This window comes from Streptomyces sp. NPDC055749 (assembly GCF_053617235.1).
This window is the reverse complement of the sequence record NZ_JBSHFH010000011.1, coordinates 45,130-102,114: the sequence shown is the minus strand read 5'-3', so window position 1 is coordinate 102,114 and position 56,985 is coordinate 45,130. Positions and strand designations below refer to the sequence as shown.

52 protein-coding genes (1 of these 52 only partly in view) are annotated in these 56,985 nt (G+C 70.5%); 32 read left to right on the top strand and 20 right to left on the bottom strand.

Features of this window, described 5'->3' with window-relative positions:
- The 4 genes from sdhA to ACWGO0_RS11160 form a co-directional block, all read right to left on the bottom strand.
- Positions 1-1,167, bottom strand: partial view of a succinate dehydrogenase flavoprotein subunit gene (gene sdhA, locus ACWGO0_RS11175; RefSeq protein ID WP_453531435.1) — the 5' portion only. Its footprint begins 588 nt before the window's first position; the window shows 1,167 of its 1,755 coding nt (coding positions 1-1,167); its start codon is at positions 1,165-1,167; its stop codon lies off the left edge, out of view.
- Between the two features lie 29 nt (positions 1,168-1,196).
- Positions 1,197-1,673 (bottom strand): succinate dehydrogenase hydrophobic membrane anchor subunit, encoded by a 477-nt coding sequence (locus ACWGO0_RS11170; protein ID WP_453531433.1) that lies wholly within the window; start codon positions 1,671-1,673, stop codon positions 1,197-1,199.
- A 5-nt stretch (positions 1,674-1,678) separates the two neighbouring features.
- Positions 1,679-2,059, bottom strand: coding sequence for a succinate dehydrogenase, cytochrome b556 subunit (gene sdhC, locus ACWGO0_RS11165; protein ID WP_453531430.1), 381 nt, complete (start codon positions 2,057-2,059; stop codon positions 1,679-1,681).
- A 166-nt stretch (positions 2,060-2,225) separates the two neighbouring features.
- The gene (locus ACWGO0_RS11160) at positions 2,226-2,771 is read right to left on the bottom strand and encodes a 2-oxo-4-hydroxy-4-carboxy-5-ureidoimidazoline decarboxylase (protein WP_453531617.1); all 546 of its coding nucleotides are present in this window, start codon (positions 2,769-2,771) and stop codon (positions 2,226-2,228) included.
- Between the two features lie 354 nt (positions 2,772-3,125).
- Between ACWGO0_RS11160 and ACWGO0_RS11155 the strand changes: the two genes are divergently transcribed.
- From ACWGO0_RS11155 to ACWGO0_RS11145, 3 genes are all read left to right on the top strand, one after another.
- Positions 3,126-4,730 (top strand): beta-N-acetylhexosaminidase, encoded by a 1,605-nt coding sequence (locus ACWGO0_RS11155; RefSeq protein ID WP_453531427.1) that lies wholly within the window; start codon positions 3,126-3,128, stop codon positions 4,728-4,730.
- Between the two features lie 125 nt (positions 4,731-4,855).
- Positions 4,856-5,644, top strand: a complete 789-nt coding sequence (locus ACWGO0_RS11150) for a DUF4328 domain-containing protein (protein WP_453531424.1) — start codon at positions 4,856-4,858, stop codon at positions 5,642-5,644.
- Between the two features lie 88 nt (positions 5,645-5,732).
- Positions 5,733-6,260: a hypothetical protein gene (locus ACWGO0_RS11145; protein ID WP_453531421.1), complete on the top strand. Its 528-nt coding sequence runs from the start codon at positions 5,733-5,735 to the stop codon at positions 6,258-6,260.
- A gap of 119 nt (positions 6,261-6,379) precedes the next feature.
- Here ACWGO0_RS11145 and ACWGO0_RS11140 read toward each other — a convergent pair whose 3' ends face one another.
- From ACWGO0_RS11140 to ACWGO0_RS11125, 4 genes are all read right to left on the bottom strand, one after another.
- Positions 6,380-9,100, bottom strand: a complete 2,721-nt coding sequence (locus ACWGO0_RS11140; protein ID WP_453531418.1) for an FG-GAP-like repeat-containing protein — start codon at positions 9,098-9,100, stop codon at positions 6,380-6,382.
- Positions 9,101-9,397: 297 nt separating this feature from the next.
- Positions 9,398-9,808 carry a hypothetical protein gene (locus ACWGO0_RS11135; protein ID WP_453531415.1) on the bottom strand — a complete coding sequence of 137 codons (411 nt, stop codon included), beginning with the start codon at positions 9,806-9,808 and terminating at the stop codon, positions 9,398-9,400.
- Between the two features lie 244 nt (positions 9,809-10,052).
- On the bottom strand, positions 10,053-10,904 hold the full coding sequence (locus ACWGO0_RS11130; protein WP_453531412.1) for an arylamine N-acetyltransferase family protein: 852 nt from the start codon (positions 10,902-10,904) through the stop codon (positions 10,053-10,055).
- A 157-nt stretch (positions 10,905-11,061) separates the two neighbouring features.
- Positions 11,062-11,604 (bottom strand): GNAT family N-acetyltransferase, encoded by a 543-nt coding sequence (locus tag ACWGO0_RS11125; protein ID WP_453531409.1) that lies wholly within the window; start codon positions 11,602-11,604, stop codon positions 11,062-11,064.
- 230 nt (positions 11,605-11,834) lie between these two features.
- Between ACWGO0_RS11125 and ACWGO0_RS11120 the strand changes: the two genes are divergently transcribed.
- From ACWGO0_RS11120 to ACWGO0_RS11095, 6 genes are all read left to right on the top strand, one after another.
- Positions 11,835-12,800 carry a hypothetical protein gene (locus tag ACWGO0_RS11120; protein WP_453531407.1) on the top strand — a complete coding sequence of 322 codons (966 nt, stop codon included), beginning with the start codon at positions 11,835-11,837 and terminating at the stop codon, positions 12,798-12,800.
- Between the two features lie 331 nt (positions 12,801-13,131).
- On the top strand, positions 13,132-13,572 hold the full coding sequence (locus ACWGO0_RS11115; protein WP_453531404.1) for a hypothetical protein: 441 nt from the start codon (positions 13,132-13,134) through the stop codon (positions 13,570-13,572).
- A gap of 133 nt (positions 13,573-13,705) precedes the next feature.
- Complete coding sequence (locus tag ACWGO0_RS11110) at positions 13,706-14,332, top strand: RNA polymerase sigma factor (protein WP_453531615.1); 627 nt, start codon at positions 13,706-13,708, stop codon at positions 14,330-14,332.
- Positions 14,329-15,153, top strand: a complete 825-nt coding sequence (locus ACWGO0_RS11105; protein WP_453531401.1) for a hypothetical protein — start codon at positions 14,329-14,331, stop codon at positions 15,151-15,153. The genes ACWGO0_RS11110 and ACWGO0_RS11105 overlap by 4 nt, the downstream gene beginning before the upstream one ends.
- Positions 15,154-15,426: 273 nt before the next feature.
- A complete protein-coding gene (locus ACWGO0_RS11100) occupies positions 15,427-16,191 on the top strand; it encodes an RNA polymerase sigma factor (RefSeq protein ID WP_453531612.1) in 765 nt (254 codons plus the stop codon).
- The gene (locus ACWGO0_RS11095) at positions 16,191-17,408 is read left to right on the top strand and encodes a hypothetical protein (RefSeq protein WP_453531398.1); all 1,218 of its coding nucleotides are present in this window, start codon (positions 16,191-16,193) and stop codon (positions 17,406-17,408) included. The genes ACWGO0_RS11100 and ACWGO0_RS11095 overlap by 1 nt, the downstream gene beginning before the upstream one ends.
- Positions 17,409-17,603: 195 nt before the next feature.
- On the opposite strand, the gene ACWGO0_RS11090 is transcribed toward ACWGO0_RS11095, so the two are convergent.
- Entirely contained in the window at positions 17,604-18,512 is a 909-nt protein-coding gene (locus ACWGO0_RS11090; RefSeq protein ID WP_453531395.1) for a L,D-transpeptidase family protein, read from the bottom strand.
- 224 nt (positions 18,513-18,736) lie between these two features.
- On the opposite strand from ACWGO0_RS11090, the gene ACWGO0_RS11085 reads away from it, so the two are divergent.
- Both ACWGO0_RS11085 and leuE read left to right on the top strand, forming a co-directional pair.
- Complete coding sequence (locus tag ACWGO0_RS11085; protein WP_453531392.1) at positions 18,737-20,317, top strand: acyl-CoA mutase large subunit family protein; 1,581 nt, start codon at positions 18,737-18,739, stop codon at positions 20,315-20,317.
- A gap of 97 nt (positions 20,318-20,414) precedes the next feature.
- Complete coding sequence (gene leuE, locus ACWGO0_RS11080) at positions 20,415-21,074, top strand: leucine efflux protein LeuE (RefSeq protein WP_453531389.1); 660 nt, start codon at positions 20,415-20,417, stop codon at positions 21,072-21,074.
- A gap of 18 nt (positions 21,075-21,092) precedes the next feature.
- Here leuE and ACWGO0_RS11075 read toward each other — a convergent pair whose 3' ends face one another.
- Positions 21,093-21,551, bottom strand: a complete 459-nt coding sequence (locus tag ACWGO0_RS11075) for a MarR family winged helix-turn-helix transcriptional regulator (RefSeq protein WP_453531386.1) — start codon at positions 21,549-21,551, stop codon at positions 21,093-21,095.
- Between the two features lie 172 nt (positions 21,552-21,723).
- On the opposite strand from ACWGO0_RS11075, the gene ACWGO0_RS11070 reads away from it, so the two are divergent.
- Genes ACWGO0_RS11070 through ACWGO0_RS11060 form a run of 3 tightly spaced genes read left to right on the top strand, consistent with a single transcriptional unit; the run spans position 21,724 to position 25,136 of the window.
- A complete protein-coding gene (locus ACWGO0_RS11070; RefSeq protein WP_453531384.1) occupies positions 21,724-22,689 on the top strand; it encodes a glycosyltransferase family 2 protein in 966 nt (321 codons plus the stop codon).
- Positions 22,690-22,692: 3 nt separating this feature from the next.
- Positions 22,693-24,036, top strand: coding sequence for a polysialyltransferase family glycosyltransferase (locus ACWGO0_RS11065; RefSeq protein WP_453531382.1), 1,344 nt, complete (start codon positions 22,693-22,695; stop codon positions 24,034-24,036).
- Between the two features lie 8 nt (positions 24,037-24,044).
- Positions 24,045-25,136: an acyltransferase gene (locus ACWGO0_RS11060; RefSeq protein WP_453531380.1), complete on the top strand. Its 1,092-nt coding sequence runs from the start codon at positions 24,045-24,047 to the stop codon at positions 25,134-25,136.
- A 48-nt stretch (positions 25,137-25,184) separates the two neighbouring features.
- Here the strand turns inward: ACWGO0_RS11060 and ACWGO0_RS11055 are convergent, their stop codons facing one another.
- Together ACWGO0_RS11055 and ACWGO0_RS11050 are read right to left on the bottom strand one after the other, a co-directional pair.
- Positions 25,185-26,471: a polysialyltransferase family glycosyltransferase gene (locus ACWGO0_RS11055; RefSeq protein WP_453531377.1), complete on the bottom strand. Its 1,287-nt coding sequence runs from the start codon at positions 26,469-26,471 to the stop codon at positions 25,185-25,187.
- The gene (locus ACWGO0_RS11050) at positions 26,468-27,454 is read right to left on the bottom strand and encodes a glycosyltransferase family 2 protein (RefSeq protein ID WP_453531374.1); all 987 of its coding nucleotides are present in this window, start codon (positions 27,452-27,454) and stop codon (positions 26,468-26,470) included. The genes ACWGO0_RS11055 and ACWGO0_RS11050 overlap by 4 nt, the downstream gene beginning before the upstream one ends.
- Positions 27,455-27,673: 219 nt before the next feature.
- Here ACWGO0_RS11050 and ACWGO0_RS11045 point away from each other — a divergent pair, with 219 nt between their 5' ends.
- From ACWGO0_RS11045 to ACWGO0_RS11030, 4 genes are all read left to right on the top strand, one after another.
- On the top strand, positions 27,674-29,062 hold the full coding sequence (locus tag ACWGO0_RS11045) for a DUF6716 putative glycosyltransferase (RefSeq protein WP_453531371.1): 1,389 nt from the start codon (positions 27,674-27,676) through the stop codon (positions 29,060-29,062).
- A gap of 80 nt (positions 29,063-29,142) precedes the next feature.
- On the top strand, positions 29,143-30,381 hold the full coding sequence (locus tag ACWGO0_RS11040; RefSeq protein ID WP_453531369.1) for a cytidylyltransferase domain-containing protein: 1,239 nt from the start codon (positions 29,143-29,145) through the stop codon (positions 30,379-30,381).
- A 13-nt stretch (positions 30,382-30,394) separates the two neighbouring features.
- Positions 30,395-31,324 carry an N-acetylneuraminate synthase family protein gene (locus tag ACWGO0_RS11035; protein ID WP_453531366.1) on the top strand — a complete coding sequence of 310 codons (930 nt, stop codon included), beginning with the start codon at positions 30,395-30,397 and terminating at the stop codon, positions 31,322-31,324.
- 10 nt (positions 31,325-31,334) lie between these two features.
- A complete protein-coding gene (locus ACWGO0_RS11030) occupies positions 31,335-32,393 on the top strand; it encodes a hypothetical protein (RefSeq protein WP_453531363.1) in 1,059 nt (352 codons plus the stop codon).
- 22 nt (positions 32,394-32,415) lie between these two features.
- Here the strand turns inward: ACWGO0_RS11030 and ACWGO0_RS11025 are convergent, their stop codons facing one another.
- A complete protein-coding gene (locus ACWGO0_RS11025) occupies positions 32,416-32,961 on the bottom strand; it encodes a hypothetical protein (RefSeq protein WP_453531360.1) in 546 nt (181 codons plus the stop codon).
- Complete coding sequence (locus ACWGO0_RS11020; RefSeq protein ID WP_453531357.1) at positions 32,954-33,598, bottom strand: hypothetical protein; 645 nt, start codon at positions 33,596-33,598, stop codon at positions 32,954-32,956. Before ACWGO0_RS11020 ends, ACWGO0_RS11025 begins: the two co-directional genes overlap by 8 nt.
- A gap of 182 nt (positions 33,599-33,780) precedes the next feature.
- Between ACWGO0_RS11020 and ACWGO0_RS11015 the strand changes: the two genes are divergently transcribed.
- Positions 33,781-34,890, top strand: a complete 1,110-nt coding sequence (locus ACWGO0_RS11015) for a sensor histidine kinase (RefSeq protein WP_453531354.1) — start codon at positions 33,781-33,783, stop codon at positions 34,888-34,890.
- Entirely contained in the window at positions 34,887-35,555 is a 669-nt protein-coding gene (locus ACWGO0_RS11010; protein ID WP_453531351.1) for a response regulator, read from the top strand. Before ACWGO0_RS11015 ends, ACWGO0_RS11010 begins: the two co-directional genes overlap by 4 nt.
- A gap of 25 nt (positions 35,556-35,580) precedes the next feature.
- On the opposite strand, the gene ACWGO0_RS11005 is transcribed toward ACWGO0_RS11010, so the two are convergent.
- Entirely contained in the window at positions 35,581-36,156 is a 576-nt protein-coding gene (locus ACWGO0_RS11005) for a CGNR zinc finger domain-containing protein (RefSeq protein WP_453531348.1), read from the bottom strand.
- A gap of 84 nt (positions 36,157-36,240) precedes the next feature.
- Here ACWGO0_RS11005 and ACWGO0_RS11000 point away from each other — a divergent pair, with 84 nt between their 5' ends.
- From ACWGO0_RS11000 to ACWGO0_RS10965, 8 genes are all read left to right on the top strand, one after another.
- Entirely contained in the window at positions 36,241-37,116 is an 876-nt protein-coding gene (locus ACWGO0_RS11000) for an alpha/beta fold hydrolase (RefSeq protein WP_453531345.1), read from the top strand.
- A gap of 168 nt (positions 37,117-37,284) precedes the next feature.
- Positions 37,285-38,517 (top strand): amidohydrolase, encoded by a 1,233-nt coding sequence (locus ACWGO0_RS10995; protein WP_453531610.1) that lies wholly within the window; start codon positions 37,285-37,287, stop codon positions 38,515-38,517.
- Positions 38,518-38,655: 138 nt separating this feature from the next.
- Positions 38,656-39,696 (top strand): BMP family lipoprotein, encoded by a 1,041-nt coding sequence (locus tag ACWGO0_RS10990; protein WP_453531342.1) that lies wholly within the window; start codon positions 38,656-38,658, stop codon positions 39,694-39,696.
- Positions 39,697-39,951: 255 nt separating this feature from the next.
- Positions 39,952-41,607, top strand: a complete 1,656-nt coding sequence (locus ACWGO0_RS10985) for an ABC transporter ATP-binding protein (protein ID WP_453531607.1) — start codon at positions 39,952-39,954, stop codon at positions 41,605-41,607.
- Complete coding sequence (locus ACWGO0_RS10980; RefSeq protein WP_453531339.1) at positions 41,604-42,719, top strand: ABC transporter permease; 1,116 nt, start codon at positions 41,604-41,606, stop codon at positions 42,717-42,719. The genes ACWGO0_RS10985 and ACWGO0_RS10980 overlap by 4 nt, the downstream gene beginning before the upstream one ends.
- Positions 42,716-44,005 carry an ABC transporter permease gene (locus ACWGO0_RS10975; protein WP_453531336.1) on the top strand — a complete coding sequence of 430 codons (1,290 nt, stop codon included), beginning with the start codon at positions 42,716-42,718 and terminating at the stop codon, positions 44,003-44,005. The genes ACWGO0_RS10980 and ACWGO0_RS10975 overlap by 4 nt, the downstream gene beginning before the upstream one ends.
- Positions 44,002-44,400, top strand: coding sequence for a cytidine deaminase (locus tag ACWGO0_RS10970; protein ID WP_453531333.1), 399 nt, complete (start codon positions 44,002-44,004; stop codon positions 44,398-44,400). The genes ACWGO0_RS10975 and ACWGO0_RS10970 overlap by 4 nt, the downstream gene beginning before the upstream one ends.
- A gap of 123 nt (positions 44,401-44,523) precedes the next feature.
- A complete protein-coding gene (locus ACWGO0_RS10965; RefSeq protein ID WP_453531331.1) occupies positions 44,524-45,801 on the top strand; it encodes a thymidine phosphorylase in 1,278 nt (425 codons plus the stop codon).
- Between the two features lie 92 nt (positions 45,802-45,893).
- Here the strand turns inward: ACWGO0_RS10965 and ACWGO0_RS10960 are convergent, their stop codons facing one another.
- Positions 45,894-49,253: a S8 family peptidase gene (locus tag ACWGO0_RS10960; protein WP_453531328.1), complete on the bottom strand. Its 3,360-nt coding sequence runs from the start codon at positions 49,251-49,253 to the stop codon at positions 45,894-45,896.
- A 220-nt stretch (positions 49,254-49,473) separates the two neighbouring features.
- Here ACWGO0_RS10960 and ACWGO0_RS10955 point away from each other — a divergent pair, with 220 nt between their 5' ends.
- Positions 49,474-49,863, top strand: coding sequence for an STAS domain-containing protein (locus ACWGO0_RS10955; protein WP_453531325.1), 390 nt, complete (start codon positions 49,474-49,476; stop codon positions 49,861-49,863).
- A gap of 330 nt (positions 49,864-50,193) precedes the next feature.
- On the opposite strand, the gene ACWGO0_RS10950 is transcribed toward ACWGO0_RS10955, so the two are convergent.
- The 3 genes from ACWGO0_RS10950 to ACWGO0_RS10940 form a co-directional block, all read right to left on the bottom strand.
- Positions 50,194-51,183 (bottom strand): sigma-70 family RNA polymerase sigma factor, encoded by a 990-nt coding sequence (locus tag ACWGO0_RS10950; RefSeq protein ID WP_453531322.1) that lies wholly within the window; start codon positions 51,181-51,183, stop codon positions 50,194-50,196.
- Positions 51,184-51,282: 99 nt separating this feature from the next.
- Positions 51,283-51,999 (bottom strand): L,D-transpeptidase family protein, encoded by a 717-nt coding sequence (locus tag ACWGO0_RS10945; RefSeq protein ID WP_453531319.1) that lies wholly within the window; start codon positions 51,997-51,999, stop codon positions 51,283-51,285.
- Between the two features lie 85 nt (positions 52,000-52,084).
- Positions 52,085-53,380 (bottom strand): MFS transporter, encoded by a 1,296-nt coding sequence (locus ACWGO0_RS10940; RefSeq protein WP_453531316.1) that lies wholly within the window; start codon positions 53,378-53,380, stop codon positions 52,085-52,087.
- A gap of 62 nt (positions 53,381-53,442) precedes the next feature.
- On the opposite strand from ACWGO0_RS10940, the gene ACWGO0_RS10935 reads away from it, so the two are divergent.
- Positions 53,443-54,396 carry a LysR family transcriptional regulator gene (locus ACWGO0_RS10935; RefSeq protein WP_453531313.1) on the top strand — a complete coding sequence of 318 codons (954 nt, stop codon included), beginning with the start codon at positions 53,443-53,445 and terminating at the stop codon, positions 54,394-54,396.
- Between the two features lie 18 nt (positions 54,397-54,414).
- On the opposite strand, the gene ACWGO0_RS10930 is transcribed toward ACWGO0_RS10935, so the two are convergent.
- A complete protein-coding gene (locus tag ACWGO0_RS10930; RefSeq protein WP_453531310.1) occupies positions 54,415-55,176 on the bottom strand; it encodes an alpha/beta fold hydrolase in 762 nt (253 codons plus the stop codon).
- A gap of 103 nt (positions 55,177-55,279) precedes the next feature.
- On the opposite strand from ACWGO0_RS10930, the gene ACWGO0_RS10925 reads away from it, so the two are divergent.
- Positions 55,280-56,434: an adenosine deaminase gene (locus ACWGO0_RS10925; RefSeq protein ID WP_453531307.1), complete on the top strand. Its 1,155-nt coding sequence runs from the start codon at positions 55,280-55,282 to the stop codon at positions 56,432-56,434.
- A gap of 135 nt (positions 56,435-56,569) precedes the next feature.
- Positions 56,570-56,878, top strand: coding sequence for a hypothetical protein (locus ACWGO0_RS10920; protein ID WP_453531304.1), 309 nt, complete (start codon positions 56,570-56,572; stop codon positions 56,876-56,878).
- Positions 56,879-56,985 lie beyond the last annotated feature (107 nt).

The following is a 56,985-nucleotide window of genomic DNA, read 5'->3' as shown; positions in this document are numbered from 1 at the left end:
CACGGACACGCACGCGACCTCGCCCGCGGCGTACAGACCCGGGACGACGGTCGTGTTGTCCGCGAGGACCTCACCCTCGACGTTCGTCGGGATGCCGCCCATGGCGTAGTGCGCGGTCGGCTGGATCGGGATCGGGTCCGTGTAGGGCTCGATGCCGAGGTACGTGCGCGCGAACTCCGTGATGTCCGGGAGCTTCGCGTCCAGCTGCTCCGGCGGGAGGTGCGTGAGGTCGAGGTAGACGTGGTCGCCCTCGGGACCGCAGCCGCGGCCCTCACGGATCTCCGTGTAGATGGAGCGGGACACGACGTCACGGGACGCGAGGTCCTTCATGACGGGCGCGTACTTCTCCATGAAGCGCTCGCCGTCCTTGTTGCGGAGGATGCCGCCCTCACCGCGGGCGCCCTCCGTCAGCAGGATGCCCATGCGCCAGATGCCCGTCGGGTGGAACTGGAAGAACTCCATGTCCTCCAGCGGCAGACCGCGGCGGTACGCGGCGGCCTGGCCGTCACCGGTCAGGGTGTGCGCGTTCGACGTCACCTTGAAGAACTTGCCGGTGCCGCCGGAGGCGAAGATGATCGACTTCGCCTGGAAGACGTGGATCTCGCCGGTGGCCAGCTCGTACGCCACGACGCCGGCCGACTTCTTGACGCCGTCGACCTCCTGGAGCAGGAGGTCCAGGACGTAGAACTCGTTGAAGAACTCCACACCCTCCTTGACGCAGTTCTGGTACAGCGTCTGGAGGATCATGTGGCCGGTGCGGTCCGAGGCGTAGCAGGACCGGCGGACCGGGGCCTCGCCGTGGTTACGGCTGTGACCGCCGAAGCGGCGCTGGTCGATCTTGCCCTCGGGCGTGCGGTTGAACGGCAGGCCCATCTTCTCCAGGTCGAGGACGGAGTCGATGGCCTCCTTCGCCAGGATCTCGGCGGCGTCCTGGTCGACCAGGTAGTCGCCGCCCTTGATCGTGTCGAAGGTGTGCCACTCCCAGTTGTCCTCTTCCACGTTGGCGAGCGCGGCGGCCATGCCGCCCTGCGCCGCGCCCGTGTGGGAGCGGGTGGGGTAGAGCTTCGTCAGCACGGCGGTGCGGCTGCGCTTGGTCGACTCGATGGCCGCGCGCATACCGGCGCCGCCGGCGCCGACGATGACGGTGTCGTACTTGTGGATCTGCATGGTTTCCTCTGGTCCCTCTGTCCCGGCGCCTAGCGGATGTTCGGGTCGAAGGTGAAGATCACCAGCGTGCCCAGCAGGACGGTGAACACCGTGGCGGTGTACAGGAGCATCTTCAGCCAGAAGCGGGTGTTGTCCCGTTCGGCGTAATCGTTGATGACCGTACGAAGGCCGTTGGCGCCGTGCAGCATGGCGAGCCACAGCATGACGAGGTCCCAGGTCTGCCAGAACGGCGAAGCCCAGCGGCCCGCCACGAAGGCGAAGCCGATCTTGGACACGCCGCCGTCCAGCACGAGCTGGATCAGCAGGTGGCCGAGGACCAGAACGACCAGCACGATGCCCGACAGGCGCATGAAGAGCCAGGCGTACATCTCGAAGTTGGTGCGTGAGCCCTTGGGCGTCTTGCCGGTCCGCGCGCGCGGGGGCTCGATCACCGGGGCCGGGTGGTCGACGTCGAAAAGGCTCACGCCCTCGACGTCGCCGATCGCGGAAGTGCTCTCGGTGGACATTGGCATCAGCTCCCGAAGACTTCGCGTACGGCGTGGCCGAGGACGGGATACAGCGCCCCGACCATCAGCACGACCCAGATGCCCAGCACGGTCCAGAGCATCTGCTTCTGGAAGCGCGGGCCCTTGGCCCAGAAGTCCACGGCGACGATGCGGAGACCGTTCAGCGCGTGGAAGAGAATTGCGGCCACGAGGCCGTATTCGAGGAGCGCGACAAGCGGCGTCTTGTACGTGGCCACGACTTCGTCGTATGCCTCGGGAGAGACGCGGACAAGAGCGGTGTCCAGGACGTGTACGAACAGGAAGAAGAAAATGAGGACACCGGTGACTCGATGAGCCACCCACGACCACATGCCTTCCCGGCCGCGGTACAGCGTTCCAGCCGGCACGGAAGAACCCTCCGGGAGCGGGGATTGGGGTCGGCCGGCTTGACTGTCGGTCTGACCCGGCCGGGTACGGTCCACCGGCCCCGGCCATCGTAGCGACGCTTTGTCGGTTCGTTCGCCCCGGGGCCTCTGGTGTGATCAAAGTGGCAATCAAACAGGCACGGACGGGCTAGAGCATCCCAAATGGGGAGCGGCTCAAGTCGTCACGATTGTCCGTGTCCGTCACCAGCTCGATGATGCGCTCCCGGGCGAGCCGCCGCATCTCCTCCGCCGTGACGGCCCGCTCCTCGTCCGGGTCGTGCGCCAGTCTGGCCCTGATCCCGGCGAGCACCTGGTCCACGTGCTGGGAGGGCCGTCCGGCGTCCAGGCCGATCACGAAGACATGGCCGAACCGGCTCTCGTACGCGGCGTGGGCGGCCCGGAGCGCGAGGTGCGCCGCGCGCGGCGCGGCGTGGTGGAGGCAGGGGGCGCTCTCTCCGGCGAGCGCCTCGGCGATATCCGTGGGAGACAGGTCGTAGCCCGCTTCGTCGGAGGCGGCGAGCAGGGCGCCGAGATCCGGGTACGGGCGGTGGCTCGCCATCCGCAGGGCCCAGCGGTGGCTGCCGCAGCACTCCAGGAGCGCTGCCTCGGCCACGGCGCGCGGTGCGGTGTTGAAGCGGGCGAGCCCCGCGGAGTGGTCGCCCGCCGTTGCGGGGCCTCTGCTCTGGACGGGTATGGCGGCCCGCCCTGCCTGCTGCGGTCGCTCGGGCAGGCCGGCGTGGGACTCGCTGGACCTGGACAGCGTGGACTCCTCGAACGAACGACATCTGTGCCCCGGAAGAGGGGACGGAGGGCAACGAGGTTGCACGGGTGGAGAGAGTGAAGAAGGTGAAGGGAGAGACGAATGTGCCGTAACGCTAGCGAGAGAGGGCAACGGCCGTCCGACGTACGCACGAAAATCACCCGGACGGCAGAGTTTCGGACCACTGATGTGCGGCTTCTGGACACCCGATGGATCGTTCAGGAAGAACAAAGTCCGTTTTAACCTCGAATATGACCCGTTGTCCCCTATTTCGGAGGTACCAGAGCGATGTCGCCCTCACGCGGTGCCCTCGTGGCCGGTGCGGCTGTCACGGCCGCCGCCGCCGTCGTCCTCACCGTCGTCGTCTGGCCGGACGACTCCGACGACGCGCGCAGGGGTGACGCCGCGGCGTCACCGGGCCGCGCCACCTCCACCCCCTCCCCTTCGCGCAGCTATCCGCTCTCCACGGAACCCCGCACCATCCCCGCCGTACGCGAGCACGAGGCCGCGCGCGGGCCGGGCTGGCGGCCGGGTCCTGACAGCACGGTCGTCATAGCCGAAGGCAGCGAGGAACTCGCGGACGAGGCCAAACTGCTCGCCGGGGAGCTGAAGATCCGCTACCGGGGCGAGGTCGCCGCCCGCGCGGGCGATGTCGAACTGGCGCTCGGCACCGCGGGCAAGGGAGCCCGCGAGTCGTACACCCTGAAGACCCAGGGCGGGCGCGTCACCATCAGCGGACCCGACCAGGCGGGGGTCTTCTACGGGACCCGCACCCTCAAGCAGTCCCTGCGCACCGGAGGGGTCATGCCCGAGGGGGAGGTGCGCGACCGGCCCGACCGGCCGCAGCGCGGGCTCAACCTCGACATCGCGCGCAAGTACTACACCGCGGACTGGATCGAGGACCGGCTGCGCGACATGGCCGACCTGAAGCTCAACCAGCTCGGACTGCACTTCTCCGACGACCAGGCGTGGCGTGTCGAGTCCGAGTCCCACCCCGAGATCGTCTCGGCCGAGCATCTGACCCGGGCCGAGGTGGGCAGGATCGTGGCCCTCGCCGGCGCGCTGCACATCCAGATCGTGCCGGAGATCGACTCCCCGGGACATCTCGGTGCCGTGCTCCGCGCCCACCCGGATCTCCAGCTGCGCAACGCGCAGGGTGTGGCCTCGCCCGGCTCCATCGACATCTCGAAGCCGGCGGCGGCGAAGCTCATCGACGAGCTGATCGACGAGTACACCGCACTGTTCGGCGGCTCGTACTTCCACCTCGGCGCCGACGAGTACCGTGCGCTGACGGTGCAGAACCCCTCGGCCTCGTACCCGCAACTGCTCCGCGCCGCCCAGGAGAAGTACGGCGCACAGGCCGGCATCGAGGACCTCGCCACCGGCTGGCTCAACGACCGCGCGGAGGTGGTCCGCGGCGACGACAGGACGCCCAAGGCGTGGAACGACGGGTTCTTCAGCGGCGGCGCCGTCGAGGCGGACAAGGACATCGAGGTCGAGTACTGGACGGGCAAGGAGATCGGGGCCCGGGAGCCGCAGGAGTATCTGGGCGAGGGGCGCCGCGTGGTCAACCTCAACGACGAGTTCCTCTACTACGTGCTCGGTGAGCCCAACCAGTTCGTCTACCCGACAGGGGAGCGGATCTACGAACAGTGGACCCCGCTCGTCCTGCGCGGCACCCAGCCCGTGAACTCCCGCTACTCCAAGCAGATTCTGGGCGGCCGGTTCGCCGTCTGGGGCGACCTGCCGAACGCGCAGACCGCGCAGCAGGTGGCGCAAGGCATCCGGATGCCGCTGCGGGCGGTCAGCCAGAAACTGTGGGACCCCCGGACGCCGAAGCTGAGCTGGGCGCAGTTCCAGGACCTGGCCCAGGAGATCGACCGGACGGGCTGATCCGCGGTCCCCGCCCAATGACATGGACAGGCCCGTGCACCGGAGGCTAGGTTCCGCTTGCCGTGCGCTCCGGGGAGGGGCGTCGGCCCATACGCCGGCACCACGCCCCGGGGGGCTTTCACACCATGCTCTGCACCACTTGCGGTACCAGGCCGTCCGTCACCGCGGACGGCCGCTGCACGCTCTGCGCCGGGACCGGCACCGCCCCGCCGCACGGCCTCATGACGGCCGCTCCTGTCCCGATGGCCGAGGCGCGGCATCAGCTGCGGTCCCCGGCGGGCCTCGCCAAGGCCGTCGTGATCCTGCTCGGCCTCGTGATCGCGACCGATGTGCTCGCGATAGCCGCCGGACTGAACGTCCGCAGCCTGCTCGGTGACGCGATCGCGGACGACTTCGCGAGTTTCGACGAGGCCGCGGCGGACAGCGCCGACCGGCTCTACTTCATGTCCGGCTCCTTCCAGGTCATGGCGATGCTGGCCACCGCCGTCGTCTTCATCATCTGGTTCCACCGGGTGCGCATGAACGCCGAGGTGTTCGACGCGAGCGCGCAGCCGATGAAGCCCGGCTGGACGATCGGCGCCTGGTTCATCCCGATCGCCAACCTCTGGCTGCCCCGCAGGATCGCGGGCGGCATCTGGACCGCGAGCGCCCAGACGAACACCGACGGCTCCTGGCGCACCGTTTCGCACGCGCCCATCAACCTCTGGTGGGGCGTGTGGGTCTTCTCGCTGCTCTTCAGTCGCTACACCGCCAAGCAGTACGAGCAGGCCGAGTTGCCGCAGGAGATCATGGACGCCGCCGGCCTGGTCGTGCTGTCCGACGCGCTCGACATCGTGGCCGCGGTGCTGGCGATCCTCTTCGTCCGCAAGCTGACCCGGATGCAGGGGGAGCGGGCCGCTCTCGGCGCGCGGTGACCTGAATTCGCCGTCCGGTGACGATTTTCGGCCACTCGGCGCAGTACGGGACAAGGGGGATTCCACGCCCCGAACGAGGGAGACGTTGATGAGCCTGCTGGAACGGATCGCCGAGGCGGACGAGCGGGGGCTGGCCGCGAGCGCGCTCGCCTGCCTCGAACGCTGCCTGCCGCCGCAGGCCGACGGCGGCGAATCCGAACCGCTGCGCCCGCTCTGGGCGAGCTGCGAGGACGGCCGCGCCTGGGCCGACCGGCTGACGGCCGCCCGTGCGGCGATGGCGGACGTGGACGAAACGGCCTCGCCCGTACCGGAGATGCTCCGCACCGCCCCGGCCGACTGGGCCGCCGAACCGCTGCGGGTGTGGGCGCGGACCTGCTCGCTGCTCTCGCTGGAGTTCCACCGCCGGTTCGACATGCCCGTCGGTGGCGGGGCGAGCGCGGACGGCCCCCTCGTGGCGGGGGAGCTCCGGCGCCAGACCGAGATCCTTGAGACCCTCGCGGAGTCCCCGGACCCGGCGGGCGGCGCGCGAGGACTGCGCGGCGCCCTCGACCGGGCGACCGAGGGCCGGCGCGTGCTGCGTGCGGTGATCTCGCGCCGGGCACGCGGCCGGGCCTGATCCGGCAGAGTCCGGACAAAGGCCGGAGCCCCTCGGGTCAGGCCGAGGGGCTCCGGTGTCGGTGGGCGCGCGGGGCGCGGACCGGCGGGTGTTACGGGTCGGGCGTTACAGGTTGGGCCTTACGGGTTCAGGCCGTTCAGCCCGATCCGGATGCCCTTGGGGGCGCCCAGCTGGTAGGTCCCGTAGTAGTAGCTGCTCGACGGCACGATGCCCTTGCCGACGATGTTGTCGAGCTGGAGCACGGTGCCGTTGTTGGCGTCCTCGCCGTCCGCGCCGAGGGCCATGTCCGCCCGGGTGTCGCCCGTGAGGTCCGCCAGCGAGACGGACGAACCGAGCCGGTCGTCGGTCTCCGTGACCCCGGGGATGTCCGCGGTGTCCTGGCTGATCACGACGGACCCGTTGCTGGTGGGCCCGGTGGCCGTGCCTCGGACCATCAGGACGGCCCCCGCGTTGGTGCGGGACGCGCCGGAGCGGGTGATGTCCTCGCCCGGGATGCCGGAGAGGATGTCCGCGTAACCGTCGAGGTCGACGTCGCCGACGGAGACCGACCAGCCCATGTTGTCGCCGCTCTCGCCGCCGCCGGGCACACCGTAGGTGTCCTGGTGGTACAGCTTGCGGCCGGTCGACGTGAGACCGGTCGAGGAACCGAACACCACGGTGACGGCGCCGCCCTTGGCGGTGTGGCCGGACTCGCTGTTGTACGGCTGGCCGACCACGAGGTCGGTGGCACCGTCGCCGTTGACGTCACCCGCGGCGAGCGAGCGCCCGCCGGGTGCGGCGAGGATGCCGACGCGCTGGAGTCCGGTCGCCGAGCCCTTCAGCCACAGCAGCCGGCCGATGCCGCCCGGGTCGCGGAAGCCGACGGCGACGTCCGCGTAGCCGTCCTTGTTGAAGTCTCCCGTGGTGGCGGTCGGGTAGCCGACGGCGCCGGTGTACGCGGAGGAGTTCAGGTAGCCCGACTTCGGGGCCCCGGTCTTGCTGTCCCAGGCCCACCAGCGGCCGGGCTTTCCGGGCGCCACGGAGACGATGTCGTCCATGCCGTCGGCGTTGAAGTCGCCCGCGGCGACCGCGTATCCGAGCTTGTCGCCGCCGACGCGGGACGAGGCGGTGATCGCCAGGCCCTTGCCGGTGGTGAGGCCGGGGCCGTACATGGCGAGGACCGTGCCGTTGTCGGACTGCGTGATGTTCTCGCCCGGCGCACCGATGACCAGGTCCGCGTGTCCGTCGCCGTTCAGGTCGCCCCAGGCGTTGGAGTAGCCGAAGTAGTCGTAGGCCTCGTTGCCGCCGGGTACGCCGGGGCTGCCCTGGTCGATCGTGCGCTTCGTGGCGTAGTCGGGGCCACTCTGGCTGCCCGGCAGCACGCTGACGCGGCCGGCGCTGCCCGACGCCTTGTGGAGGCCGACGATCAGGTCGCTGATGCCGTCCCGGTTGAAGTCGGCGGTGGGAACGGCCGAGTTCCGGCCGGCGCCCGTGGCGAAGGTGCGGATCGCGGGCAGCTTGGCGTACAGGGTGGGACCGGGGCAGACCGTGGCGAAGCCGTCCTTGTGACCGGAGATCGTCTTGAGCGTGGCCTGCGCGCCCTTCTTGTACACACCGGTGTCGGCGGCGGCCGTCAGCGTGACCGAGCCGCTCGGGCTCACGCCGTACTGGCCGAGCTTCCACGCGGCGACCCGGGCGACCGAGTTGAGGGCCGCGGTGGTCGGCTTGCCCGTCTCGAAGTTGCCGAGCATCGCGATGCCGGTGGAGTAGGAGTTGAAGCCGTACGTGTGCGCGCCGAGGACGGGCAGGTCGGCGCCGCCCTCACGGCCTTCGAAGATCTGACCGCACTTGTCGACGAGGAAGTTGTAACCGATGTCCTTCCAGCCGTCGTAGCCGGTGCGCGGGGTCACGTGGTAGGCGTAGATGCCGCGGATGAGCGCGGCGGACTCGGCACAGCTGTAGTCGTTGGAGCCCACGGTGTGGTGGACGAAAACGGCCTGGACCTTCTCGATGTACTCGGGGTCGCTGTAGTTCGTGGCGAGCGACTTGTCCGGGCCCCAGCCGGCGCGGAGCGTCATCGCGGGCCGGTTCACCGTGGAAGGCGGCGCGGTCGGGACGGTCGGCGTGGGCGACGGGGTGGCCGTGGTCGGCGTCTCGGTCGGCGTCGCGGTGTCCGTCGGTGTGGCGGTCGCCGTCTCGGTGGCCGTCTCCGTCGGTGTCGCGGTCGCGGTCTCCGTGGCCGTCTCGCTCGGAGTCTCGCTGGGTATCTCGGTCGGAGTCTCGGTGTCCGTCGGCGTCGGCGTCGCGGTCTCCTCGACGGCGAACGACGCGCTCTGCGCGTCGGCGCCCGGCGCCGCGGCCTCCTTGGCGGTGACGCCCGGGTCGACCAGTGACAGTTCGAGTCCCTTGGGCAGCCCGTCGGCGGCCGTGCCGTCGGCACGTACGACGCGCGCCTCGACGGCGTCGGAGGGTCCGACCCACAGCGGCTCGGACATACCGGGCAGCTTCGCCTCTTCGTCGTCACGCTCCGCGCCGAGGTGCTGCTCCAGGTGGACCTCCGTCCAGGAGCTCCACTCGCCGGTCTCACGGCTGCGGGTCCGTACCTCCGCCTTGCCGTCGACCGTCGCCTCCGGGTCCGCCCAGATGACGCCGACCATCGAGAACGGGTCGGTGTCGGTGCGCGGCAGCGCCCGCTTGGAGTCGCCGGTGCCCTTGAACGTCAGCTCGTGGACCGACGCCTTGCGGACCTTCGGTCCCTGATCCTCGGGAGACTCGGGGTTGGCTATGGCCACGGTGACCACCCCCGCGCCACCGAGCACGACCGCGCCGACGGTCAGCCAGGCGCGGCGCTTCAGGCTCATCGGTCTGTACGCATGCGAACTGCGCGGGCTCAAATGCCCCACCCCTCATGAGAGTTCACGTATCCAGAAATTCATTAAGGCCCCACCCGTCACGGGCGTCCCGCAGTACCCAGCGGCGCTCAAGGATTAAACGTCACTCCGATCCCCAACGAGGTGACGCGGATCACATGGTGGGTGCGCAATGCGGGGCTCACCGGGGATTTTCGAGAGGGCGGGAGCCAGAGATACTGACTCCCGCCCTTATCGGCGGCATCCGACGACCTTCACGTCCTTGCTGAGGTGTCCGGATGCGGCAGATCAGTTGTCGTTCGTGAAGCCGCCTTCTCCGTCGAACGTGCCCCCGTTGCCGTCGAACCAGAGATCGACCTCACGGCCTTCGGGCAGGTTGTACTTGGCTCCGTCGCTGGCCCGGTGCGTCTTGCACGTGCCGTTGCCGCCGCTTGCCGTCATCTCGTAGTTGTAGGGCCACATGTCGGAGGAGCGGACCTGGACCATGGCCGAGTCGCCGTTCGCCTGTGTGTCGCACACGGCGATGATGTCGCCGTGTTCCTCGACGTAGACCTTGACGCCGGAGGCGGAGAGGATGTGATCCCACTCCCAGCCGATGCTGGGCGGTTCCGCGGCGGAGGCGTTGCCTGGGGTCACCATCAGAGTAGCCGCGGCGAACGCGATCGCTCCTGCGGCGAAACGACCGAGTCGTAGCTTCAAACCATGCTCCTTTTGGTACGGATCGAACGTTTGACCGTCCGATGACGAGGTGTCACCGTAACAACACGAGCACTCGCCCTCGAACCGGGGCTCTGACTACCTTCGCCAGGTCAACAAGCGTGCATGGAACCGCTGTTGCCGTCTGGCACCTCGGGATCCGTGAGCGTCGGTGGCGGGCTTCTGGAGTGGTCCACGATCCGAGCCCGGGCGGTCTTCGCAGGGCGCCGGCGAGCCGACCGTCCCGTCAGAGCGTTGTTGCACGCTGCCCCGCGGTCTCCCACTCCTGGTGCGCGATGTGGACGCGGTGCCACAGCGCCGCCCGCGCGGGGGCGGCGACGTCGGTCAGGTTCAGGTGGAACACGTCGGCCAGTACGTCGTACCAGTCGTCCGCCGAATCGATGGTCCGCTCGTGCGTGCCTGCGGCGTCGATCCGGCGCAGCACACAGCCGCGCAGCATGTCCACGCCCTTGGCGTCGCGGAGCTGGGCTTGGAGGACCCGGACGAATCCGGACTCGGGGGAAGTGGACAGCCGCTCGTGCTCCGCGGCGAAGGAGGACAGCTCCACGGGCTCCGGTGCGAAGACCATCGCCGTGAACGCGCCGCGGGGGTCATGGGCGAAGCGCCAGCCGCCTGGCACCACCACCGACGGCGCCATCGCGTAGGTGAACGGCCCCTGGGTGTAGCTGCCTTCGCGCAGCGGCAGCGGCTCGTACATTCCGCCGGCGAGCCCGGTGTCGACCAGCCACCGCTCGCCGTCGAGCCCCACGGTGAGCGCGAGGTGGTCGCCGCCCGGGCCCTCGGGGTCCTCGACCTCGTCCTGCACCCCCGCCCGGTGCAGGGTCACGTCGTAGCCGAGGGCCGTCAGCAGCGCGGCGAAGGCCCCGTTGAGGTGGAAGCAGTAGCCGCCGCGCCCGCGCAGGATCCGGGCCACGGATTCAGCGGCGCCGATGCCCGACGGCCGTCCCAGTTGGTTGTCGAGGGTCTCGTAGGCGACCCGCTCCACCTGCGCCCGGTGCAGTTCCCACAGCGCCTCGGCGGTCGGGGCCGCCGGCCGGGCCACCCCCAGCACGGCCAGATACCCGTCGACGTCGATCATGCTTCCCCTCACCGTTCGAACGGACGATCAGCCTAGGGCCCGTCCGGCGGAGCAACAGACGCTGGTCGGCGGATGGCACGTGGGACAAGCGGCAGCACCGCCCCGTCGGCCCGACCTCCAAGATCCACCTCGCCGGTGAGGATCCTCCGGGCAGCCCCTAGCCCTTCGAGTCCGGCTTCCAGTCCTGGGCGAGGAGACCGAGCAGCACCTCGTCGAGAAACTCGCCCATCACCCAGGCCGAGGAGCGCATCACGCCCTCGCGGACGAAGCCGTTGCGCTCGGCGGAGCGCAGCATCGCGGCGTTGTCCGACAGCGTCTCGATCTGCAGCCGCTGCAAGCCGCGCACGATGAAACCGTAGTGGCACAGCGTCGCGACCACGTCGGTGCCGTAGCCCTTGCCGCGGGAGGACGGCAGCAGTCCAAGGCCGATGTGCGCGGACCGGTTGTGGTTGTCGATGCCCCACAGCGTCGCGGTGCCGACCAGCGTGCCGCCTTCCAACTCCACCACAGAGAACGGGACGTGCCCTTGCTCCTTGTCGTCCACCACGAGCCGCGAGTCCTTCGAGCCGGGCGTGATCGGCCGCCACGGCCCGCCTTCGGCCCGCGAGGAGTTGACCACGTCGTCGTAGAGCTCAGCCCGCAGGATCGGGATGTCGTCCTCGTGCCGGGCCCTGAGCCCGACCTTGCCACCTCTAAGCATGCAAGGTTTTTATCCGACCGGGCTCGCCGACGACAAACCAATAAGGCAACTGCATCGGCACCTCCCGGACCCCCAGGGCCGGAGGAGGCCGGTCACCTGGTGGTCGGGGAGTGCGGTACGGTGATCGTGTCATTACGCTCCGTGCGCATCCGCGCATGGGGCGGTCCCCGGAGGTGCTACCAACACCAGCCGAGGACCTTCATCACCAGTGGACACAAGGAGTCCCCGGGATGCTTCGGCATGTTATCGCGCCGGTTCGGTGCTACACGAAGTCGGCGCACGACGTTCTGCGCCACAAGCGTCTGAACAGTGACGCGAAGATTCTGCTCCTGCATGTGCAGGGGCTTCGTGACGAAGACGCAGACAAGGCGCTGAGTGAGCTCGCGCGGGATGTCGGGATCACCGGGGCCGCGTTCAAGGCGGCGAAGAAGCTCCTGGTGATGCATGGGTTCGTGCACGACATCAAAGAGTGTGCGCAGGGCGGGCGTTGGGTCACCGTGCAGTTCTACTCGAACGTTCCGCTGACGCGTGAGGACGTGGCGAGGCTTCGCGCGGATGCGTCGGCCTCTCCGGGTGTGCCGGATCCGGCGGTCGGTGAGCCGGACGGCCGGGCGGTCGGCGGCCAACTACCGGTAGACAAAGAACGGGATAAGAACACTCCCCACCCACCCCCCGAAGTCGAAGCCGAGGCCGAAGCCGAAGTTGAAGCTGACGCTTCCACCGAGGTGGTCGAAGGCGAGCGGGTGTTGTTGTCGCTGCGGCATGACCGGCGGGAACTGCATCTGGGTGTGCGGGAGGCCCGAGGGCTCGCGGGGGCGGCGGCCGAGTGGTTGCGGCAGGGTGTCAGCGCCGCTGACCTGCGGCGGGCGTTGGTGAGTGGGCTGCCGGAGGGCGGGGTGCGGTCGGCCGTCGGGTTCCTGCGCCACCGCCTCGTACACAAGCTGCCCGAAGCGGCGGCCCCGCGTGCGGAGCCCCGGCCGCCTGAGCCGGTGCCGGAGTTCGTCGTGTGCGCGGGGCCGGGTGACGAGCACGTGTTCCGGTCCGTGCGTGGTGAGACGCATTGCGGGCCGTGCGGGCGGGAGGAGATGCGGGCGGTCTGGGCCGCCTGGAAGCAGGAGGCGGCGACCCTGCCCGAACCACCGCCCTGGCGCGAACGTTTCGCAGCGCTGCGCGAGGTGCCCGCCCCCCCGGCGTGAAGGGTGGCTGGATCTGACCCCTGCGTGTGGTGGCTATGTCGCGGATGTGCGCGCGCTCGCGGTCGGCCGTCCGGTCGATGTATAACCGGTCCGACTTCTCCATGCCGCCGCCGGGCGGGCCGCGCCGGGTGCCCCGTCCGCGTACCGCGATCGCCGAGGCCGCGTGGACGCTCGGGGCGGGGTGATGGTTGTGCTGCCCTTCGCCCTTCGTCCTGTTCTTGATCGTGAGAACGAACACAGCGCCCAGCGCGTGATGTTTCCGGCCTCCCCGTCGCTGGATCAATGTCGGCGATCGCCGGCACGGCGAAACAGGTCAGGGTCAGGGGGAAACATGGGTGGGAACGAGTGGAGATCGCTGCCCGGGGCCTCGGCGATGCGCGTGTACACATCGGCGTTCGTCACCCGGCTCACCGCGCGCAACCGGCTGCCTCTCGACTACTCCGTCGCGAGTCTCCGGCTCGTGGATCTGGTCGTCGACGGCCTGCGGCGTGACCAGCCGCAGCGGGACCAGGTCGACGGAATCCTGCTGGGACTCGGGGCCTACACGGGCGAAGTGATCGTCCGCAGGGCCGGTGGCGTGTGGGTGGACTTCGACGCCGCGCAACGAGAGCTGTTCCGGCAGACGGTGGGCGTGCGCATGCCCGACGGTCGGGTGTGGAATCCGCTCGGCAAGGTCGTCAACCGCTTCGAGTCGGGGCCCGAGGAATCGGTGCAGCGGCTGTACCTCCTGCTGCACGGCCGCTCGACGCAGCGGAAGGCGATGTGCGGGTAGCCTGTTCGATTCCGCCGGTGAGAATCCTGTGACGCTTCTGTGCCGTCGGGCGCAGAAGGAGATGAGGGGCAGTGCCCCGGCAGGAGCAAGGGCACAGCGGTAGGTGCCGGAACTGGCTTTGAATAGGGACGTGTTGGGCACGGGCGGGGAACAGCGCCGCAGGGAGACGTACGACGCCGAGCTCGGCGATGCCGTCGAGCGGGCGCAGCAGGGGGACGAGGCAGCGTTCGCCGTCGTGTACAGGCGGGTGCAGCCCGGCCTCCTGGGCTACGTGCGCGGGCTGGTGGGCGAGGACGCCGAGGACGTGACCTCGGACGCCTGGCTGGAGATAGCCCGCGATCTGGGGCGCTTCCGCGGCGACGGGGCCGGTTTCCGCGGCTGGACCGCGATGATCGCCCGCAACCGCGCGCTCGACCATCTCAGGAAGCAGAAGCGGCGGCCCCGCACCACCCTGATCGAACAGGACGTGCTCCAGCTGCCCGGCGGCCACGACACCGCCTCGGCAGCCCTGGAAGCGCTCTCTACGGAAGCGGCGCTGGAGATCATCGGCACGCTGCCGCGCGAGCAGGCCGAGGCGGTCCTGCTGCGGGTCGTGGTCGGCCTGGACGGCGCCACGACGGCCCGCGTACTCGGCAAGCGTTCGGGTGCCGTCCGCACGGCCGCGTACCGCGGACTCAAGAGACTGGCCGAGCAGTTGTCCCCCGGCGGGACGGGCGCTGTGACAAACAGGACGCGCCGTACGCTGGGGGATGAAGCATGAGAAACGAATCGCAGCGGCAGCCGAAGGCGCCCCAGACCCCCGAACTCGACGCGTTGCTCGCGGCGGCCCGGCGCACCGCGGCGCCCGACGCGGACGGCGAGCTGCGCGCGACCGCCGCCTTCGTGGCCGCGCGGGACGGCGGAGCGCATGGCGCCAGGTCGCCGTGGTGGCGACGGCGCGACGACTGGCGGCCGGCGCCGCGATGGCGCGGGGTGCGCTCGGTCCGGGTGATGCTCGGCGGGTTCGTGGCGGCGGCGACGCTGGGCGGGGTCGCGGTGGCCGCGGGTACCGGGGCGCTGCCGACGCCGTTCCGGGACGGCGTGAAGGAAGCCCCGGACTCCGTACGCCCCACGCAGGGCACCCCGGCGACTCCCGGCGGACACCACTCCGGTGGCACGCCCTCGCCCGAGGGTGACGGCGTGCCGAGGACGACGACCGTCCCGCCGGACCTCGTACGGCCCTCCGGCGGACCGGACCGGGGTCGGAGCGACGTCGCGCTCTGCCGGGTGTACGCCAAGGACAAGGACCACGGGAAGTCTGCGGACTCCACAGCCTTGAAGCGCCTTGAGGCGGCGGCCGGCGAGGCGTCGGACGCGGCGGTGACGGCCTACTGCGACCGGTTGCTGGGCAGGCCGGGAGCGGGCTCGAAGGGCGCCCCGGACGACTCGGAGGACCCCGACGACCCGGACGGGAGCGGCAAGGCGGAGAAGGACGGTCCGGTGTCGCCCGACGAAACGTACGGCGGGACCTCGTCCGGAACCGATGGCGGCGGCCCGAGCGGGGCCGCGAGCGGCGGCAAGAACGGCGCGGCTACCGGCTGACGGGCGTAAGCGGTTGCGGAGTGGGACGACGACCGGGGCCGCCACCCCCCACAGGAGAGGCCCCGGCCGTCTTCCACGGGGCCGCATAACGGCCCCGTACTCATCTCAGCGCCGTGGCTGCGTTTTCTGTCACACCGCAAGGTGTCCGAGACTGTTGCGGGTTGTACAAGTCATGGACGCGGCGCCGGGCAACCACGTAGCGTGCTGAGTCGCGCAGAGTGGCGCAGCAGTGGTGACCAGCTGCGATTCATGACAGCAGAGCGGGTTGAGGGAGTGCTGGGGGACGACGCGGAGCTGACTGCCGCGGTGCTCGCGGCGCAGGACGGGGACGAAGACGCCTTCCGTGCTGTGTACCGCGCTGTGCAGCCAAGGCTGTTGGGCTACATACGGACGCTGGTCGGGGACCCGGACGCCGAGGACGTGGCGTCGGAGTCGTGGCTGCAGATAGCCCGGGACCTGGACCGGTTCAGCGGTGACGCCGACCGCTTCCGGGGGTGGGCGGCCAGGATCGCCCGCAATCGCTCCCTCGATCACATACGGATGAGGAGCAGGCGGCCGGCCATCGGCGGCGACGAGACCGAACTCACGGGCAAACCGGCCGAGTCGGACACGGCTGACGAGGCGATCGAGGCGCTGGCCACCGGCCGCACCATGTCCCTCATCGCCCAACTGCCGCAGGACCAGGCCGAAGCCGTCGTCCTGCGGGTGGTCGTCGGCCTCGACGCGAAGAGCGCGGCCCGGACACTGGGCAAGCGCCCCGGCGCCGTACGCACCGCGGCCCACCGCGGACTGAAGCGGCTCGCGGAGCTGGTGGGCGCCGACAGCGGTGCGGTCGACGGACTCCTGGACGAGGGCACGGCCCGGACGGGCACAGGCGCAGGCACAGGAACCGTGGGCCGTGAAGGTGCCGGCACGGGTCAGGGGGCCGAACTCGGAGCTGTACCCTCGCAGCGCCCGTCCCGCAACGGGGTGGCGGCTCCCGCCGGTGTTACCCACGGTGTGACGCATTCGCGTCCGTGGACGCAGAAGGACATGTGATGGCCGACGAGCGGTACGAGTGGCTCGACGAGGACGCGGCGGAGCGAATGCTCCGCGGCGAGCCGGTCGAGCCCGCCGACGACGGCGCACGCACCGACGCCCTGCGGCTCGCCGCCGCGCTGGAAGCGGCCAGGACCCTGCCGCCCGCCGGCGGCGAACTGCCCGGGGAGACCACCGTGCTCGCCGCGTTCCGCGAGGCGGCGCACGCCCGGCAGAAGAGCGGCGCCGGTACGAGGCGAGCCGCCCCGAAGGGGCAGGACACCAAGGCCGGGGCGAGGTCACGGCAGGACGGCATCCAGTCCGTACTGATCGGAGGCGGACGTTCGTCCGCCGGTCGTCGCTCTCGCTGGAGCCGCCCCGCACGCTACGGCCTGGTGCTCTCGCTCGCGGGCTGCGCGCTCGGCGGGGTGGCGGTCGCCTCGGGCGTGGGCATGCTTCCCGGCCCGTTCGGGGGCCAGGGCACGCCGGTCCCGGCGGCCTCCGTCTCGGCGGCGGCCACTCCGGACGAGCCGGCCACCGGACTCCCCTCGGACCAGGGCCCGCCCTTCCCGCCCGGCATAGTCCCGCGCACCACGGATCCCTCCGAGGACCCCACGTCCGGCACCGGTGACGGCAGCGGGCAGAGCCGTCCCGACGGCGCCACCGCAGGCCCGCCCACCGGCGACAGCGGTCCGGAGGAGTCCAGGAGCCCCGGGAACGCGGCCGATGGTGAGGGCGCACCAGGGGAATCCGGCGAAGCCGGTTCCGGCGAGGTGTACAGGAAGGCGGTCCAGGCGTGCCGTGCCTACCGCGCGGGCACTCTCGACCGGGCCGCGAAGCGCCGCCTGGTCGAGATGGCCAAGAGCGAGGAGAACCTGGACCGGTTCTGCGCGCGCCTCGGTGAGGGCGGCGAGGACGACGACGAGGACAGCAGGAACGGCGACGCCGAGAACGGCTCCGGCTCCGAGCAGTCCGACGGCTCCGCGGGGTCCGACGGTTCCGCGGGCTCCGACGGTTCTACGGGCTCCGACGCCGGAGCCGGTAACGGAGGGAGCGGCGCAGCGGGCGAGGGCGGCTCGGCCACGCTGCCGTCGGTCTCCTTGCGTACGCCCCCGCCGTCCCCCGACGCGGACGGGGGCGTGGACGGCGGCGTGGACGGGGGCGGCAGCACGGACGCCGGCACGGGCGCCGAGTCGTCCCCGGCGGCCTCCGCCACCACGGCTCCCGCGGTCAGCTGAGCCCTGTCCGGCCCTTCCGGCGACCGCTTGAGCCTCGGGTGTGACATTTTTTGACCGCCGGGCGCAGTACAGAGTGAGCCGACTGGTCATCGGCCGCGCAAAGAGCCGGGGTTCCCCCCGTACCTTCGGCTCAGCGCACCTGGCGCGGGCGGGACACGTTCCCCCGGTCCCGCCCGCGCCCCTTTCACCGCATCGCTACCAGTAGATGACGACCTTGTCGCCGTTCTTCACCTGGGCGAAGAGCGAGGCGATCTTCCCCTCGTCCCGGACGTTCACACAGCCGTGCGAGGCACCGCTGTAGCCGCGGGCCGCGAAGTCCGACGAGTAGTGCACCGCCTGGCCGCCGCTGAAGAACATCGCGTACGGCATCGGGGTGTCGTAGATCGTGGAGACGTGGTGCCGCGACTTCCAGTACACGGAGAACGTGCCCTCACGGGTCGGCGTGTACTGCGAGCCGAACCGCACGTCCATCGACGAGAGGACCCGGCCGTCGATCATCCACGACAGGGTCCGGCTGTTCTTGCTGATGCACAGGACACGGCCCGTCATACAGCGCTCGTCCGGCTTGGCAACGGCACGTTCGGTGGGGGGTGTCAGCTCGGCCGCCGTGGGCTTGCGCGTCATCCCGAGGAGCTTCTGCCAGGTGACGGTGTCGGTCTTACCCGTACGGGGAAGATCCCGCTTGCCCTGGAAGGACTGCACGGCGGTGACGGTGACGGTTCCGTAGTAGCCGGTGGGGGAGCGGTCGAAGTGCCCTGTCTGGCGGAGCCGGGCCTGGAGTTCCCGTACCCGCGCGCCCTGGGAGCCCGTCGACATCAGGATCTCCGGCTCCGGAGCGGCCTCGGTGCTCTTCGAAGGGGATGGCTTCGACGCGGAGGGCTTCGGCGCGGCGGTGGACGGACTCGCGGCCGGGCTGCTCGCGCCGCTGCCCGGCTTCGCGTCGGTGGCGGGGCTCGCCGTCGCCGGGGGCGCCACCCGCTGCGCCCCGCCGGCGGTCTCCGGCGTGCAGCCCGTGGCCAGAGCGGTGACGGCGAGCGTCCCGACGGCGACGGCCGCCGCGGTGCGCGCTCTGCCGCCCTTCGCGTTCACGCTGGTACGTATCATCCTGTGCCCCCTGGGCTCGCCCACTGCTCCGGTGTCTCCTTGGACGAATTCCCGTCCTGCCCGGTTGCCGAATCCTGCGCATGATGGGGAGTGCCGGTCCAGTCCCGGGGCCACATGTTGTGAGCAAGGTCCCAGAAGGTGGCACTCCGCCGCCCGACCGGCCGCCGCTAAAGTCCGTCGCGAACCTCGATACCCCTGGCCGGCATGCACGGGAGGCACAGCACATGACACGTGAGACCGAGTCGGGACTGCCCATCGAGCCGGTCTACGGGCCGGACGCCCTCGACGGATGGGACCCGGCCGAGAAGCTGGGCGAGCCGGGTGCGTACCCCTTCACGCGTGGCGTCTACCCCAGCATGTACACCGGCCGGCCGTGGACGATGCGGCAGTACGCGGGCTTCGGCACCGCCACCGAGTCGAACGCCCGCTACAAGCAGCTGATCGCCAACGGCACGATGGGCCTGTCCGTCGCCTTCGACCTGCCCACCCAGATGGGGCACGACTCCGACGCGGCCATCGCGTCCGGTGAGGTCGGCAAGGTCGGAGTGGCGATCGACTCGATCGACGACATGCGCGTCCTCTTCGGCGGGATCCCGCTGGACAAGGTCTCCACGTCGATGACGATCAACGCCCCCGCCTCGCTCCTGCTGCTGCTGTACCAGCTGGTCGCCGAGGAGCAGGGCGTCCCGGCGGACCGGCTCACCGGCACGATCCAGAACGACGTGCTGAAGGAGTACATCGCCCGGGGCACGTACATCTTCCCGCCGAAGCCGTCCCTGCGGCTGATCGCCGACATCTTCAAGTACTGCCGGGCCGAGATCCCGAAGTGGAACACCATCTCCATCTCCGGCTACCACATGGCGGAGGCCGGTGCCTCGCCCGCGCAGGAGATCGCGTTCACCCTGGCCGACGGCATCGAGTACGTCCGTACGGCCGTCGCGGCGGGCATGGACGTCGACGACTTCGCCCCCCGGCTCTCCTTCTTCTTCGTCTCGCGTACGACGATCCTCGAAGAGGTCGCCAAGTTCCGCGCCGCACGCCGGATCTGGGCGCGCGTGATGCGCGACGAGTTCGGCGCAAAGAACCCCAAGTCGCTGATGCTGCGCTTCCACACCCAGACCGCGGGCGTCCAGCTCACCGCCCAGCAGCCCGAGGTCAACCTGGTACGCGTCGCGGTGCAGGGCCTGGCCGCCGTCCTCGGCGGCACCCAGTCGCTGCACACCAACTCCTTCGACGAGGCGATCGCGCTCCCGACCGACAAGTCCGCCCGCCTGGCCCTGCGTACACAGCAGGTCCTGGCGTACGAGACGGACGTCACCGCCACCGTGGACCCGTTCGCCGGTTCGTACGTCGTCGAGAAGATGACCGACGATGTGGAAGCCGCCGCGCTGGAGCTGATGCTCAGGGTCGAGGACATGGGCGGCGCCGTCAGCGCGATCGAGCGCGGCTTCCAGAAGAACGAGATCGAGCGCAGCGCGTACCGCGTCGCCCTGGAGACGGACAGCGCGGAACGCGTGGTCGTCGGCGTCAACCGCTTCCAGCTCGACGAGGAGGAGCCGTACGAGCCGCTGCGCGTCGACCCGGCGATCGAGGCCCAGCAGGCGGCCCGGCTGGCGAAACTCCGCGCCGAACGCGACCAGGGCGCGGTGGACGCGGCCCTGCTGGAGCTGAAGAAGGCGGCGGGCGGGACGGACAACGTCCTCTACCCGATGAAGGACGCGCTGAAGGCGCGGGCGACGGTGGGCGAGGTCTGTAACGCGTTGCGGGAGGTGTGGGGGACGTACGTTCCGACGGACGCGTTCTGAGCGGGTGAGCCGGTGCGGTCCCTGCCCGGCTCCGTGACGCGGAACACCTGGTGGGACCCCTGGACGGAGTGTCGTACCCGCGTGCGACACTCCGTTCATGCTGGGTGTCACCGATCTTCCGACCTATCTCGCCGGCCTCGTGCTGATCATTCTTCTGCCGGGGCCGAATTCGCTGTACGTGCTGTCCGTCGCCGCCCGCCGCGGCGTACGGACCGGTTATGTGGCCGCCGCAGGGGTCTGGACCGGCGACACCGTGCTGATGACCCTGTCCGCGCTGGGCGCCGCCTCGCTGCTCCAGACGACGCCGCTGCTCTTCGCGATCGTCAAGTACGCGGGCGCGGGCTATCTGACCTGGCTGGCGATCGGGATGCTGCGCGCCGCCGTGTCGATGTGGCGCGACCGGCACCGGCGGGTGGCCGAGCTGACGGAGGACGGCGAGGCGCCGGCCTCGGCGGTCGAGCGGCCCTACCGGCGTGCGCTCGTGGTCAGCCTGCTCAACCCGAAGGCGATCCTGTTCCTGATCTCCTTCTTCGTGCAGTTCGTGGACCCCGGCTACGCCTACCCGGCACTCTCCTTCCTGCTCCTGGGCACGCTGCTCCAGATCGGCAGCTTCCTGTATCTCTCGACCCTGATATTCGGCGGCACCCGCCTGGCCACCGCGTTCCGCCGCCGCAAGCGGCTTTCGGCGGGGGCCACCTCGGCGGCGGGTGTGCTGTTCCTCGGCTTCGCGGCGAAGCTCACGTTCAGCAGCGTGTGAGCCCGGGCCTGGCCCCGTTCAGTGGTGCCAGGCTTCGCCGTTCACGTTGTGGATCATGCGTTGCAGGACCTTGAGAGCTGCGACGAAATCCTCCTCGGGGATGCCCGCGTGGATCTCCGCACTGGCCCGCGACACCCGCTCGTACGCCCGCTCGCGCAGTGCGTGGCCTTCGGGCGTCAGCCGCAGGCGGGTCGTGGGGTCCTGCGTGATCAGGGCCTGGTCGAGCAGGGTGTCGATCTCCGGTTCCAAGGCGTCCCCGACATCGAGGTAGCCGCGGAGGAACGCGACCACCTCGTCGCGCGGGCGGCCCTTGTCGTCCGCTTCGAGGAGCTGGTTCAGCACCCACCACCGGGGCTGGGTCAGTCCGTGTTCCGCCAGGGCGCTGCGGATGTGCGTCACCGTCGCCTTGTGGGCGGCCCAACTCCAGTATCCGATCGGCTGCTTGGCGAGTCCTGCGTCATCGTGTGAGTAGTTCATGTCCACGAACGTAGAACCTCAAGCGTGCTTGAGGTCAAGGCTCGGAGTGGAGGACGCGTCCGGCGTCATGTCGGCGACGCCCAGAGTTCATCCTCCGTCGCATCAACGGCCACTCGGTCCTCGACGCCCTTCATTAGCTTGGGCGGCTACATGATCGAAGGCGAGGGCCGGCGTGCCAAAACTGTCCGTTGTCGTACCGCTCCACAATGTCGCCCCGTACGCCGACACCACCCTGGGAAGTCTCGCCCGCAACACGGATTCGGACGTCGAATTCCTGCTGGTCGACGACTGTTCCACGGACGGGACACCGTCCGTCATCGACCGCTGGGCCCGGCGGCTGCCGCAGGCCCGGGTCATCAGACACGACACGAACGTGGGCATCGCCGCCGCGCGCAACAGCGGCATCGAGGCCGCGAGCGGTGAATACCTCACCTTCCTCGACGGCGACGACTGGTACGCCCCGGGTCATCTGTCCCGGCTGCTGCGTGCCGCCGAGGAACTGGACGTCGACTTCGTCCGTAACGACCACGTCCAGTCGACGGACACCACCCGTGTCATCCGGCGCGCCCCCGCCCGGGTCCGGGACGAGGCGATCGACCCGCGGACCGGGATCGCGTACCCGGACATGGAGACGATGGTCGACTACCCCTTCGTCTGGGCCGGGCTCTACCACCGCCGGCTCTTCGAGGACGGCGCCATGCGTTTCGACGAGGAGCTGCGCACGGCCGAGGACCGCCTCTGGACCTGGCGGCTGCACCTGCGGGCGCGGAGCTATGCGGCACTGGGGCTCTACGGGATCTTCTACCGCCGCGGAGTGACCACGTCCCTGACCCAGATCAAGGACTCCCGCCAGCTGGACTTCTTCCCGGCCTACGACACCCTGCTCCGTGAGCTGGCGCAGGACCGGGACGCGGAACTCCTGCTGCCCAAGGCGGTCCGTACGTACTGCGCGCTGATCGCCTTCCATGGCGAGCGGTCCACCGACTACGAGTCCGGCACCGCCCGCCGGCTGAGACTCGCCTCGACGGCCGCGCTGCACCGCATGCCGCAGCAGGTGCTCGACGACACCCTGAACACGATGGACACCAAGCGCAGCACAGTGCTCCGGCGCCTGCGTGACAAGCAGAAGGCCGCCTGACCCATGCCCACGCGCACCCAGATCTTCCAGGTATCGACCCTGTACGGGGCCGCCACCCTCGCCGCCGCGCTCGACGCGGGCCAGTTCGGACCACCGTCGGACAGCCGCCGCATCCTGCTGGTGTGCAACAACGCCGCGGTCCCGGAGGCGACTCCCGGCCTCGACGAGATGCGTGGCTACGACCGCATCGCCGCCCGCTTCGACTCCGTCATCAGCTGGAACGAGGCGATCAGCCCGTACCACCCGAACGCCTGGGGCCCGCGCGCCGAGGAGACCGTGCTCTGGCAGCGTGCCTTCCGGCTGGCCTGGGACCTGGGCGACGGACCCGTCGAACTGGCCCTGGAATCCATCCAGGTCAACCCGGCCCGCGCACTCGCCGCGATCTTCTCCGAGAGCGCGCTGCACGTGTACGCGGACGGCCTCATGAGTTACGGGCCGACCCGCAACAAACTGCCGCTCTCCCTGGGCTGCCGCATCCGGCGCGTACTCCACCTCGACCTGGTCCCCGGACTCAGGCCGATGCTCCTGTCCGAATTCGACGTGGAGCCCGAACTCGTACCGGCGGACGCCATGCGCAAGGTCCTCGGCGAGATCGCCGGGTCCGCGGACGGTGACCCGCAGCTCACCGAAGTGGTCGCCCAGGCCCCCACCGCCGTGCTCCTGGGGCAGTACCTCGCAGCCCTCGGCATCCTCACCCCCGAGGAGGAGGAGGACCTGCACATCCGCATGCTGCGGGGCGTGGCCAGGGCAGGCCACACATCCGTCCTCTTCAAGCCGCACCCCACCGCCCCGGCCCGCTACTCCGAGGCGCTGGACGCCGCGGCCGCCGAGGCCGGGGTCCGGCTCACCACGATGAACACCCCGCTGCTGGCGGAGACCCTCTTCGAACGGTGCGCGCCCACGCTCGTCGTCGGCTGCTTCTCCACCGCGATGCTCACCGCGGCCACGTACTACGGCATTCCCGTCGCCCGCGTCGGTACGGGGCCGTTGCTGGACCGCCTCACCCCGTACGAGAACAGCAACCGCGTGCCGCTGACGATCGTCGACCACCTCGTGCCCGATCTGGAGGAGCACGCCGCCGACGGCGTGCCCGCCCTGCCCGGCAGCGCACCGGACACCCTCGGCCCCCTGGTCCGTACGGTCGGCTACTGCATGCAGTCCCGCCTCCATCCGGGGCTGCGCGGCGAGACCGAGGCATGGCTGCGTGAGCGGCTGGACAGCAGCACGCAGCACTACTTCAAGCGGCGACGCCTCGGAAAGCTCTCGCTGCCAGGCGGCAGCGTCCAGGGCGCCGCTGTCCGGCTGCGCAGGACCGCCCGGCGCACCCGCGCCGGCCTGGGCTTCTGAGGTCTTCGATGTCATCCACGTCATCCACCGCCCCCACGGCCCCCGTGGCTCCGGAAGCCGTCGCCGCGACCGGCCGGCCCGAGCGTGAACACCGGTACGACGTCGACCTGATCAGGCTGCTGGCCTCCGTGGGCGTGATTCTCTGCCACTCGGGCTCCGCGTTCCTGGACGCCGTGGGACGTACGGAATCGGGCGGCTCCGGCGTCTACTGGGCCGGAATCGTCGGTGACTCCGCCAGCCGCTTCGCCGTGCCCGTCTTCTTCGCGATCGCCGGCTGGGTGATCCTGGTCGGCGCCCCGCCGAAGGACGGCCGACGGCTGCGGCAGCGGATCGTGCGCATCCTGGTGCCGCTCGCCGCGTGGACGGTGATCTACCTCGCCTGGGGCAGATGGCGCGGTACGAACGACGGGCCGGTCGGCGAGCTGGCGCGGGACGCGCTGTTCGGCTCGGGCAGGCCCGCGTTCCACCTCTGGTACCTGTACGCGTACGTGCCGGTCATCCTGCTGCTGGCGTTCGTCGTGATGGTGAAGGCGGGCAAGCGGCCCTGGGGCCTCGGCGCCGCGCTGCTGGGCCTCGCGCTGGCCCCGGTGTTCCTCGGTGACATCGGCCGGATCACCGGCTGGGACATGCCCCGGCTCGGCTGGACGTTCGCCCCGTACCAGCTCGTGTACGCGGTCGCGGGCGCGCTGCTGGTGGCCCTGCCGGCCGGTGCGGTGGGCCGGTGGCGTGCGCCGTGGGTGCTGCTGGCGGCTGCGGGCTTCGCGGGCGTGGCCTGGTATCAGCACGACATCCACTACGCGATTCCGTACGGGAGTCTGTTCGTCGCCCTGTTCACCGGCGGCGTGCTGCTCTCGCTGCACCGGCTGCGGGTTTCCGAGCGGCTGCGCCCGCATCTGGTCAGGCTGGGCAACGCCTCGTTCGGCGCCTATCTGGTCCACCTGCTGGTGCTCACCGCGCTCTCGCGGTGGTTCATCTCCGAGGACCTGGGGACGGCCGCTGCGGCGGCTGCGCTCATCGGCCTCGTCGCCGCTACCACGCTGCTGTCGTTCGGCGCGGCGCTGTTGTGGGGCCGGCTGGGGCTGGGCCGGCTGCTCGGCTGAGGGCCTGCACAGGGCTTGACGTTCATTCAGGCCCCGGGCAGGACACGCTCAGCGCAGTACGGTCCGCCCCATCCGCCGTGCCCGTACCGCCGCCCGGCGCAGGACCGGATTGCGCGAAAGCGCGGCGAGCCTGCCGGGCAGCCCGCCCGGGAGGCCGAGCACGGTCAGCCTGCGGCGCGGGAAGAGCTCCAGTTCGGCGGGTGTGATGCCGTCCGCGAGGTACGCGGTGGCGGCGGGCCGCAGCTCGGCGTGGACGCGGGGCTGCATCACGAACCCGAGCGCGGTGACCAGCAGGTCCGGATTCCCGGGCGCCGCTGTGGGCCCCGTTTCCAGCTCCGGCAGCAGGGTGTGGGCGAGAACCACCGGCACACGGTCGGCGTTCTCGAACGGGGTGAGGCGTTCCAGCACCTCCCGCGTCCCGGTGCGCGCGACGTCGAGACCGTACAGATGCCGGGCGGTGAAGAGCGTGGCCGAGGAACAGCCCACGACGAGCGCGGGCCGCAGCTGCTCGAAGAGCGTCTCGGCGACCACGGCCGGTTCGAGCACGGTCAGTTCCACACCCAGCCGCTCGGCCTCCGACTCCAGCTCGCCGGACAGGTGGAGGGGCGCCGCGGGGTGCGGCTTGAAGACGATGCTCCTGTGTCCGAGCCCGGCGGCGCCGCGCAGCATCCCGAGATGCAGGTCGTCGTCGAGGTGCTCGCCGATCAGCAGCGCCGGAGCGCGGTACGCCACCTCCGGTGCGGGGGAGGCCGCGCCGACCTTCCGCAGGACCGCGCGGTAGGCGTCGTCCGGAACGATCTCGGACTCCACGCCGAACTCCGTGAGCAGCAAGGGCTCCGTACCCGGCACCAGACCGAGGTGGAGGAGCCGGCGCACCCGCGTACCCAGCAGCGGGTCGAGCTTGCTCCCGGTGGGTCCGTAGCCGGTCAGCCCGTCCGCGTACACATCCACGGGCGCGCCCAGGAAGATGCCGGTGACTGCGGCGGCCGGCTTGTCCTCGATGGACTCGACCGCCAACTCGAGCTCTTCGTCGCCGAGTTGCCACAGGCGCCGCAGGTGGCGTTCCCACATGGGGGCGTCGCCGGTCCGTGGCGACCAGCCCGCGGGGTGGAACGGTGCGATGGCCGCGTTCCAGGAGAGCACCTCGTCGAACCGGTCGCGGATCGCGTCGAAGCCCGGCAGCTCGTCGAGTGCGGGATCGACCTCCGGCACCGGGGCGTTGTTGACGGCCAGCAGAATCCGCCGGTCCGTGGGGGCGAAGCAGCCCGCGTCGACGGCGGCGGCCAGTACCGCCGCACCGTGCAGGGTGGACGCGCAGAAGATCCGAGTGCTCATGCCGCCGCACCCGTGCCCGCGCCCGTGGTGGGACGGCGGCGCAGTTTCCGCAGCCGGGAAGCCCTGTCGATGCCCATGGAGTCGATCGTCTCTTCCAGAATGTCCTGCGGCATACGGCGAAGGGCCGCGGCGCTCATCGACCGCAGCCTGCGCGCCACACCGGGTTCGAGTTTGGAAATGGCGCCCAGGTGGTGGGAGATGACGGCGCAGTACGTACGTACGGCCTTCGGCAGAAGCGTTTCCGCCTCCCGGTCCTGGGCGGTCTCCTCAATAACCTGATCGAATGCGCGAATGAAATCGAGCTGTCGCATATCTCCGGTCTGGGTGAGGGAGGACGCGACTCCGCGCCGGTAGAAGACCCCGAGCAGACCGATCGCCGCGAAGGACTCCGCCTCCCGGTGCAGCCGCCAGATCCACGGCCGGTCCTCGGCGGTGCGCAGCCCCTCCGTGAAGTGGATCAGCCCCCGGTCGACCAGGCGGCGGTGGTAGACCCCGGCCCAGGCGTACGGATAGTCGACGGAGGTGGTGCGGCCGGCCGGGAGGATGGCGTCGCGCGGATTCATCGGTACGTTCCGCAGGCCGTGCGGCACCCGGCGTACCGAGCGGGACTTGCCGTTGCACTGCACATGGTCGGTCCGCAGGAAGTCGCAGCCCAGGCGGTCCATCGCGGCGACCAGGTCCGAGCAGTGGCCGTGGGCCAGCCAGTCGTCACCGTCGAGGAACGTCACGTACTGACCGCTGGACGCGTCCAGGCCGGTGTTGCGGGCCGTCGCGAGACCCTCGTTCCTTTCGTGCCGTCTCAGCACCACGCCGGGGATCTCCTCCCGCGCGCGGCGCAGGAGGTCCGGCGTCCCGTCGGTCGAACAGTCGTCGACGAGGATGAACTCGAAATCCTCCCGGGCATTGGCCCGAAGGCTTCTGAGGGTGTCGGGCGCGTATGTCTGCACGTTGAAGAACGGCACGATGACGGAGAGCTTAACCACCCGCATCACGCTAGGGCGGGCCCCGGCATTCGCCCTGTCCCCAGCAAGAATGGCGGGTGAACGGCGAAGGTCCGAATGGTGAACCAGGTTGATTCCTCATGGAATTCAGGGGCGAAACGGCCCGTTCCCGGGTTGATTCGCCAATCGTCGGTGGGCTGTTAACCATTTGTTGCCGCCACGTTGGGCCGCTCCTTGGAATGCCTTCCTAACTTCTAGGACGTGCCCCCACGTACCAGCAAAACGGCTGATCCGGCCGTTACCGCCTCCGACGGCAGCGCCGCGCTCCGTGTAGCCGTGCTCGCCGACTCCGACACCCGGTGGAAATGGGGCGCGCTCACCGCGCGCCGCCTCACCACCGGCACCGGCGCGTCGTTCGAACAGGAGCGTCCCGTCGAGGTCAGCGGACTCCTGCTGCGCGGCCGGGCCACGCCCACCCCCCGGCAGCTCGCCGAGGTCGGCGAGGTGGGTATCGAGGCGGCTCACGTACGTGAGGTGACGGCGGTCGAGTTCCTGCACACGGTGCGGGACGAGGGGTACGACATCGTCGTCCTCGCCCTCGTCGGCGGCGCCGTCCAGGCGATGCTGCACGGACTCGCCGCACTGGAACTGCCCCGCAGGCCCGTGATCGTCACCGGCTATGTCGGGGTCGTCTACGAGAAGCTCGCGGACGGACTCCTCCTGCGCCACGGCGCGGACGTCGTCCTCGCCAACTCCCGCCACGACGCGGAGCGTTTCCGCGCGGTGTACGAGGGAGTGGGCGCCGACGCCTCGGCCGTCACGGAGGCCGCGCTGCCGTTCCTCGGCGGTGCGCCGCACCTGGCGGAGGAGGGCCGCGACACCGTCGTGTTCGCCGCCCAGCCCTCCGTACCGGCATCCCGGGCCGACCGTACGTACCTGCTGCGCAGGCTCGTCGAGCACGCCCGGCTGCACCCCGGCCGCGAGGTGCTGCTGAAGCTGCGCTCGAAGCCGGGCGAGCACACCACGCACATCGAGGAACTGCCCTACCAGCGCCTCGCGGAGAAGCTCCCGGGCGGCCTGCCGCCCAACTTCCGCCTGGTGTACGGGCACATGGGCGAGGTCCTGGACCGCACCGACCTGCTGGTCACCGTCTCCTCGACGGCCGCGCTCGAATCCCTGCACCGGCGGATCCCGACCGCCGTCCTCTCCGACCTCGGCGTCCGCGAAACGCTCGGCAACCACCACTTCATCGGCTCCGGACTCCTCACGTCCTGGGACCGGCTGGACGGCGGATTCCGGCCGAGGCCCGACGAGGAGTGGCTGGCCGGTCAGGGCGTCGCCGCCGACGGTACGTACGCCACGGCGTACGACACCGCCCGGGCCACGGTCACCGCGCTGCTGGAACGGGACCAACTCCCGGCCCTCGCCCCCTACTACACGCCCGCCACCGCCCCCGGCTACCTCCCCGGCATCCTCGCCCGCCACCACCTGGGCCCCGACGGCACCCCGCTGCCGGGCGCCGTGGCGCCCAGGGAGACCGGCCGGGTCAGGGGAGCGGTGCGCGAAACCGTACGCAACGCGGCACGCGGGGCCTACCGGCACGGCGTCCAGCGCGTCGCCCCGGTGATCCGCCGGATGGGCGAGCTGTGACCGGGCGATCCGTGACCGGGCCAACCGTGACCGGGGGAGCCGCGGACTCCCGTGCCGAGACCACCACTTCAGGAGCCTCCATGACGCCGACCCCGACCGTGCTCGCTGTGATCCCCGCCCGCGGTGGGTCCAAGGGCGTCCCCGCCAAGAACCTCGCCCAGGTCGGCGGCATCCCCCTGGTCGCCCGCGCCGTCCGCGCCTGCCTCGGCTCCGCCGAGGTCACGGACGTCGTCGTCACCACCGACGACCCGGCGATCGCGGAAGCGGCCACGGAAGCGGCCGCCGCGCTCGGCGAGGCCGCCCGGCTGCACTGTGTACAGCGCCCCCAGGCCATCGCGGGGGACACCGCGACCAGTGAGGCCGCGGTCCTGCACGCACTGGACGCCTACGAGTCGGGGCAGCCCGGCCGGACGGCCGACGTGGTGCTCCTCGTCCAGTGCACCAGCCCCTTCATCACCCGCGAGGACATCGACGGCGTCGCCGCGGCGGTCGCTCGGGACGGCGCCGACACGGCCGTCACCGTCGCCCCCTTCCACGGCTTCGTCTGGCGTGACGGCCACGCGGTGGAGGAAAGCACCTACGGCGTCAACCACGACAAGGCCGTACGCCCCCGCCGCCAGGACCGCCCGCAGGACCTGCTGGAGACCGGCGCCGCGTACGCCATGGCCGTGGCGGGCTTCCGTACCCACCGTCACCGCTTCTTCGGCCACACCGCGCTGGTGCGCACCGACCCGGCTCGCGTGCTGGAGATCGACGACCCGCACGACCTGGCCCGCGCCCGCGCCCTCGCGCCGCTCCTGGACCCCTCACCGCTGCCGACCCGCGAGGACATCGACGCGGTCGTCCTCGACTTCGACGGCACGCAGACCGACGACCGGGTCCTCATCGACTCCGACGGACGCGAGACGGTCGCCGTCCACCGGGGCGACGGCCTGGGCATCGCGGCGATGCGCAAGGCGGGCCTGCCGCTGCTGATCCTCTCCTCGGAACAGAACCCGGTCGTCGCCGCCCGCGCCCGCAAGCTCCAGATCCCCGTCCTGCACGGCATCGACCGCAAGGACGAGGCACTCAAGCAGTGGTGCGAGGAGCAGTCCATCGCACCCGAGCGCGTCCTCTACGTCGGCAACGACGTCAACGACCTGCCCTGCTTCGGACTGGCGGGCTGGCCCGTCGCCGTCGCCAGCGCCCATGACTCGGTACGCGCCGCGGCGCGCGCCGTCACGACCACCCCCGGCGGCTTCGGCGCCATCCGCGAGATCGCGGCCTGGCTCCTCGGCCCCACCCTCACCACCACCCCTGTCTCCACCCCCACCAAGTAAGGAACGCACCACCATGAGCAACACCTCCCGTCTGCGTACGCTCGGCACCCGCACCGCGGGCCCCGGCCGCCCCGTCTACATCACCGGCGAGATCGGCATCAACCACAACGGCGACCTCGACAACGCCCTCGCGCTGATCGACGTGGCCGCCGAAGCCGGCTGCGACGCCGTCAAGTTCCAGAAGCGCACCCCGGAGATCTGCACCCCGCGCGACCAGTGGGACATCGAGCGCGACACCCCCTGGGGCCGGATGACGTACATCGACTACCGCCACCGCGTCGAGTTCGGCGAGGACGAGTACCGCACGATCGCCGACCACTGCGCCAAGCGCGGCATCGACTGGTTCGCCTCCCCGTGGGACACCGAGGCCGTCGCCTTCCTGGAGAAGTTCGACGTCCCGGCCCACAAGGTGGCCTCCGCCTCCCTGACCGACGACGAGCTGCTGCGCGCGCTGCGCGCCACCGGCCGCACGATCATCCTCTCCACGGGCATGTCGACCCCGCGCCAGATCCGCCACGCGGTCGAGGTCCTGGGCTCGGACAACATCCTGCTCTGCCACGCCACCTCGACGTACCCGGCGAAGGCGGAGGAGCTCAACCTCCGTGTGATCAACACCCTCCAGCAGGAGTACCCGAACGTCCCGATCGGCTACAGCGGCCACGAGACCGGCCTCCAGACGACGCTGGCCGCCGTCGCACTCGGCGCCGCGTTCGTCGAGCGCCACATCACCCTGGACCGCGCCATGTGGGGCTCCGACCAGGCCGCCTCCGTCGAGCCGCAGGGCCTGACCCGCCTGGTCCGCGACATCCGCACCATCGAGGCCTCCCTCGGTGACGGCGTCAAGAAGGTGTACGAGTCGGAGCTCGGCCCGATGAAGAAGCTCCGCCGCGTCACGGGCGTCGTCGCCGAGAGCGACACCGCCGCCGAGCCGGTCGCGGTCTGAGCGCCGACCGGTGAACCTCGCCTTCGTCGAGAGCCCGGTCCAGCTCCTGAACGTCCTGGAGTGGACCCACGTAAGGGGAGGACCTGACGCGACCGCCACCACGGTCGTCGTCCTCCCCCCGGTCGACCCGATGTCGCGCGGTCAGCTGCGCCGGATGGCAGAGCTGGCCCGCGACGAGGGCATCACCGTCCGCTGGCAGGAGGCGCGCGGCGACGCCGGCGCGCCTCTGAAGTCGCTGCGCGCCCTGGCGGGCCTCGTCCGCCGGGCCGAGCACATCGTCATCGGCGACCCGTTCTCCCGCTACGTACAGCTGCTCCTCACGATGGTCCGCGCCCGGCGCCTCACGGTGGTCGACGACGGCACGGCCACCATGGAGTTCGTGGCCCAGCTGGCCCGGGGCGAACGCCTCGTGCGCTGGCACCGCAGGGGCGGCAGCAAGGGCCCGCGCGAACTGGTCCTGGCCCCGGTCACGGCCGCCGCACGGCGCCGCTTCACCCCGACGGCGACCCACACGGTCGAGGTGTTCACCGCGATGCCGGTCGAGGCTCCGCCCGGCATCGTGGTCACCCCGAACGACTTCGCCTGGACCCGCGCCCGCTTCGGCCCGCCCCTGATCACCAAGGGCGCCGACCTGGTCGGCACCTCCCTGGTCGAAACGGGCGTGATCGACCCGGTCCCGTACCAGGAAGCGGTCCTCTCCCTGGCCCGCGCCCACAACGCCACCCGCTACTTCGCGCACCGCCGCGAATCGGCGGAGAAGCTCCACGCCCTGGAAGCCGCCACCGGCCTGGAGATCGTCCGCCCGGACCTCCCCCTGGAACTCATCGCCCGCCGCGGCCCCATCGGCCACACGGTCCTGAGCTTCCCCTCCACGGTGGTCCACACCCTGCCCCTGGCCCTGGCGGGCACCGGAGTAAAGGTCGCGGTCTGCGACATCGCCCCGGAATGGCTCCGCGAATCGGCTTCCCCCCGCGCCCAGGGCTTCCTGAGCGGCGTAACGGAAACGGCCCGCGACGTACAGCGCCTGGCCCCGTGGCGGGTCACTTCGACGGCGGTGGGGGAGGCCTGAGAGGACGGGGGCTGATCCGGACTCAGCGACCCCGACGCCGGCGGCGGTAGTAGGCCGCCGTGACCACCGCGAGCAGCGGGCCCCAGGCCAGCAGGGGGAGATAGCAGGCGGTCATCAGCCAGTAGTAGCCCCCTTCGGGGGATCCGGCGGCACCCATGTTGTCCGCGTCGTTCCAGCTGAACGCACCGGTGACCGTGATGAGGGTGACGAGCGCCGCGCCCAGCGAGGCGGGGATCACCGCGGCCGGTACGGGGATTCTCCGGCCGCCCAGGGCCGGTACCCAGCGCGGAAGTTCCTCGCCCCATCTGTGGACCAGGCCCAGGGTGAGCAGCCCGAGCGCCTCGGCGAACAGGCTGAGTCCGATCAGATAGAGGGATCCGTCGCCGGGGAAGTTCTCCGGGCGAAGGACCTCATCGGTGAATCCGGAGTCCCAGCCCAGGGCGATGGCGATACGCCACAGCCCGGACGGCACCAGGGTCAGTGCGGCGGCGTGCGCCGCCAGGCGGACGGAACGGGGGACCTGGGGCGCGGCCGGCACGGGCGTCCCGGTGACCAGGGTGTCAGCCACGCCCGATCACCGCCTCGGGCTGCGCGGGAGCCTTCGTGATCTCGGCGTGGACCACCTTGAAACCGCCCTTGATCACGGTCGTGAACGGTGCGGGGGCCATGCACGTACCGGCCTGTGGCCTGATGGGCACGCCGTTCTCGTCGACGTGCTCGGGGTCGACGTTCACCACACCCCAGGAGAAGCCGAGCCGGCCCGGTTCGCCCTTGCCGCCCTGCTGGACGCTGATGCCCAGCCGGGCGCCGACCTCCTCGACGTTCGACTTCGTCACGATCGCGGTCAGGGTCGCCGTCCGGCCGCTGGTGACCAGGCAGTCCACCCGGGCCTCCGCCCACCCTGCGGCTCCGCTCCGCGGGGTGTGGAGGATCTTCAGTGTGCCCCTGGCATCCGTGGCCATTCCCCTGGGCGCGATGGGGAGCAGCGGCCGGCTGAACGGCACCTGTTCGGCATCGATGGTGAAGCGGATGTCGTCGTTGATCGACTCGATGTAGGAGATCCGCGCCTTCCCGTGGACGCTCGCGGTCTGCGTCGGCTTCGCCGCCGACGCAGCCGTGGCCGGGGCTGCGGGAGCGGGGCCGGCGGCGATCAGTCCGGCGAGGACGGCGACGGCTGCCGTGGCGCCGATTGCGGTGTTGCGCATGGTGAACTCCCGTGTCCTGGAGGTGATTTGTCCGGCCGTGGTCGGTTGAACGGCTCAAGCTTCACCCCCGGCACCCCCGCGATCCCATCCGCCGATCGGCACAAAGATCGCGCCGCCGCCCAGCCCTTCTCTGCCGTTCGGCAGAGAGCCCCGCCACATCGCACACCCGTACGCTGATCACCATGTGGGAATCAACCGGCCCGGCCGTCAAGGCGCTTGATGCCCTGCCGTCACTCGCGGCCGCAGGCACGTTGGTGTGGGCCGTTGCCCGCCCCCGTGCCGCGGTTCGTCAGCAGCTCGGCCGCCTCGCCCACCCGACCACGGTCTGCGCAGTCCTCTCCCTGATCACCAGCTTCGCCCTGCCGCAGGCAGGTTTCGGCTCCGGCTCGAAGCTGCTGGAGGCCGCTGTCCTGCTGCTCCTCCTGGCCGTGGTCACCCGCTGGTCACCCCTGCGCGAACTCAAGTCGGCCCTCCCGGCGACCGCCCTCGCGGTGACCCTCTGGCCGCTGCCGCTGGTCGACGGTGAGTCCTTAGTGGAATCCATCGGAATCGCCACCTTCTGGCTGCTCCCCGCAGCCGCCGCGGTGGCCGCCGGCGCTTACCCCCGCCGCCAGGAACTGCGTCGCCGGAGCGCGGTGGCCGAGGCCCGCAGCGCCCAGCGCCTTCAGCTCTCCCGCGACCTGCACGACTTCGTCGCCCATGACATCAGCGGGATCGTCGTCCAGGCTCAGGCGGCCCGCTTCGTCGCCGCCACCGACCCCTCCCAGGCGGTGCTCGCCCTGGAACGCATCGAGAAGGCGGGCCTGAGCGCCCTGGCGGCGATGGACCGGACCGTACAGATGCTGCACGGTCCGGAGGCACCCACCACCGAGCCGCTCCCCGATGTGTCCCAACTGCCGTCCTTGGTGGAGAGCTTCACCTCAGCGGGAGCCACCGAGGCGCATCTGGACCTGCCTCGCCCGGTCGCGGAGGCGCTCTCCCGCGAGGCGGGCTCCGCCGCGTACCGCATCGTCGTCGAGGCGCTGACCAACATCCGCCGGCACGCCCCCGACGCCTCCCGCGCCACCGTCGCGTTCACCCCGACCGCCGGCACCGTGGAGATCCGGGTCACCAACGACCGCGGTGCCCGCCCCGCCCCGGCCCGCCGCGTCTCCCGGGGCGGCCTCGGCCTCCCCGCCCTCACCGAGCACGCCCAGGCCCTCGGCGGAACCCTCTCGGCGGGGCCGTACGGCGACGGCGGCTGGCAGCTCACCGCCGTCCTGCCTGCCACGCTCCCGGAAGAGACCCCATGACGACGCCCCTCGGCCCGACCCGCATCCTGATCGCCGACGACCAGGAAGACGTACGCAGCGGATTCCGTCTGATTCTCGGATCGCAGCCCGACATGACTGTGGTCGGCGAGGCGGCGGACGGCCTCACCGCCGTCCACCTCGCCCGCACCCTGAGGCCTGACCTGATCCTTGCCGACATCCGCATGCCGGGCCTGGACGGCCTCGAACTGACCCGGCGCCTCGCGGGCCCCGGTGTATCCGACCCGATGCGCGTCCTCGTCGTCACCACCTTCGACCACGACGACTACGTACGCACGGCACTGCACGACGGCGCCTGCGGGTTCCTGCTCAAGCGCTCGGGCCCCGGGCTGCTGATCGAGGGGGTCAGGGCGGCGATGGCCGGGGACATCCTCATCAGCCCCCAGATCACGGTCCGCCTGCTCCAGAGCCTCGCCCCCGCTCCCGCCCCGGCAGCGCCCACGGCTCCGTCACCTCTCACCGCCCGGGAGCAGGAGATCGCCCGTCTGGTCGCCGAGGGGCTCACCAACGCCGAGATCGGCGAGAAGCTCTTCATCTCGGCGGGCACCGCCAAGACCCACATCGCGAACGTCCAGGCGAAGCTGAAGGCCCGCAACCGGGTAGGCATCGCCGCCTGGGCCTGGGAGAACGGCCTGGCCGGCGCCTGAGCCGTACCGGCGGGTGCCGGCCGGTTCAGTTGGCCTTGTGGCGCTGGTAGTACCGGGCCACGCGGGCCCGGTTGCCGCACCGGGACGCCGAGCACCAGCGGCGGCGCGGATGGGTGGGCAGGAACAGCATCACGCAGTCTTCGCCCTCGCAGGTACGGACCGTGCGGACTGCCGGATCGGTCAGCAGACGGACGGTGTCCTCTGCGAACAGGGCGGCCAGGCGTGTGCCGGGGGCGCCCGGACGGTGGGCGGTGAGCGTGACCGAGCCGCCGTCCCAGACCAGTTCCTGGATGGCGGGCGCGGCGTGCAAGGCCGCGTTGAGACCGTCCAGGGCCGTGGCGGGCGGCTGCTCGCCGTGCCGGGCGGCCTGCACGGCGGCCGCGATGTGCTCGCGCACGGCGTGTACGGCAGCCAGGTCGGCATCGGTGAGCGCCGCCGCGTCCGGTGTCGGCTCGGGGAAGCGTTCGGCCTGGAGGCCCAGCCATGACCGCAGCCGGGTGACGTCGGCGAGCAGGTCGACCGGGCCGTCGGCGGCGTTCGGGCGGGTGTTGACCAGGTCGATGGCCAGAGGCTCACCGGTCAGCGGAGTGGAATCAACCATGAACCTAATGGTACATGGGCAGGTTGACACATTAGCTTGGGGCCGTTAAGACTAATGCATCATCCCGATGGAAAGGCATGTGAAATGGCTCCGCTGGTCATACCCCGCATCGTCCACCGCCACGTCGAGGTCGACGGGGTGCAGGTCTTCTACCGCGAATCGCTGCCGACCCGGGCGGACGCCCCGGTCTTGTTGCTCCTGCACGGATTCCCGTCGGCCTCCCACCAGTTCCGGCGTCTCATCGACGCACTCGGCGCTCATTACCGGCTGATCGCCCCGGACTACCCGGGCTTCGGGCACACCCGCGCACCCAGTGACTTCGCCTACACCTTCGACCGCCTCGCGGACATCACCGAGGCGTTCGTGGAACAACTCGGTCTGGCAAGGTTCGTGATGTACGTCTTCGACTTCGGCGCCCCCGTCGGTTTCCGGCTGGCAACCCGTCACCCGGAGTGGATCGCCGGCCTGGTCGTGCAGAACGGCAACGCCTACGAACAGGGTCTGTCAAAGGGCGCCCGCGATTTCATCGGTCTCCGCCCGGACGTGCCGGGCGACGAAGGCGTCATCCGTGACCTGCTGACCCTGCCCGCCACGCGCGGCCAGTACGAGGGCGGCACGAGCGACCCCGAACTCGTAGCCCCCGATGGCTGGACCCTTGACCAGCACTTCCTCGACCGTCCCGGACGCAAGGAAGCCCAGATCGCCCTGGCCTTCGATTACCGCTCCAACCTGAACCACTACCCGCAGTGGCAGGCGTGGCTCCGCAAGCACACCCCACCCACCCTCATCACCTGGGGCCGCAACGACCCGTTCTTCCCGGAACCCGGCGCCCACGCCTACCTGTACGACCTCCCCGACGCCGAACTCCACATCCTCGACACCGGCCACTTCGCACTGGAGGAGAACCTCCCCGAGATCGCCCCCCTCATCGCCGACTTCCTCGACCGCACGTGGACCTGACCGGCACCTGACATCCGAGCGAGTGCCCAAATGAGCGGGAGAGCTTACCCACCCCCATCTCACGCCACACGCCCCCACGCCACTTTTTGTTCCTCTATGCGGCTGAAGTTTTGTTGATCTGTGGTCAGTTGAGGGGGCAAGGGCTCTACCCTTCAACAGGTGAACCAGTTGAAGTCCCGCGCGTCCCACTCCGATGCCGAGCCGCCCGGGGCAGCCGCCCTGCCGGGCACGCTGCCCGACGAGCTCCGTCTTGAGCTGATCGCGTTCCGGCGTGATCTGCACATGCACCCGGAGCTCGGCAATCAGGAGTTCCGTACGACCGCCGCCATCAAGGCCCGGCTGGAGGCCGCCGGGCTCGTGCCGCGGGTGCTGGACACCGGGACCGGCCTGATGTGCGACGTCGGTACGTGGGACGGCGTACGGCCCATGCTGGCGCTGCGCGCGGACATTGACGCGCTGCCCATCCCGGACACGAAGGCGGGCGTGTCCTACCGGTCCACCGTTCCCGAGCGGGCGCATGCGTGCGGGCACGACATTCATACCGCCACCGTGCTCGGCGCCGGGCTCGTGCTGGCCGGGCTCGACCGGCAGGGGCTTCTGCCGCATGCCGTGCGGCTGATCTTCCAGCCGGCCGAGGAGGTCCTGCCCGGCGGTGCGACCGACGCGATCGGGGCCGGGGTGCTGGAAGGCGTCGGGCGGATCATCGGGGTGCACTGCGATCCGCGGGTGGATGTGGGGAGGATCGGGCTCAGGGCCGGGGCCATCACCTCCGCCTGTGACCGGCTGGAGGTCAGCCTCGACGGGCCCGGCGGGCACACCGCACGGCCGCACCTGACCACCGACCTGGTCACCGCCGCCGCCAAGGTGGCCACCGAGGTGCCCGCGCTGCTCGCCCGGCGGGTGGACGCGCGCTCCGGGCTCGCCGTCACCTGGGGGCGGCTGGAGACCGGGCACGCCTGCAACGTGATCCCGCAACACGCCGAGCTGTCCGGAACGGTTCGCTGTCTGGATCTGGCGGCCTGGCGGGCGGCGCCCGACCTGGTGCACGCGGCGATCGACGAGGTGGCCGGAATGCACGGGGCCAAGTCCGTCATCGAGTACGTCCGCGGCGTGCCGCCCGTCGTGAACGACGCGGCGGCGATCGATCTGCTGGGCGCCGCGATGACGGAGCGTCGCGGTTCGTATGCGATCGAGGACACCGAACAGAGCCTCGGCGGGGAGGACTTCTCCTGGTATCTGGAGCACGTGCCGGGTGCGATGGCGCGGCTGGGCGTACGTACGCCGGGCGACACGCGCGGGCTCGACCTGCACCGGGGGAACTTCGACGCGGACGAGGAAGCGATCACGGTCGGAGTGGAGCTCTTCACGGCCGCCGCGTTGCTCGACGGCAACCGCACGTAACCGGACAGGTCACCTCCTGTTCGCGACGATCCGATAACGGCTTCCGTACAGGCCCTTTTCTGACATCTACGCGCGTTACGATCGCGGCGAAACCAGCGCCGGAAGAGGCGCTTCGGTCAGGTTTGAAGGAGCCTTCCCTTGCGCCGGGTATCCAAGTTTGCCGCCGCGTGTACCGTCAGCGCGGCCCTCGCCTTCACCGCCACCGCGTGTGGCGACTCGTCCACCGAGAGTTCTGGCTCGGACAAGGACCAGATGAAGATCGGCATGGCCTACGACGTCGGTGGCCGTGGCGACAACTCGTTCAACGACTCCGCCGCCCGCGGCCTCGACAAGGCCAAGGCCGAGTTCGACGCCGAGACGAAGGAGCTCACCGCCAAGAGCGGTGAGACCCCCGCCGACCGCGAGACGCGTCTGCAGTCGCTCGCCGAGGGCGGCTTCAACCCCGTCATCGCCGTCGGCTTCGCGTACAAGGACGCCGTCGACAAGATCGCGCCCAAGTACCCGGACGTCACCTTCGGTCTCGTCGACTCGGTCGCCGAGGCGAAGAACGTCGACAACATCGTCTTCACCGAGGAGCAGGGTTCCTACCTCGCCGGTGTCGCGGCGGCTCTGAAGTCCAAGGACGGTCAGATCGGCTTCATCGGTGGCGTCGACCTGCCGCTGATCAAGAAGTTCGCCGCGGGCTTCCAGCAGGGCGTCCTGGAGACGGACCCGAAGGCCAAGGTGCAGATCCAGTACCTGTCCACGGGTTCGGACCTGTCCGGCTTCGGCAGCCCCGACAAGGGCAAGGCCGCCGCCAAGGGCATGCTCGACAAGGGCGCGGACGTCATCTTCGCCGCCGCGGGCGGTTCCGGTGCCGGTTCGATCGAGGCCGTCGCGGCCAAGCCCGGCGCCTGGTCCATCGGCGTCGACTCCGACCAGGCCAAGGACCCGGCCCTGTCGAAGTACGCGGACACGATCATGACCTCGGTCGTCAAGAACGTCGACGCCGGTGTCTACGACCTGGCCAAGTCCATCAACGACGGCAAGCCGCTGACCGGCACGCAGACGTACTCCCTCGCCAAGAACGGCGTCAGCCTGACCACCACGGGTGACCACCTCAAGGACATCCAGGCGCAGCTCGACGAGGCGAAGAAGAAGATCGTCGACGGCGACATCAAGGTCAAGACCACCCTCTGACCTGCCCGCTGATTCGGGGCCCGGTGGAGCGGCTTCGGCCGTTTCTCCGGGCCCCGACTCGCGTACGGCGGGCACACGTCGTGTGCCCGCCCTCCGCCACCTGCCGTCAGGTGGCCAACGATTCGGTGGCGCTACGCGCGTAGCTCTCGCCGGGCACGGTATTTTTCGCCACGCCACGCCCGCACCTGTCGCCCGCACCCGTCGCCACAGACCGTCGTCCCCACCGCCCTCCGCTCCTGCCAAGGAGAGTGCGCCATCAAAGCGTCCAGCAGTCCTCATGCCGTCGAGCTCCGCGGCATCACCAAGCGATTCCCCGGTGTCGTGGCCAACCACGACATCGACATCACCGTGAACCGCGGCACCGTGCACGCCCTCGTCGGCGAGAACGGCGCCGGCAAGTCGACCCTGATGAAGATCCTTTACGGCATGCAGAAGCCGGACGAGGGCACCATCTCGGTGGACGGCGAGCAGGTCTCGTTCAGCAACCCCGGTGACGCCATCGACCGCGGCATCGGCATGGTGCACCAGCACTTCATGCTCGCCGACTACCTGACCGTCCTGGAGAACGTCGTACTCGGCTCCGAGAAGCTGTACGGCATCGGGGACCGGGCCCGCGCCAAGATCAAGGAGATCTCCGACGCGTACGGCCTCGGGGTCCGCCCGGACGCCATGGTCGAGGACCTCGGCGTCGCCGACCGCCAGCGCGTGGAGATCCTCAAGGTCCTCTACCGCGGCGCGCGCACCCTGATCCTCGACGAGCCGACCGCCGTCCTCGTACCGCAGGAGGTCGACGCGCTCTTCGACAACCTGCGCGAGCTCAAGGCCGAGGGCCTCACCGTCATCTTCATCTCGCACAAGCTGGGCGAGGTGCTCTCGGTCGCCGATGTGATCACGGTGATCAGGCGCGGTACGACCGTGGGCACCGCCGACCCCGAGCACACCACGACCAAGCAGCTCGCCGAGCTGATGGTCGGCACCGAGCTGCCCTCGCCGGAGACCCGCGAGTCCACCGTCACCGACGTACCCATGCTGACCGTCGAGGACCTGCGGCTGACCGCCACCGACCCGGACGGGGTGGTGCGCGCCGTGCTCGACGGCATCGGCTTCACCATCCACAAGGGTGAGGTGCTGGGCATCGCCGGCGTCGAGGGCAACGGCCAGTCCGAACTGGTCGACGCCATCATGGGCATGCGCACCCTGGACACCGGCGTCCTCACGCTGGAGGGCGCGGACATCTCCCACGCCGCCACCCGCAAGCGCCGCGAGGACGGCATGGCCGTCATCCCCGAGGACCGCCACCGGCACGGTCTGCTCCTGGAGGCCCCCCTCTGGGAGAACCGCATCCTCGGTCACGTCACGGAGCGCCCCAACAGCAAGGGCGTCTTCCTCGACCTGAAGGCGGCCCGCGCCGACACCGAGCGGATCGTGCGCGAGTACGACGTCCGTACGCCCGGCATCGAGGTCACCGCGGCCTCGCTCTCCGGCGGCAACCAGCAGAAGCTGATCGTCGGCCGCGAGATGAGCCACAGCCCCAAGCTGCTGATCGCCGCCCACCCCACCCGTGGTGTGGACGTCGGCGCGCAGGCGCAGATCTGGGACCAGATCCGCGAAGCGCGCCGCGAGGGTCTGGCGGTGCTGCTCATCTCCGCCGACCTCGACGAGCTGATCGGGCTCTCCGACACGCTGCGCGTCATGTACCGCGGCCGGCTGGTCGCGGACGCCGACCCGGCGACGGTCACCCCCGAGGAGCTCGGCTCCGCCATGACGGGCGCGGCGAGCGGACACCTGGAAGCCCCGGCCGGGGACGGCGAATCCGCCGGACCGGGCGACACCCGCGCCGGTGACGGCGAACCCGCCGGACCGGGCGACACCCGCCCCGTGAACGACCCCGACGGGGGAGAGGACCGATGAAGAAGTTCGACAAGGAGCGGCTGCTCCTGGGGATCGCGGCCCCGCTGCTCGCGATCGTGGTCGCGTTCCTGGTGACCGCGCTGGTCCTCGCCGCGACCGGCAAGGAACCCTTCCAGGCCTTCGGCATCATGTTCGACTACGGAATGAAGTCGGACAGCCAGGTCTACATCCTGAACAAGGGCACGACCTACTACCTCGCGGGTCTCGCGGTGGCCGTCGGCTTCCGGATGAACCTGTTCAACATCGGCGTCGACGGCCAGTACCGCCTCGCCGCGTTCTTCGCCGCCGCCCTCGGCGGCGCGCTGACGCTGCCGGGCGCCCTCCAGATCCCGCTGATCATCCTCACCGCGATGATCGTCGGCGCGATGTGGGCCGGCATCGCCGGTGTCCTGAAGGTCACCCGCGGCGTCAGCGAGGTCGTCTCGACGATCATGCTGAACGCCATCGCGACGGCGATCATCGGTTACCTGCTCCAGCAGGGCCGGCTCGGTCACCTCGACGAGGCCGGTACGAAGATCTCCACCACTCCGATCCCGGAGTCCTCGCACTTCTTCGAGTTCCCGACCACGCCCACCCCGGTCTGGGGCTTCATCGTCGTCGCGGCCGTCGCGGGCGTCCTCTACTGGTTCACGCTCTCGCGCACCCGCTTCGGCTTCGATCTGCGTACCGTCGGCCAGTCCGGCTCCGCCGCCGAGGCCAGCGGTGTCGACGTGAAGAAGATGGTCGTCACGTCGATGCTCATCTCCGGCGGAATGGCCGGCCTGATCGGCATGCCGACGCTGCTCAACGACAGCTTCGAGTACAGCGGCGACTTCCCCACCGGCATCGGTTTCACCGGCATCGCCATCGCCCTGCTCGGCCGTAACCACCCGGTCGGCATCGCGCTCGGCGCGCTCCTGTGGGCCTTCCTCGAACGAGGCACCGGAAAGCTCGAGTTCGAGGGCTACGACAAGGAGATCGTCGGCGTCATCCAGGGCGTCATCGTCCTGTGCGTCGTCATCGCCTACGAAGTCGTACGCCGCTACGGCCTCAAGCGCCAGCAGAGCAAGGTCGGCGCGGAACTCGCCGCACAGGCCGCCCGTAACTCCGACCAGCAGGAGGTGTCGGCGTGACCGTCACGGCGACTTCCACCCCGCCGCCCGCAGCCCCCAAGGTTTCCGGTGGCAAGGGCGGGCGCAAGCGCTTCTCGCTCCCCGTCATCCTCCTGATCATCGCGGGCGCACTGCTCGCGCTGTCCGCGGTACGCGCCATCACCGGCGCCCAGGACGTCACTTCGGCGGGCCAGATCAGTGCCGCCCTCGCGATGGCCGTGCCGATCGGCCTCGCCGGTCTCGGCGGCCTCTGGTCCGAGCGGGCCGGTGTGGTCAACATCGGCCTCGAAGGAATGATGATCCTCGGCACCTTCTTCGGTGCCTGGGCCGGCTGGCAGACCAACCCGTGGATCGGCGTGCTCGCCGGTGTCGTGGGCGGCATGCTCGGCGGGCTGCTGCACGCCTTCGCCACCGTCACCTTCGGCGTCGACCACATCATCTCCGGTATCGCCATCAACATCCTGGCGCTCGGCTTCACCACCTACTTCGCCAAGCTCTGGTTCAACGCCGGTGAGGCCGCGGCGAAGGGCGGCAGCCCCAAGCAGTCGCCACCGGCCGACGAGATCACGACCGTGTCGATCCCCGGACTCTCCGACTGGCTGCACTCGGTCGAGACACACCACTGGTTCTTCGTCTCCGACGTGGCGGGCATCCTCGGCGGTCTGGTCACCAACGTGTCGCTGCTGACTCTGGTCGCCGTGGCACTGTTCGTCGGTACGTTCTTCGTCCTGTGGAAGACCTCGTTCGGTCTGCGCCTGCGCTCCTGCGGTGAGAACCCGGTCGCCGCCGAATCGCTCGGTGTGAACGTGTACTTCTACAAGTACATCGCCGTGATCGCCTCCGGCGGTCTCGCCGGACTCGGCGGCGCGTTCCTGTCGCTGGTCACCTCGCACATCTACAACGAGGGCCAGACCGGCGGACGCGGCTACATCGGCCTCGCCGCGATGATCTTCGGTAACTGGCGGCCCGGCGGACTCGCCATGGGCGCGGGCCTCTTCGGCTTCGCCGACGCGCTCCAGCTGCGCCAGGGCGGCGAGTCCGTCCACGCGCTGCTGCTGCTCCTGGTGGTCATGCTCGCGGCCCTCGCGGCCTGGAAGCTCTACCGCAAGGCGTACGTGCCGGGTGTGATCAGCGCCGTCATCGCCGCCGCCGTGCTGGTCTGGTACCTCGCCACGGACACGGTGCCGACCGAGTTCGTGAGCGCCACGCCGTACGTCGTCACGCTCCTCGTGCTCTCGCTCTCCGCGCAGCGGCTGCGGATGCCGAAGGCCGACGGCATGCGCTACCGCAAGGGCCAGGGCAAGTGACGGCCGCCGCCGACGTCGACTGGGAAGCCCTGCGCTCGGCCGCACGGGACGCCATGTCCCGTGCGTACGCGCCGTACTCGGGCTACCCGGTCGGCGTCGCGGCGCGCGTCGACGACGGCCGTACGATCGTCGGCTGCAACGTCGAGAACGCCTCGTACGGCATCGGGCTGTGCGCCGAATGCGGCCTGGTCTCGCAGCTGCACGCCACCGGCGGCGGCAGGCTGACCCACTTCACCTGCGTGGACGGGGCGGGCGCGATCCTGGTCCCGTGCGGCAGGTGCAGGCAGTTGCTGTACGAGTTCGGGGGGCCGGAACTCGTCCTGGAGACCCCGGACGGCTTCCGTACGCTGGACGAGATGCTGCCGCAGGCGTTCGGGCCCCAGCACCTCGCCTGAACCGTGATTCGTGGAGCACCGGGCGGGCCCGAAACGGGCCCGCCCGATGCTCGATCAGACCTCTATGCGCGTAGAGTCAATCGGACTCCTGCGTACGTACCCGGCCGGAAGGACTCCCCGCCCATGGACGCCATCTCCGTCATCCGCACCAAGCGCGACCGCGGCGAGCTGACCCCCGAACAGATCGACTGGGTCATCGACGCGTACACCCGCGGCGAGGTCGCCGACGAGCAGATGTCCGCGCTGGCCATGGCGATCCTGCTGAACGGCATGAATCGCACCGAGATCGCCCGCTGGACCGCCGCGATGATCGCCTCCGGCGAGCGCATGGACTTCGCCGCGCTCTCCCGCCCCACCACCGACAAGCACTCCACCGGCGGCGTGGGCGACAAGATCACCCTGCCGCTGGCCCCGCTCGTCGCGGCCTGCGGCGCGGCCGTACCGCAGCTCAGCGGACGCGGGCTCGGACACACCGGCGGCACCCTCGACAAGCTGGAGTCCATCCCCGGCTGGCGCGCCCACCTCTCCAACGAGGAGATGCTCAGCGTCCTGGACAGCACCGGCGCGGTGATCTGCGCGGCCGGTGACGGCCTCGCCCCCGCCGACAAGAAGCTGTACGCGCTCCGCGACGTCACCGGGACCGTCGAGGCGATCCCGCTCATCGCCAGCTCGATCATGTCGAAGAAGATCGCCGAGGGCACCGGCGCGCTCGTCCTGGACGTCAAGGTCGGCTCCGGCGCCTTCATGAAGACCATCGAGGATGCCCGCGAACTGGCCTCCACCATGGTCGCGCTGGGCACCGACAGCGGCGTACGGACCGTCGCCCTGCTCACCGACATGTCGACCCCGCTCGGACTGACCGCGGGCAACGCCATGGAGGTACGGGAGTCCGTCGAGGTCCTGGCGGGCGGCGGCCCCCGCGACGTCGTCGACCTGACCCTCGCCCTCGCCCGGGAGATGCTGGACGCGGCGGGCCTCAAGGACGCCGACCCGGAGAAGGCCCTCGCCGACGGCTCCGCCATGGACGTCTGGCGCCGCATGATCTCCGCCCAGGGCGGCGACCCGGACGCGAAGCTCCCGGTCGCCCGCGAGCAGCACGTGGTGACCGCGCGCTCCTCCGGCGTACTGACCCGCCTCGACGCGTACGACGTCGGTGTCGCCGCCTGGCGCCTCGGCGCGGGCCGCGCACGCAAGGAGGACCCGGTGCAGGCGGGCGCGGGCGTCGAACTGCACGCCAAGCCCGGCGACACCGTGACGGCGGGCCAGCCCCTGCTGACGCTGCACACCGACACCCCGGAGAAGTTCGAGTACGCGCTGAAGGCCCTGCCGGACGCCTACGACATCGCCCCCGCGGGTACGGAGTTCAACGCGACCCCGGTGGTACGCGAGCGCATCGCGTAGCGGAGCGGAGCGAGCGCGGCGCGACATGCGAACGGCCCGCCGGGGCGACGAGATCGTCCCGGCGGGCCGTTGTCATGCGGTGGTGTCCGGGTCTACTTCCCGTAGTACGCGTTGTAGATCGCCACGGACGACAGGTTGCCCTTCTTGTCCGCGACCTTGGCGGCGAAGGAGATCGACTTGCCCTTCGCCGGGTTCTTCACGGAGATCTTGCCCTTCTTCACCGTGACCTTCTTCCAGGTCTTGCCGGCGTTATAACTGACGTACACCTTCAGCGACTTGAGGTTCTTGCCGGCCGCCGAACCCTGCACCGTCACCGGCACGGTGGCGGTCCTGCCGGCCGCGACCTTGCTGTCCAGGCCGACGGTGGGCGTGAAGCGCACCGTGGAGGCAGGCAGCTGTGCGCCGGCCGTCTTCTTGGAACGGAACGTCCAGCCCGCGTCGATCCGGGTGGAGGCCGCACCGAGCTTCGGGCTGCGCTGCACCGAGGTCTTCAGCTTGTAGTCGGCGGCACCGGACGGCACCGTGAAGGCCTGCTCACCCGTCAGCGGGTCCGTGTTCTGGGCGAGCTTCTTGCCGTTGCGGTACAGGACCGTCTTGGCCGAGGTGAATTCGGACCAGCCGGCGTTCCCCTTGCCGTCGGCGGCGAGCGGTACGACACCGGTGATCTCGTTGTCCGTGCGCTGGAGGCCGAAGGAGTCGTTCAACAGCGGGCCGAACACCGCCGTGTTGACGGTCTTCGCATACGCCTTGCCGCCCGCGTACGCGCGCGGCTCACCGAGCGAGTACTGCGACTCGTACAGCGGCCAGCCGTCCTCGTCGGTACCGCCCAGCTGCGAGAAATCGAAGGCCCACTGAGCCTTGTCGACGGTCGACACGTAGACCGTGCGTGTGCCGGGAAGCTTCTGCTGCGTCGACGTGGCGGCGCCGCTGTTCATGCCGGGAAGGTAGCCCCAGGCCGTGACCTCGCCGGTCTTCTTGGCCGCCGCGGCGCCCATGGCGATCTTCACCTTGGCGAACTGACCTGCGGTGAGCTTCCGTGCGTAGCCGGTCGCCAGCTGCTTCACCGGACCGCCGAGCGCGATGTCGACCTCGGCGGTCGAGCCCTTGGACCAGTTGCCCAGCCACTGCTGGGAGAGCGAACCGTCGGTGACCTTCGGACCGACGTGCGCCGTGTGGAAGTTCTTGAACGTCTCCAGGAACCAGCCGAAGCTGACCCCGGTGGTCTCGGACTGGATGGAGTAGTCCGCCACCATCGACTGGCCCTTGAGCGACTTCGCGGGCAGCGTGATGCTGACCGGCTTCGCCTTGCGTGCGTCGAGTGTGACGGCCGTCGTCCTGTTCACGTCGAGCTTCGGCTGGGCGATCCAGTCGACGCCCTTGGCGGAGTCCTCCGGGTCCACGTACACGTTGGAGTTCAGCCCGTACGTCCCCTTGGGAACCCGGACCGTTGCCGTCCCGTTCTTGTTCTCCAGGGTCTTCCACACACCTTCGGCGCCGCCCGCGAGACCGAAGAGATCGGCGTCGGCGTACTGGGCCGGCTTGCCGTCGCGGCCGATGTACGTGAGCTTCACGTCGTACGACTCGGCCTCGCGCTCGACCGCGGCGGCCGTGCGGACGGTCTGCCCGCCGCCGGTGCCCACGAGATACGCGGAGTACGTGCCGTCAGCCGTGCCGCCGAGCCGGGTGTCGGCCGTCAGCGTCACATCGGCGGTCCCGCCGGCGGGGACGGTCACCTGGTTCGCGCCGAGCGCGAAGAAACCGGCCGGAGCGGGCTTGCCCGTCGGGCCGGTGCCCGCCACCGTCAGATCGAGCGTGACGTCCGTCGTGCCGAGGTTGCGGTACGTGACCTTCTCGGCGACCGGGGTGTCATCGGTGTGCGGCCACTGCTGCACGCCGAAGCTCACCGAAACCGGGTCGGCGACGACGGTCTGGCCGAGCGCCTTGTCGACGGCGATCCGGCCCGAACCCTGCTCGAACGGGGTGTACGCGCCGGGCTTTGTGGAGGCCGCGAGGGCGCCCTTCAGCTCGGCGTACTTCCACTCGGGGTGCTGCTGCTTCAGCAGGGCGGCGGCGCCCGCGACATGCGGGGTCGCCATCGACGTACCGGAGATGGTGAGGTAGCCCGGCGGCTTCTGGCCGACCTCCTGGTCGATGACGGAGCCCGGCGCGGCTGCGGCCGTGATGTCCACGCCCGGTGCCGTCACATCGGGCTTGACCGCACCGTCGCCGACGCGCGGGCCACGGCTGGAGAACGGTGCCAGTACGTCCTTGTCGTCGACCGCGCCGACGGTCAGCGCGGCGTCGGCGCTGCCCGGGGAGCCGACGGTGGAGGCACCGCCCTCGCCCTCGTTGCCCGCCGCGATGGCGAACAGGACGCCCTTCTCGGCCGACAGCTTGTTGACCGCAGCCTCAAGAGCGTCGATCTCGGGGGTGTCCCCGCCACCGAGGCTCAGGTTGACGATGGCGGCGCCCTCCGCGACCGCCCACTCCATGCCGGCCAGGATGCCGGAGTCGTTGCCGTAGCCGTTGTCGTCGAGCACCTTCCCGTTCAGGAGCTCGGCGTCGGGGGCCACACCCTTGAGCGTGCCGCCCGACTTCGCGCCCGTACCGGCCGCGATCGACGCCACGTGCGTACCGTGGCCGAACCGGTCCAGGGCATCGGCCGACTCGGAGAAGTTCTTCTCCGCGACGACCTGGTCCTTGAGGTCGGCGTGGGTGGCGTCCACCCCGGTGTCCAGGACCGCGATCTTGACGCCCTTGCCGGTGTAACCGGCCTTCCAGGCCGTCGGCGCACCGATCTGCGCCACGCTCCTGTCGAGGCTCGCCTTGCGTACCCCGTCAAGCCAGACCCGGTCGACGCCCGCCGCCGTGGTGAGCTGCGCACTGCGGGCGGACGTGGCGGTGAGCGCCTGCCAGATGTCGGCGGCGTCGACCTTCGGCGTGGTCACCGACTGGGCGTTCAGCGACTTCAGGGTCCGGCCGACCCTCGTACCACCGGCTTCGCGCACCTCGGCCTTGGCGGCGGCGGCCCGGTCCCCCTTGTAACCGACGATCAGGCGCAGGCCCTTGTGCTGGGCCCGCCGGTTCTCCGGACGGTTCAGCTCCGTGATGTCGAACAGCCGCCGGTCGAGCTTGCCGGAGGCGATCAGCCGGTGCGCGTCGGCCGGCACGACGAGCGTGTGTCCGCCGCGTATCTGCTTCTGGACGGGTATCCGCTCGCGCCCCTTCGCGGGCTCGAAGCCCACGATCCGGCCCTTGGCGTCCACCTGGACGCGGTCACCGGTGATGAGAGTGAGGTGATGCGTGGCGACGGACCTGTCGGCCTTCGCCGTCGTGCGGCCGTCCGTACCGCCGGGCTGAGCCGCGGCCGGGCTGGTCATGCCGGCCGCGAGCGCCACGGCGGCTGCCGCGGCGATGGTCGAGACGCACGCGCTCTTCACGTGTCTGGGCAACTCTCCCCCTGGAGAATGAAGTGGTTCCTGGGAACCGCTGGTCCAAGGGCACCGCGCGTGACGCACGGTGCCCTCGGTTCACCAACCAAGAGGGGGAAAGGGGCCCACGGGTTCACAAGGGTGGCTCATGAGTCCGGAGTTGGCGGGAAGTGTGCGATTGGCCGGTCCGCTCCGATCACTTCCTGTCCACGACCTCCCAGGGGCCCCGCGCCTGCCGCCGATGAGTTTCCGGCGTTGCGCCGGTCTTCCTGATGTGGAAGCCATGACCCCGAAAGTGCTTGTCGTGACCGGCCGTGTCACCAGGGCCGATGTGCCGCGGCTCTGCGCCGAGCTGGAGACGCTGCTGTACGGCCCCGAAGCGGACGCCGCCGATCCCGTCGTCGCGGTGGACTGCGACGTGGGCGGAGTCGTGCACCCGGACCTGGCCCTGGTCGAGGCGGTCGCCCGGCTGGGGCTGATCGCGCGCCGGGCCGGCGGCCGGGGACTGCGGCTGCGCAACGTCCCGCCCGAGCTCCGGTCCCTGCTGGACCTGGTCGGGCTGGCCGATGCGGTGGGCCTGGAGGACAGAGCCCCGGCCCTCCAGGACCCGGCGCGGGACCCGGCCGGCTGACCGGACGCGCGCCGTGCGGCCCGGGTCAGCGGGTGACGACCACCGCGCAGTCATACACGCGACCCCTCGATTCACCACCGGAGCTGGATGACGCCGACGGCCACGGTGACTTCGAGGGCAGCGCCCTCGGTGACGGTGACTGCGAGGCCCGCAGAGCTGGATCGCACGGGCCTCCCACCGGCTGCGGCCCCGGATCGGGGTTGGCCGGGGACCCCGGGGCGCGGTCGGCCCCGGGACCGGCGGTGGCCGCGGGCTCGTCCAGCCAGAGCGTCGCCCCCCAGCCGGCCACCACCAGCACCGCCCAGGCGGCGACGAACGGTTTGCGTATCCTCACGCCGTCTCGGCGTCCAGGTGATCCGGCAGACCGAACAGCGGGAACCAGCGCTGCGTGTCCAGGAAGCAGTGCATCCCGGTGATCGCACCGTCCGAGATGTCGATGACCTGCACCGCCCACGGCACGAACCCGGGGCCGTCCGGATTCGGCTTGTAGTGCGCGAACGCCGGGGTCCCGTTGGCCTCGGTCGCCACCAGCCGCGAACCCGCGCAGCTCGCGCCGATGGAGAGCATGAAGCCTGCGATGTCGTCGTGCCCCTGGAGCCAGAGGTCGAACGGCGGCATGGTCATCACGGCGTCCTCGTGGAGGAGCGCGGTCAGCGCCGCCATGTCATATCCCTCGAACGCCGCCACGTACCGCTCAAGGAGCTTGCGCTGCTCCTCGTCGAGCGGATTCGCCGTGTCGGGGGCGCGCACCTCCGTCTCCGTGAGCGTCGCCCGTGCCCGCTGGAGGGCGCTGTTGACCGAGGCGACCGAGGTCTCCAGCAGTTCGGCGACCTCGCTCGCCTTCCAGGCCAGGACCTCACGCAGGATGAGCACGGCCCGCTGCTTGGGCGGCAGATGCTGGAGCGCGGCGACGAAGGCGAGGCGCACGGACTCACGGGCCACGGCTGCCTCCGCCGGATCGGCAACCGAGGGCAGGATGCGGCCGTCCGGCATCGGCTCCAGCCAGGTGTTCTCCGGCAGCGGGTTGAGCGCGGCCTGCGCCAGCGGTGTAGGACCGGTCAGATCCACCGGCCTGGCCCGCTTGTTGCCCGCGTTCAGCATGTCCAGGCAGACGTTGGTCGCGATGCGGTAGAGCCAGGAGCGCAGCGAGGAACGCCCCTCGAACTTGTCGAAGTTGCGCCAGGCACGCACCAGCGTGTCCTGGACCGCGTCCTCCGCCTCGAAGGCCGAGCCGAGCATCCGGTAGCAGTAGCCGGTCAGCTCGACCCGGTGTCCCTCCAGACGGCTGTCGATATCGGCCGTCACGGTCAGATCACTCATCGCTCCACCCCTGTTGCGCTGTGACACCACTCACTCAGCACTGTGGAAGCTACCGCAGGCCACTGACAATCGGGCGGGGAAGCGTCTAAGAGGAGCCGCTCACGTGCCGGGCTTGCGTCCGTACACGTAGACGTCGTCGCCGTTGCGCAGCAGATTCCAGTATGCCTTCGCGTCCTTGCTCCGCATGTTGACGCAGCCGCCCGAGCCGGGCGGGTTGTACATGCTCTTGGTGACCGAGTGGAACGCGATGCCGCCGTCGAAGAACTGGGAGTACGGCATCCACACGCGGTAGATCGTCGACCAGTGCTTGATGGTGCGCCAGTAGATCTTCTTCGCACCGGTACGCGTCTCCGCGCCGTTGCGCCCCGTCCGCACCGGCACAGGCCCGTACTTCAGCTTCGAGCCGTCCTGGATCCAGCTGAGCTGCCTGGTCAGGTCCACGCACGCGATGCGCCCCTTGTTCGTGGGGCACTTCTTCGCCTTGTTGGGGTTCTTCCCGGCCGCCTTCTGGGCGAGCATGGTGTTCATGGTGCGCCAGGTGATCGGCCCCGCGTACCCGATGGTGGGTGTGATGCCGTGCTTCGCCTGGAAGGCCCGGATCGCCTTGCAGTCGGCGACCGACTGCCTGCCGTCGACCGGGCGGCCGAGGAACTTCTCGACCTTCTTCTGGTACGGCCCGGTGGATGTCGTGCAGGTCGCCGCCTGCGCCGACGTGCCCGTGCCCAGGACGAGGGCCGGTGCCGCCAGCAGACCGGCTACGGACAGGGCGACGCCCCGCCGTATCCGTACGCTGCGAATGTCTCCTATGACTCCCATGTGCGCCAACTCCCCTTCGCGCGCAGTGCGTTGATACCGCCTGCTAGACGCGCGAAGGGGAGTGCCGGTTGTGCGCCGGAAGGTCTCAGTTGTGTAGCGCGACCGCCGGTACGGCCCGGAGCCGTTCGGCGCGCGCCGCCCGTGTCCCGTACAGCGTGATCGATACGACGCCGAGGACCGCGAACAGTCCCAGTGCCACCGTGCCCGCCCACCCCCCGGCGTGGAAGGCGACCGCGCCGAGCGTGCCGCCCGCGCTGGAGCCCAGGTAGTACGCGGACTGGTAGAGCGCCGATGCCTGGGCGCGGCCCGTCGTCGCCGTACGGCTCACCGAGGAGGAGGCGACCGCGTGCCCGGCGAAGAAGCCGGCCGTGATCAGCACGAGCCCGAGGAGTACGGCGGCCAGCTGGTCGGCGAGGGAGAGCAGCAGACCGGCGGCCGTGGTGGAGACGGCCAGGTAGAGCGCGCCCCGGCGGCCGAGCCTGGCGACCAGCTGTCCGGCGGCGGCGGAGGAGACCGTACCTACCAGATAGACCAGGAAGATCGAGCCGACGACACCCTGCGGGAGGCTGAACGGCGCCTCGACCAGCCGGTAACCGATCACCGTGTACACCGCGCCGAACACCGTCATGAACAGCGCGCCGATCGCGTAAAGGCGTCGCAGCAGCGGATCGGCGAGGTGCGTGCCGACGGTCTTCGCGAGGGCCTTCGGGTTGAGCGAACCGGGCGTGAAGTTACGGGCCTTCGGGATCATGAAGTGGAAGACGACGGCGCAGACCACGGCGAGCAGCCCCACCGCGCCGAGCGCAGCCCGCCAGCCCCACAGCTGGGCCACCCAGCCGGTGATGATGCGACCGCTCATGCCGCCGATGCTGTTGCCCGCCACGAACAGACCGATCGCGGCCACCAGTGCCTTGGGCCGTACCTCCTCCGCCAGATACGCCATCGCGGAGGCCGGCAGTCCGGCGAGCGCGGCGCCCTGGACGGCGCGCAGCGCGATCAGCCAGCCGAGGGAGGGGGCGAAGGGGATGAGCAGCCCGACCAGTACGGCCACCGTCAGCGATGCGGTCATCATCTGCCGCCGCCCGAAGCGCTCGGAGAGGGCGCTCAGCGGCAGCACGCACAGCGCGAGCGCGCCGGTCGCCGCGGAGACCGTCCAGCTCGCCTGCCCCGCCGTGGCGCCGAACGAGTCGGAGACGGCGGGCAGCAGCGCCTGCGTGGAGTAGAGGAGCGCGAAGGTCGCGACTCCGGCGGCGAAGAGAGCGAAGCTCATCCGGCGGTAGCCGGGGCGGCCGGGTTCGAGGCGCTGGGTGGAGACGGGGGAAGAGGGAGGTGCGGGGGCGTCCACCGTTCGGATGGACGCCTTGGTACTGGCAGGAGGCATACGTCGAAAGTAGGCCGCCAGGTTTCATGCGTCCAATGCACGAAGTCGTCATAATCGTTCCCATGGTGCATGAACGCAGGCCACAGCCCCGGCTGTCACCGAGTAGTTACGAAGAAGACATTCGCGCCGTGCTCGCTCCACGCCTCGCGTACTTCGAGGCCGTGGCCCGCCACGAGCACGTCACCCGCGCCGCGCACGAGCTGGGCGTCCCGCAGTCGACGCTCTCGCGGGCCATGGTCAGGCTGGAACAGGACCTGGGCGTCGCCCTGTTCGCCCGCAAGGGCCGTACGGTCTCGCTCACCCCTGCGGGCCGTACGTTCCTGGCCTCCGCCGACCGGGCGCTCACCGAGGTGGAGAAGGCGGCCGACTCGGTACGGGCCGACGCCGACCCGACGGCGGGCAAGGTCGCCTTCGGCTTCCTGCACACGATGGGCTCCGAGACGGTGCCCGCCCTCATCCGGGCCTTCCGCGTCGACCATCCCCGGGTCCGCTTCCAGCTGGTCCAGAACTACGGCGAGGCGATGATCGAACGCCTCCGCTCGGGCGGCCTCGACCTCTGCCTCACCTCGCCCGTGCCCGACGCGCCGGACCTGGTCGCCCGCCGCCTCGACGAGCAGCGCCTGCGCCTGGTCGTCCCCGACGACCACCGCCTGGCCTCCCGCCGCCGCGTGCGTCTCGCGGAGGCCGCCGACGAAACGTTCGTCACGCTCGAACCGGGTTACGGCCTGCGGCGGATCACCGACGACCTCTGCGCGGAGGCGGGCTTCACGCCCCGGATCGCGTTCGAGGGCGAGGAGGCCGAGACCCTGCGCGGGCTGGTCGCCGCGGGCCTGGGCGTGGCCCTGCTGCCACCGCCCGCGGTGGCGCGCCCGGGGGTCGTCGAGCTCACGGTCACGGCACCGCGCGCGGCGCGCGAGATCGGGGTCGCGTGGCTGGACGGCCACCCGGACACGCCACCGGTCGCCGCCTTCAAACGCTTCCTGCTCTCGCGCCGGGGCCACCTGCTCCCGGACTGAGGCCAGCTCCCAGGGCTCCTAGTGCCGCAACGACCGCCCGAACCCCGCCGCCAACGGCATCCGCAGACCCAGCGGCGGCGGAGCCGCCAGCGCGTCGGCGACCGGGCGGGCGTAGGAGCGGGCGAACAGGGACCCCCGTACGAAGTCGGCGGCCAGCGCCACCACCTCGGCCCGGTGCTGGCGCAGTGCGTGCCCGTCCGAGTGGACCTCGAACCGGCAGATGTCCCGATTGGACTTCTTCGCCCGCTCGGCCAGCCGGAACGACAGCTCCGGATCGATCCGTTCGTCATTGGTGCCGTGCACGATCAGCACCCGCCGACCCGCCAACTGCCTTACCGGCTCCGCCTCGTCGTCCGTCCCGTCGGGCAGCCAGGGCGCCATCGCCAGTACCGAGGTGACCGCGCCGTGCCCGGCGGCCCGCAGTGCCGCCCGGCCGCCCATGCCGTGGCCGACGAGACAGACGGGGACGTCGCCGTAGCGACGTACGACCTCGTCCGCCGCCCACTCCGCGTCGGCCGCCAGATCCGCGTCCGTGGCGTTCCAGCCGCGCCAGCGGTACCGCACCACATGCACCGCGAGCCCGTCCTCCTGGCCGGCGCGGGCCAGATTCCGGGCGAACGGCAGCTGTGCCGCGTACGAAAAGGAAGAAGGGCGGCGGTGCGAGTCCGCCTCGCCGTCAGGGAGCAGCAGGGCCACGCCACTGACCTCGGGTGGTGCTCCAGCCGTGTGAACGGCCCGTCCCAGCCTCGCAGCAGGCAGGGGAAGTGCGCGCTGTGCCATGACAGAACAGTGTCAGAAGGACAGGTGTACTCCACCCGACTTCGCGGTCACTGTTACGCATCGGCACTCGGCGCTCTACGCGCGTAGGCGCTAGAGTGCCCAGATGACGAGCCAGACCCCCAACGTTCCCAGTTCCGAGCAGATCAGGCGTGCGCCCAAGGTGCTGCTCCACGACCACCTCGACGGCGGCCTGCGCCCCGGCACGATCGTCGACCTGGCCCTCGCGCAGGGCTACGACGCCCTTCCGGAGACGGAGCCCGACAAGCTGGGCATCTGGTTCCGCGAAGCGGCCGACTCCGGTTCGCTGGAGCGCTACCTGGAGACGTTCGCCCACACCTGCGCCGTCATGCAGACCCGCGAGGCTCTGGTCCGGGTGGCGGCCGAGTGCGCCGAGGACCTCGCCGAGGACGGCGTCGTCTACGCGGAGGTGCGGTACGCCCCCGAGCAGCACCTGGAAGGCGGCCTGACCCTCGAAGAGGTCGTCGAGGCGGTCAACGAGGGCTTCCGCGAGGGCGAGAGCCGTGCCCGCGCCAACGGCCACCGCATCCGCGTCGGCGCCCTCCTCACCGCGATGCGGCACGCCGCCCGCGCCCTGGAGATCGCCGAACTGGCCAACCGCTACCGGGACCTGGGTGTCGTCGGCTTCGACATCGCGGGCGCCGAGGCGGGCTTCCCTCCCACCCGCCACCTCGACGCGTTCGAGTACCTCAAGCGCGAGAACAACCACTTCACGATCCACGCGGGCGAGGCGTTCGGCCTGCCGTCGATCTGGCAGGCCCTGCAGTGGTGCGGCGCCGACCGGCTCGGCCACGGGGTCCGCATCATCGACGACATCGAGATCGCCGACGACGGCAGCGTCACCCTCGGCCGCCTCGCCTCCTACGTACGCGACAAGCGCATCCCGCTGGAGCTCTGCCCCACGTCCAACCTCCAGACGGGAGCGGCGGCGTCCTACGCCGACCACCCCATCGGCCTGCTCCGGAAGCTCCATTTCCGCGCCACCGTGAATACGGACAACCGGCTGATGAGCGGTACGAGCATGAGCCAGGAATTCGAGCGGCTGACCGAGACATTCGGATACACGCTCGATGACATGCAGTGGTTCACCGTCAATGCGATGAAATCAGCATTCATTCCTTTCGATGAACGTCTGGCGATGATCAATGACGTCGTCAAGCCCGGATACGCGGAGCTGAAGTCGGAGTGGCTCTTCCGTCAGACCGCCACGACCAGCGGTTCTTCCTCCCCGACCGGCTGATCGAGCGGTGAGGGAAACGGCCGGGGCGGACAATGCCCCGGCCGTTTCCCGTGTCCTGGCATGTTTGCGGGACGGGTAAGGGGATGACTACGTTGCAGAGCCGCTCACATCCCCTTCCCCAAGGATGAAATTCACATGAAGCAGTCTGCTGCCAGGACTCTCGGCGTCGCCGCTCTCGGTGCCGCATTCGCCGCTGCCGCCGCCGGTTCGGCCTCCGCCGCCACCGCGCTGCCCGTCGACTCCGCGACCGCCGCCGGGGCCACGGGTGCCGCCACCGCGCTGGACGCCGTCAGCCACACCCTGCCCACCGTGCAGGACGCGGCCGGAGACCTGCTCAACGGCCAGGAGAGCATCGGCGGCGACGTCACCGCCCCCGTCACCGGCCTGCTCGGCGGCCTGCCCACCAAGGGCGTGTCGGCGAACGGCCTGCCGCTCGGCGGCTGAACAGCACCCGCACACGACAGTGGGGGGTCGGCCACCGGCCCCAGCGGCCCCCCCCCCGACGAGTTCGAGTCGCTGCACTACCCCAACCGCGCCCCCCGCCCCCCCCC

Coding starts and splice junctions, on each gene's coding strand:
- ACWGO0_RS11170 (WP_453531433.1), bottom strand. CDS start 1,673: ATGTCCACCGAGAGCACTTCCGCGATCGGCGACGTCGAGGGCGTGAGC.
- ACWGO0_RS11155 (WP_453531427.1), top strand. CDS start 3,126: ATGTCGCCCTCACGCGGTGCCCTCGTGGCCGGTGCGGCTGTCACGGCC.
- ACWGO0_RS11150 (WP_453531424.1), top strand. CDS start 4,856: ATGCTCTGCACCACTTGCGGTACCAGGCCGTCCGTCACCGCGGACGGC.
- ACWGO0_RS11145 (WP_453531421.1), top strand. CDS start 5,733: ATGAGCCTGCTGGAACGGATCGCCGAGGCGGACGAGCGGGGGCTGGCC.
- ACWGO0_RS11140 (WP_453531418.1), bottom strand. CDS start 9,100: ATGAGCCTGAAGCGCCGCGCCTGGCTGACCGTCGGCGCGGTCGTGCTC.
- ACWGO0_RS11130 (WP_453531412.1), bottom strand. CDS start 10,904: ATGATCGACGTCGACGGGTATCTGGCCGTGCTGGGGGTGGCCCGGCCG.
- ACWGO0_RS11125 (WP_453531409.1), bottom strand. CDS start 11,604: ATGCTTAGAGGTGGCAAGGTCGGGCTCAGGGCCCGGCACGAGGACGAC.
- ACWGO0_RS11120 (WP_453531407.1), top strand. CDS start 11,835: ATGCTTCGGCATGTTATCGCGCCGGTTCGGTGCTACACGAAGTCGGCG.
- ACWGO0_RS11115 (WP_453531404.1), top strand. CDS start 13,132: ATGGGTGGGAACGAGTGGAGATCGCTGCCCGGGGCCTCGGCGATGCGC.
- ACWGO0_RS11105 (WP_453531401.1), top strand. CDS start 14,329: ATGAGAAACGAATCGCAGCGGCAGCCGAAGGCGCCCCAGACCCCCGAA.
- ACWGO0_RS11095 (WP_453531398.1), top strand. CDS start 16,191: ATGGCCGACGAGCGGTACGAGTGGCTCGACGAGGACGCGGCGGAGCGA.
- ACWGO0_RS11090 (WP_453531395.1), bottom strand. CDS start 18,512: ATGATACGTACCAGCGTGAACGCGAAGGGCGGCAGAGCGCGCACCGCG.
- ACWGO0_RS11085 (WP_453531392.1), top strand. CDS start 18,737: ATGACACGTGAGACCGAGTCGGGACTGCCCATCGAGCCGGTCTACGGG.
- leuE (WP_453531389.1), top strand. CDS start 20,415: ATGCTGGGTGTCACCGATCTTCCGACCTATCTCGCCGGCCTCGTGCTG.
- ACWGO0_RS11075 (WP_453531386.1), bottom strand. CDS start 21,551: ATGAACTACTCACACGATGACGCAGGACTCGCCAAGCAGCCGATCGGA.
- ACWGO0_RS11065 (WP_453531382.1), top strand. CDS start 22,693: ATGCCCACGCGCACCCAGATCTTCCAGGTATCGACCCTGTACGGGGCC.
- ACWGO0_RS11060 (WP_453531380.1), top strand. CDS start 24,045: ATGTCATCCACGTCATCCACCGCCCCCACGGCCCCCGTGGCTCCGGAA.
- ACWGO0_RS11055 (WP_453531377.1), bottom strand. CDS start 26,471: ATGAGCACTCGGATCTTCTGCGCGTCCACCCTGCACGGTGCGGCGGTA.
- ACWGO0_RS11040 (WP_453531369.1), top strand. CDS start 29,143: ATGACGCCGACCCCGACCGTGCTCGCTGTGATCCCCGCCCGCGGTGGG.
- ACWGO0_RS11035 (WP_453531366.1), top strand. CDS start 30,395: ATGAGCAACACCTCCCGTCTGCGTACGCTCGGCACCCGCACCGCGGGC.
- ACWGO0_RS11020 (WP_453531357.1), bottom strand. CDS start 33,598: ATGCGCAACACCGCAATCGGCGCCACGGCAGCCGTCGCCGTCCTCGCC.
- ACWGO0_RS11015 (WP_453531354.1), top strand. CDS start 33,781: ATGTGGGAATCAACCGGCCCGGCCGTCAAGGCGCTTGATGCCCTGCCG.
- ACWGO0_RS11010 (WP_453531351.1), top strand. CDS start 34,887: ATGACGACGCCCCTCGGCCCGACCCGCATCCTGATCGCCGACGACCAG.
- ACWGO0_RS11005 (WP_453531348.1), bottom strand. CDS start 36,156: ATGGTTGATTCCACTCCGCTGACCGGTGAGCCTCTGGCCATCGACCTG.
- ACWGO0_RS11000 (WP_453531345.1), top strand. CDS start 36,241: ATGGCTCCGCTGGTCATACCCCGCATCGTCCACCGCCACGTCGAGGTC.
- ACWGO0_RS10980 (WP_453531339.1), top strand. CDS start 41,604: ATGAAGAAGTTCGACAAGGAGCGGCTGCTCCTGGGGATCGCGGCCCCG.
- ACWGO0_RS10965 (WP_453531331.1), top strand. CDS start 44,524: ATGGACGCCATCTCCGTCATCCGCACCAAGCGCGACCGCGGCGAGCTG.
- ACWGO0_RS10955 (WP_453531325.1), top strand. CDS start 49,474: ATGAGTTTCCGGCGTTGCGCCGGTCTTCCTGATGTGGAAGCCATGACC.
- ACWGO0_RS10950 (WP_453531322.1), bottom strand. CDS start 51,183: ATGAGTGATCTGACCGTGACGGCCGATATCGACAGCCGTCTGGAGGGA.
- ACWGO0_RS10945 (WP_453531319.1), bottom strand. CDS start 51,999: ATGGGAGTCATAGGAGACATTCGCAGCGTACGGATACGGCGGGGCGTC.
- ACWGO0_RS10940 (WP_453531316.1), bottom strand. CDS start 53,380: ATGCCTCCTGCCAGTACCAAGGCGTCCATCCGAACGGTGGACGCCCCC.
- ACWGO0_RS10935 (WP_453531313.1), top strand. CDS start 53,443: ATGGTGCATGAACGCAGGCCACAGCCCCGGCTGTCACCGAGTAGTTAC.
- ACWGO0_RS10930 (WP_453531310.1), bottom strand. CDS start 55,176: ATGGCACAGCGCGCACTTCCCCTGCCTGCTGCGAGGCTGGGACGGGCC.
- ACWGO0_RS10925 (WP_453531307.1), top strand. CDS start 55,280: ATGACGAGCCAGACCCCCAACGTTCCCAGTTCCGAGCAGATCAGGCGT.
- ACWGO0_RS10920 (WP_453531304.1), top strand. CDS start 56,570: ATGAAGCAGTCTGCTGCCAGGACTCTCGGCGTCGCCGCTCTCGGTGCC.